This is a genomic window from Actinomycetospora sp. C-140 (assembly GCF_054796175.1).
In genome coordinates, this window is record NZ_JBTWNF010000011.1 from 1 (window position 1) to 55,667 (window position 55,667).

Sequence of the window (55,667 nt, forward strand, 5' to 3'; positions counted from 1 at the left end):
TGAGCATCAGCGTGGACGCCACGCTGACAACCCCCGGCACCACGCGAGCCGGGGTCAGCCCCGGGGCACCAGGCCCTTCAGGCGGAGACCAGGTGCGGTCGGGATCATGTCGGCATGCGGGGGACGACTGGATGACGGCCACGGTCGCCGAGGGCCTGACCGAGGCGCAGGCCCAGCAGGAGGCGCGCGCGGGCCGGGCCAACACGCCGGTGTCGGGCTCCGGCCGGACCACCGCACGCATCCTGCGGACGACGGTCTTCTCCTTCTACAACAACACGCTGTTCGTCATCGGCATCGCGCTGCTGGTGCTCGGCCGCTACAGCGACGCCCTCGTCAGCGTCGGGCTGGGCATCATCAACGCGGCACTCGCCGCGGTCCAGGAGCTGCGGGCCAAGCGCCAGCTCGACCGCCTGCAGCTGCTCGCCCGCGAGCCCGTCACGGTGGTGCGCGACGGCGGGGACCGCACGGTGGCGCCGGCCGAGGTCGTCGCCGGCGACCTGGTCCGGGTGCGCACCGGCGACCAGATCGTCGTGGACGGACCGGTCGTGCTGGGGCGGGTCGAGGCCGACGAGTCGCTGCTGACCGGCGAGTCCGACCCGATCGCCAAGGACGTCGGCGACGCGCTGCTGTCGGGCTCGTCGTGCTCGGGCGGGGAGGCGCTGATGCGTGCCGAGGCCGTCGGCGCGGACAGTCACGCCGGCCGGCTGACGCTCGCGGCACGCGCCGACACGACCGCGCTGACCCCGCTGCAGTGGCGCATCGACCTGGTGGTGCGCCTGCTGATCGTGCTGGTGCTGCTGATGAGCGGCGCGATCCTGGCCCAGGCCGCCCTCGACGGTTCCACGGTGCTGCGCTTCGTGCAGACCTCCGCGGTCCTGTCCGGGCTCGTGCCCTACGGGCTGTTCTTCCTCATCGCGGTGGCCTACACCGTCGGCGCCGCCCGCATCGCCGGGCGCGGCGCGCTGGTCCAGCAGACCAACGCCGTCGAGGCCATCAGCCGCGTCGACGTCGTGTGCACCGACAAGACCGGCACCCTGACCACCGGCCGGCTGGCCCTCGCCGAGGTCGTCGCCGAGGACGAGGCCGGAGCGCGAGCCCTGCTGGGCACCTTCGCCCGCTCGGTGAGCAGCACCAACGCCACCACCACGGCGCTGGCCGCGGACACCTCGCTGCCCGGCGAGCGCGCCGGGACCGTCGACGAGGTCGAGTTCCGCTCCGCGCTGCGCTGGTCGGGGATCACCCTCGCCGACGGCACCTCGCTGGTCCTCGGCGCCCCCGGCACGCTGCGGGCCGCGCTCGCCGACCCGGGCGTCGTCAGCGAGGACGCCGTCCGGGCCCGCACCGACCAGGGACTGCGCGTCCTGGTCCTGGCCCGGGCGCGGAGCCCGCTGCGTGACGGCGGCGGCGACCACGGCGACCACGGCGACCACGGCGACCACGGCGACCACGGGGACCGACCCCGCCTGCCCCGCCCCCTGCACGCGGTGGCCCTCGTCGCGCTGGCCGACGAGCTGCGCGAGGGCGTCACCGAGGTCCTGACCGGGCTGGCCGCCGAGGGCGTCGCCGTGAAGATCATCTCCGGGGACGACCCGGACACCGTCGCCGCCCTCGCGCGCCGCGCCGGGCTCGACGCCCCCGCCATCCCCGGCCCCCGCCTCGCCGCCCTCGACGGGGACGGTTTCGACGAGACCGTCGACACCCACGGCGTGTTCGGCCGGGTCGCCCCCGAGCAGAAGGAACAGATCGTCGCCTCGCTGCGCCGCCGCGGCCACCAGGTCGCGATGGTCGGCGACGGCGTCAACGACGCCCGCGCCCTCAAGCGGGCCCAGGTCGGGGTGGCGATGCGCTCGGGCAGCGCGGTCACCCGCGACGTCGCCGACATCGTGCTGCTCGACGACTCCTTCACCACCCTCCCCCCGGCCCGCACCGAGGGCCGCCGCATCATCGCCGGCGTCAGCTCGTCGATGTACCTGTTCCTGTCCCGGGTCGCGACGCAGATGCTGGTCATCCTGACCGTGACCCTGCTCGGGCTCGGCTTCCCCTACACCCCCACCCAGGTCGGGCTGACCCTGTTCACGGTCGGGCTGCCGACGTTCTTCCTGACGATGTGGGCACGCCCGGAGCCTCCCGCCGAGGACCTGCTCGTGTCGCTGGCCCGCTTCGTCATCCCGGTCGGTGTGATCACCGCGGGCTTCGCCACCGCGATCTACGCGTTCCTGTACACGCGGATCCTCTCCGGTTTCACGGAGACCCCGGAGCCCCGCGCGATCACCCTGTTCGAGCAGTACACCGGGCTGACGTACGGGGTGGACGCCGACTTCGCCGAGGCGTCGGCCACGCTCGGCGCCCAGTCGGCGATGTCGGTGTTCGTGTCCGTCACCGCGATGGTGCTCATCCTGCTCCTGGAGCCGCCGCACCGGATCTTCACCGCCTGGCGGCCTGTCAGCAGCGACCGGCGCCCGACCTGGCTGGCACTGGGCCTGTTCGTCGCGTTCGTGGTCGTCCTCGTCGTGCCGGCGACACGGGAGTACTTCGGGCTGACGGCGCCCGATCCGCCGGTGGTGGGGTTCCCGGCGATCGGCCTGGTCCTCTGGTTCGTGACGCTGAGCCTGGCGCTGCGGTACCGGGTGATGGAACGCGTCCTCGGCCTGCGCACCCGGCCTTCCGTCGAGCCATGACGACCGCGGCCGACGTCGACGACCGGTTCGGCGAGCACCTCGGCGGTCCAGACGGTGGGGCGGAAGGGGTGGGACGGTTCCTCGTGGCGGTCGTGGGGGTGACCGGCTGACCGGGTGATCCGACCTGCGCCGATCCGGTGCTGTTTCGGTCCAGACCGTCCTCGGATGGCGATGATCTCGTGATCTGGACCACCATCGCCGGTGCCGTGTTCAGTCCGCGAGGCACGGCCGACTCTCCGTGATCGCCGGCGTGGCTTCCCCGGCCCGCGAGCACGGCCCCGGTGGTGGACGAGGAGGTCCCCGCCCATGTGGCACCTGCACTGGCAGGCCGACGCCGCGCGTCGGCCACGCACCGTCGAGCCGCCGCGTCCCCGCGCGGCCGGCGACTTGAGGTCCGGACGGGCCTCCTTCCCGCTCGTCTGGCGCGACACCCCGGCCGGCACGCTCGCCGGCGACGTCCCGGAGTCGGTCCGTGTCCGCGGGCGCTGAGGGCACCCGGGCCGACATCTGCCGGGCGGTCTCGCACGCGCTGGCCCCGTGCTCGCGGTGCGACGGCGGGGTGACGCTCTCGGGCTCGGCGGCGGCCGCGCTCGCCGAGCTCTTCCGGTCGCTGGCCCGCGAGGGGGACCACGGGAGCGAGGTGCCCGACGCCGCCGTCCGGGCCGCCCGGCGCCTGCTCGCGGACATCGAGCGCCCGGGCGACGCGGGAGCTCCCGAGCCCCGGGCACCCGCCGACCGGACCGGGCCGGTGCTCGCGTCCCGCTGAGCGTCACGGAGTGCGATCGGGGCCTCGCGGAGAGAAGTTGTCCGCCGGGCGGGAACATCCCCGGCTCACCGGGCCGTCAGAGGGCCGAACGCCCACCGCACCGGGCACCGAGCCATCCCTGGCACTCACCGAGAGCGAGCACCGACCATGAGCAACACCGCCGGCGAGAACTACTCCTTCGCCAACGGGTCCGTCTACGACGCCTCCGGTCAGGTGGTCGGCACGTACCACACCGACGCGTCCGGGAACATCGACTCGGTGTCGACCGACGAGGACCACAACGGCTACGTGGACACGGTCATCGCCGACACCGACCACAACGGCTCCTTCGAGTCCGCGGTGGTCGACACGAACGCCGACGGCTACGGGGAGACCGTGCTGGTCGACACCGACAACGACGGTGACTTCGACACCGCGGCCGTCGACACCAACGCCGACGGCACCTTCGAGACGACCTCCTACGACCCCGCCGGCTTCTGACCGACGCCATGTGAGCGGTTTCCCGCCCCATGACGCAGGAGACCGCTCACGGACGGCCCGGACCCGCACCCCCCGCGGGTCCGGGCCGTCGTCGTGCACGGGGTCGGGTCGAGGTCAGGTCGAGGAGAACGCGAACCCCGGGTAGCCGTCGGCGGCCAGCTGGTCGCAGTGCGCCCGGTAGTTCCCGACGCCGCCGATGTAGGCCATGAACACCCGCGGCTTGCCGGGCACGTTCGCGCCCATGTACCAGGAGTTCGCGCGCGGGTAGAGCGTGTACTCGCCGACCTCGCGGACGTGGTCGGTCCAGCCGCGTTCGGCGTCCTCGGTGGACTCGACGACGGTGTCGCCCCGCGCGTGCGCGTACGCCACGGCGTCGGCGACGAAGTCCACGTGCTGCTCGATCGACACCATCATGTTCGACAGCACCGAGGGGCTGCCCGGGCCGGTGATCATGTAGAGGTTCGGGAACCCGGCGACCTGGAGGCCGAGGTGCGACACGGGCCCGTCGGCCCACTTGTCGGCGAGCGGCCGGCCGCCGCGGCCTCGGACGTCGACGGCCAGCAGGGTGCCCGTCATGGCGTCGAACCCGGTCGCGAACACGATGTCGTCGACCTCGTACTCCCGCTCGCTCGTGCGCACGCCGTGCTCGGTGATCTCCGTCAGCGGGGTCTTCTTGAGGTCGACCAGGTGGACGGTCTCGCGGTTGAACGTCGCGTAGTACCCGCTGTCGAGGCAGGGGCGCTTGGTGCCGAACGGGTGGTCGCGCGGCGAGAGCGTCTCGGCGGTCTCCGGGTCGTGCACGACCTCGCGGATCTTCTCCCGGACGAACTCGGCCGCGGTCTCGTTCGCGTCGGCGTCGATGATGCTGTCGGTGTAGGAGGCCAGCAGCCCCACCAGGTTGCGGCCCCACACCGACTCGTACTTTGCGTGCCGCTCGTCCGGGTCGACCTCGAGGGCCGACTGCGTCGCCTCCGGCACGGGGACGCCGAAGCCCGACGTGCGGGCGGCCTCCCGGTGCTCGCGATAGGTCTTCTTGCGGTCGGCCTGCGCCTCGTCGGAGAGCGGCGCGTTGTTGGCCGGCATGCTGAAGTTCGCGGTGCGCTGGAACACGGTCAGGTCGCCGGCCTGCTCGGCGATGAGCGGGATCGCCTGGATGCCCGACGACCCGGTGCCGATCACGGCGACCCGCCGGCCGGTGAAGTCGACGGGGTCGTGCGGCCAGTGCGCGGTGTGGAAGGTCCGCCCGGCGAACGTCCCGACGCCGGGGATCTCGGGCAGCTTCGACGTCGACAGGCAGCCCGTGGCCATCACGAGCTGCTCGGCGTCCCAGCGCTCGCCCGCCTCCGTCGTCACCGTCCAGCGGCCGTCGTCGTCGCGGAAGTGCGCGGAGGCCACGCGGGTGTCGAGGCGGACGCCGTCGTGCAGGCCGAACCGGTCGGCGACGTGGTGGACGTAGCGCAGGATCTCCGGCTGCGTCGGGTACTTCTCGGTCCAGTCCCACTCCTGCTCGAGCTCCGGGGAGAACGAGTACGAGTACTCCATGCTCTCGACGTCGCACCGGGCGCCGGGGTAGCGGTTCCAGTACCACGTGCCGCCGATGTCGCCGCCGGCCTCGAGCACGACCGTCGTCAGGCCGAGCTCGCGGAACCGGTGGAGCATGTAGAGCCCGGCCAGGCCGGCGCCGACGACGAGGGCGTCGACGCGGCGGGTGCCGGACGCGGTGCCGGACGCGGTGCCGGCGGGCGCTCCGAGGGTGTCGGTCATCGTGGTCACCTCCGGGGTGATCGGGGCCGGGTCAGCGCGACGCGAGTGCCTTCGCGATCTCGTCGACGACGAAGTCCATCCCCACGGCGGCGCCGGGCAGCATGAGGAGCGTGAAGAAGCCGTGCATCTGCCCGGGCACGAGCAGCGTCGAGACGCCGGTGCCCGCCTCGGCGAGGCGGTCGGCGTAGGCCTGGCCCTCGTCGCGCAGCGGGTCGTGCTCGGCGAGCAGCACCGCCGCGGGCGGCAGGCCGCCGAGGTCGTCGGCGCGCAGGGGTGACGCGTCGGGCTCCCCCCGCAAGGACGGGTCCGGGGCGTAGTGGCCCCAGAACCAGATCATGGCGGCGCGGCTGACGATCAGCTGGTTGTCGGGGTCGACGTAGGACGGGCGGTCGACGTTCGCGTCGGTGACGGGATAGACGAGCACCTGGGCGGCGAGCGCCGGACCACCCGCGTCCCGCGCGCGGCGGGCCACGATCGCGGTGAGGTTGCCGCCCGCCGAGTCCCCCGCGACGACGATCGGGACGCGGGCGCCGGCGAGCGTCTCGACCTGCTCGTCCGCCCAGCGCAGCGCCGTCCACGCGTCCTCGACGGCCGTCGGGTAGCGGTGCTCGGGGGCGAGCCGGTAGTCGACCAGCACCACGACGCACCCGGTGCGCACGGCGAGCGTCCGGCCGAGGTGCTCGAACTCGTCGAGCGCCCCGATCACCCACCCGCCGCCGTGGTAGTAGACGACGACGCCGCGCGGGGTGCCCGCGGGCACGATCACCCGCACCGGCACCGGGGCGTCCGGGGGCTCCACGACCAGCTCGACGTCGGGCCCGGGCCCGTACATCTCGGCCAGCGCCGGACCGAGGCCGCGGGCCTGCTCCGGGGTCATGTCGCTGATCGGCGGCAGCCCGCTCTCCCCGAGCTGGGTCAGCAGCGCCGTGCTCGCCTCGTCGAGAGCCATGGACCCGCCTCGTCGCGTCGGCTACCAAACGACCGGTAGTTTAACGGCGCCGTGGTCGTGATCACAATGATCTCCGGGGACCGGACGGGCCCCACTCGGCCCGACCGGTGACCGCGTCCCGCCCGTCGGCGTGCCGCAGCGCGAAGGTCCCGTCGTCGGCGGCCGCGGGCGTGACGACGTCGCCGGCCACGACGGTGGCCCGGAACCGCGCCTCGAACGCCGTGAGCGTCGCGTCCGGGTGCCGTGCGGTGAGGAAGGTCAGCGCGTACGCGAGGTTGGCGGGGCCCTGGTTGACGCACGCGCGGCCGTACCCGACCGCGGCGGCGGCGTCGGGGTCGAGGTGGATCGGGTTCGGGTCGCGCAGCAGCAGCGCCATCAGCTTCATCTCGTCGGCGCGGACGGTGAGCGACGGGCCCTGGTGCGGGAGGTGCGGGAGGTGCTCCGGGGGCGTGCCCACGGACGGGGCCGGCGGCTCCGGCGACTCCGGCGGCGCCTCGACCCCCCGCCGGGGCAGGAGGAAGCCGTAGGTGGCCGTGAGCACCGGGACGCCGTCGCGCTGCACGTCGAGCACCATCTCGACCTCGTCGAACGTCCCCAGCACGCGGCCGTGGCGGCGCCGGACCGTCGTGATCCCGCCGTGCACCTCGTGCTCGGCGTCGAGCACCAGGGGACCCGCGAACCGCGCCCCGAACCGCCCCAGCAGCGGCCCGGCGTCGAGCGGGCAGCCGAAGCTCGCGAAGAGCTCCCCCAGCGTCGGGCCCATCCCCCGCTGCGGCGCCAGGAACGCCCAGATCGGGTGCGGTCCCGGCGCCCGGGGGGCGCGCACCGCGTCGTGCATCAGCAGGCTCTCGTAGCCCTCGACACGGCACGTGCCGCCGGGCAGGCGCCGACCCGCGAGCTCCTCCGGGGCGGGCGCCGTCACGCGCCGACCCGGGGCGCCTCGGTGACGCCGGCCGCCGCGAGCTCCTCGGCGATCCGCGCCCGCAGCTCCACCTTGCGGATCTTCGTCCCGGACATGGGCCATTGCTCGACGAACCGCACGTAGCGCGGCACGCGGAAGCTCGCGATCCGCCCGACGCAGTGCGCGATCAGCTCCTCGGCGGTCGCGCTCGCCCCCGGCGCGAGCTGCACGAACGCCGCCGGCACCTCGACGTAGCGCGCGTCGGGCGCGGCGACCACGGCGACCACGCCGACCGCGGGGTGCGTCAGCAGGTGGTTCTCGATCTCGGCGGCGGAGACGTTCTCCCCGCCGACCTTGAGCATGTCCTTGAGCCGCGTGCGGAACGTGACCCGCCGGTCGGCGTCGACGGTGACGACGTCGCCGGTGTGCACCCAGCCGTGCGCGTCGATCGTCGCCGCCGTGGCCTCCGGGTCGCGGAAGTAGCCGTCGAACGCCGTGGGGCCGCGGAAGAGGAGCTCGCCGGGCACGTCGGGCGGGAGGTCGGCGCCGGTCTCCGGGTCGACCACCCGCACGCTCATCCCCGGCATCGGGTGCCCGCCGGTGGTCAGCCGGGCCTCGAGCGGGTCGTCGAGACGGCCGAGCGCGAGGAACGCCGACGACTCCGTCATCGCGACGCACGACACGTGCACGGCCTGCGGCACCCGGTCGGCCATGGCGCGCAGCCGCTCGGGGACGCCGACCGCCATGACGAGCCGGATCGCCGACCAGTCCCGATGGGGCCGGTCGGGGCGGTCGAGCACCGGCATCCAGATCGTCTCGAACGCCGCGAGCGCCACCGTGACCCGCTCGGACTCGAGCAGCGCCGGCGTCGTCGCGGGGTCGAAGAAGCCGGGGTGGACGAACGTGGCGCGCGCGGTCAGGGCGCTCAGCGCGAACGTGATGCCGCCGCCGTGGAACAGCGGGATGGCGGTCCAGATGCGGTCGGCGGACGTCAGCGCCATCCGGTCCGCGATCCCGGCCGCGAGCCGCACGAGCGCCTCGTGCGAGAGCAGCGCGCCCTTCGGCGCGGCGGTGGTGCCGGAGGTGTAGACGAGCACGGCGGCGTCGCGGACGCGGGTGCCGGCCTGGGCGTCCGCAACCGGCGCGCGATCGTGGTCGCCACGGAGCTCCTCCAGCGTGACCACGGCCCGCAGCTCCGGCGCGGGACCGGCGTCCACGGCGCGCCGGGCGAGGTCGGCCAGGTCGGGGGCGCCCGGCGTGCTCGGCGGCGCCGTGACCACGACCGCGGCCCCGGAGTGCACGACGACGTGGCGCACCTCGCCGGGCCGGTAGCGGGCGTTGACGGGCACCGCGACCGCCCCCACCCGCGTCACGGCGAGCAGCAGCGCGACGAGGTCGGCCGAGGCCGGCAGGAGCAGCGCCACCCGGTCGCCCGGCGCGACGCCGAGCGCGAGCAGGGCGGCGGCGTGGCGCACGGAGCGGTCGGCCAGCCCGCCGACCGTGAGCCGCTCGCCGTCGGCGAAGACCAGCGCCTCCGCGTCGGGATCGGCGGCCGCGGACTCGTCGACGAGCTCGAACAGGGTGGTGACCCGGGGCCTCACGACCGGCTCCCCACCGCGTGCCCGTCGTGCACCACCGGCAGCGACGCCTGGGCCCGCGAGGCGATCGTCGACAGGTACTCCGGGTCACCCGCCACGCGCAGCCCCGGCAGCCGCCGCAGCAGCGTCCCGACGGCGATGCGGGTCTCGATCCGCGCGAGCTGCGCCCCGATGCAGGCGTGGATCCCCCGCCCGAACGCGACGTGCGTGGCCCGTTCGCGGGCGAGATCGACGGTGTCGGGGTGCGGGAAGCGCTCCGGGTCCCGGTTGGCGCCGGGGAGCAGCAGGTAGACGCGCTCGCCCGCGCGGATCGTGCGTCCGCGCAGCTCGTGGTCGGCGACGACCCAGCGCACCAGGACCTTGATCGGCCCCACCAGCCGCAGGGACTCCTCGACGGCGGGGTTGACCAGCGCCGGGTCGCCGCGGACGCGGTCGCGCAGCCCGGGGTCGGCGGTGAGCAGGCGGATCGCGTTGGCGATCGCGTTCGTCGTGGTCTCGTGCCCGGCGAACAGCAGCAGCGCGCACATGCCGACGAGCTCGTCGTCGGAGAGCCCGTCCTGGTCGGTGCCACCGGAGGGCGTGTCCCCCGCGATCATCGCCGAGAGCATGTCGCCCCCGGGCTCGCGGCGGCGGAGGGCGACCAGCTCGCGGAAGTAGGCCGCCATCTCCTCGAGCCCGCGCAGCGCCCGGGCGTGGCGGTCGGGGCGGGCGTCGCCGCCGGCGCCGAAGGCCACGAGCGCGAGCTCGTCGGACCACTCCCGGAACCGGTCGCGATCGGCGGGCGGGGCGCCCAGCATCTCGGCGATGACGATCGCGGGCAGCGGGTAGGCGACGCCGGCCACCAGATCGGTGCCCTGCTCGGCGAGGAACCTGTCGACGAGCTCGTCGACCAGCGCCTGGATGCGCTCCTCCATCGCCGCGATCTGCTGCTGCTTGAAGGCCGCCCCGGCCAGGCGCCGCAGCCGGGTGTGCGCGGGCGGGTCGGTGACGACCATCCACTCGCTGATCAGCCCGAGGACGCGCTGGGACGGGTCGTCGGAGGGTGTCGCCGTGCGGCCCGAGATCAGCGGTCGCACCCGGTCCGACGAGAGCGCCGGGTTGCGGAAGGCGGCGACGACGTCGTCGTAGCGCGTCACGAGCCAGGCGCGGTGGGCCGGGCTCCAGTGCACGGGGTCGTGGGTGCGCAGCACCGCCGCCGCCGCGTCCGGGTCCGCGATCGCCGCCGGGGCCAGCAGGTCGTCGGGGAGATCGGTCACGGGTCACCTCCGACGGTGAGGGGCGCGAGTCCGGGCCGCAGGACGCCGGTGACGAGCTCGAGGTGGCGGTCGACGACGTCGTCGGGCAGCCCACCGAGGTCGGCGAAGCAGAAGACGTCGGTGACGGGGACGCCGCTCAGCTCGTCCAGCTGGGCCCGGACCGCGGCCACCGCGTCCTCACCGGTGAGGACGCGCAGCCGCGGGAACGTGGTGTCGCCCTTGCTGGCTGCCTCGTCGTCGTTGCCCCGGTAGGACTCCCGGTTGCGGCGGGCCGCGGTGCGCACCTCGGCCTTCGCCGCGTCCGGGTCGTCGGCGAGCAGCAGGTTGACGAGCCCGCCGAGGCGACCCCGCGCGGCCGGCCACCCGCCGGCGGCGAGGCCCTCGGCGTACGGGGCGAGCAGCGCGGGGTCGAGCCAGAGCAGCCCGGCCCCGACGCGTCCGGCGAGCCGCGCCCCGCGGGGTCCGCGGGCACCGACCCACGTCGGCAGCGGGTCCTGCACGGGCGCCGGGGTGACGGTGCCGTCGGCCCACAGCGCGGGCAGGCGGCGCAGCTGGTCCTCCAGGATCGCGTAGCGCTCCCGGTGCTCGACGCCGGCCCGGGCGAGCTCCTCGGCCCGCCAGCCCGCGCCGACCCCGAGCTCGAGGCGCCCGCCGGAGACCAGGTCGACCACCGCGGCCTGCTCCGCGAGCGTCTCGGCGGGCAGCATCGGCCCGATCACGACCGCCGTGCCGACGCGCAGCGTGCGGGTGCGGGCGGCGATCGCGGCGGCGGCCGTCAGCGGGGCGGGCAGGTAGCCGTCGGCGAACCCGTGGTGCTCGGTGACCCACGCGGCCTCGAGCCCGCGCGCCTCCGCGGCGGCGACGCGGTCGAGGGTGCGCGCGTAGACGTCGGCGCCGCGGGAGCCCGGCGGGAGGCGCAGGTCGAGGTAGAGCCCGACCCTCGGGTGCCGGCTGCTGCTCATGCCCGGGCCCCGGCCGACGTCAGCGCCCTCGCGAGGCCGAGGCGGTCGCGGACGACCTGCCCCGTCACGACGCGGCCGCCGGTGACGGTGACCAGCGCGACGGCGTGCAGCGTCGCGGGCGCGCCGACGTGCTCGTCGCACCCGTCCAGCCCGCCGCGGAACCGGCCGCGCACGGTCACGTGGAGCGCCGCCCGGTCGCCCGCGGTGAACAGGTCGTCGACCACGACCTCGTCGGCGTCGACGAGGTCGCCGGGTGCACGCCCGTCGTCCATGACGACGTCGTTCACGGCGGGGGCGCCCTGGGCGGCCCAGGCGGCCGCGACCGCCTCGACACCGCCGTCGGGCTCCCGCGCCTCGGTGTCCCACGGCGCGAGCGCGGGCGGCGGCACCGCGTCGGGGACGCCGTCGGCGAGCTGGCGGCGGCGGGCGAGGTAGTCCTGCTCGACGCGGTTGGCGGTGAGGCGGGTGCCGTTCCAGACGTAGAGGCCGATGCCGCGCCAGGCGGCCAGGGCACCGTCGTGTCGCACCGAGGCGCCGTGCTCGGAGAAGAGGAGGGCGAGGCGCTCGCCGTTGGTGACGACGTCGTGGACGGTGAGCCCGAGGCCCGGGAACTGGTCGAGCTGGCGCCGCGTCGCGGGCTTGTAGGCCTCGTCGCGGCCGGCGACCTCGTGCGGTCCCATGACCAGGACGTAGTCGGGTTCCATGATCTCGTCGCAGACGGCGAGGTCGTGGGAGTTCGTGTAGTCGACGACGTAGCGGCGCATGAGCGCGACGAAGGGCTCCACTAGCGCCCCTCGAACCGGGGCGGGCGCTTCTCGGCGAACGCCGCGATCCCCTCGGCGGTGTCAGCGGTGTCCTGCAGCATCGTCACCGCCTCGAGCGAGTAGCCCGTCTCGCCGCGGTCGACGCCGCGGTTGATCATCTGCTTGCCGACCCGGACGGCCAGGGGCGCCGCGCGGGCGATGCGCTCGCCCAGCGCCATGGCCTCGTCGAGCAGGGCGTCGTGCGCCACCACCTTCTGCACGAGCCCGACGCGCTCGGCCGTCGCGGCGTCGAGGCGCTCGCCGGCGAGCACCATCCACTTCGTCCAGTGCCGGCCCATGACGGCCGGGCCGCGCAGCACCCCGAACCCGGGGACCAGGCCGATCGCGCTCTCGGGCATCGCGAAGGCCGCCCGTTCCGAGGCGATCACGAGGTCGCACGCGAGCGCCAGCTCGCAGCCGCCGCCGAAGGCGTAGCCGTTGACCGCGGCGATCACCGGCAGCGGGGACTCCTCGAGCGCGGCGAACGTGCGCAGGCACTCGGCCTGGAACGCGCGCTTCGCCGCGGTGCCGTCGAGCTCGCCGAAGCCGGCGATGTCGCCGCCCGCCGAGAACGCCTTCTCCCCCGCGCCGGTCAGCACCACCGCGCGGACCGTCCCGCCGGCCTCGAGCCGGGCGAGCGCGTCGCGCATCTGGGGCCAGAACGCCGCGGTGAGCGCGTTGAGCTTCTCCGGCCGGTCGAGGTGGATCACGGCGACCGGGCCGTCGTCCTTGACGGTGATCTCGGTGTACTCGCTCACCCCTGCGCCCCCGTCCGGTGCGGCCGCTCGCCCCAGGCGATCTCGATGCTGGTGGCGATCACGTGGCGGGTCGCCGCGGGGGCGATGACGTCGTCGAGCGAGAGGTGCGCCGCCGCCTCCCACGGCTCGGACTCGGCGACCCACTCGGCGGTGAGCTCGGCGGAGCGCGCGTCGCGGGCCTCCGGGCCGTCCTCCTCGAGCAGCCGGTCCAGGGCCCGGCGGTGCACCGTGCGGATGCCGGTCTCCGGGGCCATGAACCCCATCTCGGCGGTCGGCCAGGCGTAGAGGAAGTCGGGCCGGGTCGGGCGCCCGCCCATCGCGAAGTGCCCGCCGCCGTAGGCCTTGCGCAGCACCACGCCGACCCGGGGCACCGCGGCGCGGGCGATGCGCGCGACCGTGCGCTCGTAGGCGTGCAGGATGCCGGCGCGCTCCGCCTGGCTGCCGATCATCAGGCCGGGCACGTCGTGGAGGAACACCAGGGGCAGGCCGAAGGTGTCGCAGAGGTCGACGAAGTCGTGCTCCTTGGCCAGCGACTCCGGGTCGAGCGCGCCGGCGCGGACCAGGGGCTGGTTGGCGACGATCCCGACCGGCGCGCCCTCGAGGCGGGCGAGCGCGCAGAGCAGGCTCGGGCCCCACCCGTCCGCCCACGGCAGCACCGAGTCCGCGTCGGCGACGGCCGCGAGCACGTCGCGCATGTCGTAGCCCGCGCGGGCGCCGGTGGGGACGATGTCGGTGGGATCGGTGCGGGCGGGGGCGACGGGTGCGCTCACCGGCGCCGGGAGCGCCGCGTTCGAGGGCAGGTAGGACAGGAACGCGCCGAGCGCGTCGAGGGCGTCGGACTCGGTGTCGACGACGAGGTGCGCGTTGCCGGCGGCCGTCGCGGCCTCCGGACCGCCCAGCTCCTCGTCGGTGAGCCGCTCGCCGATCGCGGGCTCGACGACCGACGGCCCGGACAGCGCGACCGAGGATCCGCGTGTCATCACGACGTAGTGGGCGGTCGCGGCGTGCAGGGCGGAGTCGCCGTAGCTCGGGCCGAGCACGGCCGCCGCGCGAGGCACGGCCGGGCTGCCGTCGGTGGCGCCGAGGAAGCTCGTGAAGTCCAGCGGCAGGCCCGAGAAGCGCCAGCCCATGACGTCGGGCATCCGCCCGCCGTCGGCGTCGCAGAGCAGCACGAGCGGGAAGCCGCCGCGCTGGGCGTGCTCGATCAGCCGGCCCTGCTTGCGCATGCTGATCGGCGCGGTCGTGCCGGCAACCGCGGTCGCGTCGATGCCGATGACCCCGACGCGCCGCCCGTCGAGCGTCCCGAACCCCGTCACGACCGCGTCGCCGGGCACCGGCTTCTCGCGCCGGATCTCCGGCTCGGCCAGCGCGCCGATCTCGAACCAGGTGCCGGGGTCGACGAGCGCCGCGACCCGCTCGCGCACCGGCATCCGCCCGGACGCGCGGTGCTTCGCGATCGCCGCCTCGCCGCCCATCGCCTCGGCGGCGGCGCGGCGGCGGTCGAGCTCGGTGAGGGCCTCGTCCCTGCCCGCGCGGGGGGCATCGTCGGTCCAGGGGGCATCGTCGGTCGCGGGCGGCTCATGGCCTCCTGCGTGCTCGACCGGCACGGTGCCTCCCGCATGACGTGACGTGGCTCTCGCGGCGACGGTAATCTACCATCCGGCCGTTTGGTAGATGAGCTCTGCAGGGAGGTCGCGATGGAGGGACCCGTGCTCGTCGCCAACCGGGGCGAGATCGCCGTCCGCATCGTGCGGGCCTGCCGCGAGCGGGGTCTGCGCGCGGTCGCGATCTACACCGACGCCGACGCCGGGTCGCTCGTCACACGGCGCGCCGACGAGACCGTCCGGGTCGGTTCCTACCTCGACGTCGACGCGGTCGTCGGGGCGGCGACGGCGTGCGGGGCGGCGGCCGTGCACCCGGGGTACGGCCTGCTCGCGGAGGACGCCGGCTTCGCGCGGGCGGTCGTCGACGCGGGCCTCGTGTTCGTCGGTCCGCCCGCCGACGTCGTGGCCGCGATGGGCGACAAGATGCGGGCGCGGGCGCTCGCCCGGGAGAGCGGCGTGCCGGTGCTGGACGGCACCGACGGCCCGGTGGACCTGGACGCCGCCCGCGTCGCGGCCGAGCGGATCGGGTTCCCGCTGCTGGTCAAGGCCGCGCACGGCGGGGGCGGGCGGGGCATGCGGGTCGTCACGGGCGCCGCCGGGCTCGCCGACGCGCTGGCCGCCGCCGGGCGGGAGGCCGCCGCCGCGTTCGGCCGGGGCGAGGTGTTCCTCGAACGCCACGTGGCCCGGGCGCGCCACGTCGAGGTGCAGGTGCTGGCCGACCACCACGGCGCGGTGGCCGTGCTCGGCGACCGCGACTGCACCGTGCAGCGGCGCCACCAGAAGCTGCTCGAGGAGGCGCCGGCGCCCGACCTGCCCTCCGCCGTCCGGTCGGAGCTGCACGAGGCGTCCCGGCGGCTCGCCGCGGCCGTCGGCTACCGCGGTGCGGGCACCGTCGAGTTCCTGCTCGACCGGGACACCGGCGCCGTGTCGTTCCTCGAGATGAACACGCGCCTGCAGGTCGAGCACGGCGTGACCGAGATGGTCACGGGCGTCGACCTCGTCGTCGCGCAGCTGCGCCTCGCGGCCGGGGAGGCGCTGTCCTCCGTCGTCGACGGCGTCGAGGTCCGGGGCCACGCCGTCCAGGCCCGGATCGCGGCCGAGGACCCGGGGCAGGGCTTCCGGCCCGCGCCCGGGCACGTCACGGCGCTCACGGTGCCGAGCGGCCCCTGGGTGCGCGCCGACCTCGGTGTGGAGGCCGGCGACACCGTGCCCGGCGCCTACGACTCCCTGCTCGGCAAGGTCCTCGCCTGGGGCCCCGACCGCGCGACGGCCACGGCGCGCCTCGCCGCGGCGCTCGACGAGCTCGCCGTCGACGGCGTGCCGACGACGGCGTCCTACCTGCGCACGGTCCTCGACCGTCCCGCGTACCGCGCGATGGCCCACGACACCGGCAGCGTCGAGCGCGACTGGCCGCCGACCCCGACGGTGGCCCCCACCGCAGCGCCGGCGGCGGCCGCGGCCGAGCGCGCCGTCCGGCTGACCACCGACCGCGGCCCCCTCACGCTGCGGGTCCCGCGGCACCGGGCGGACGGTGCGCGCCGGACCGAGGCGGCCGGGGAGGCGCCGGACGAGAGGACGGCGACCCCCGGCTCCCCGGGCACCGGCGACCCGGTCGCCCCGATGGACGCGACGGTGGTGGACGTCCCGGTGCACGCGGGCGAGGACGTCGCCGCCGGGGCGGTGCTCGTCGTGCTCGAGGCGATGAAGATGGAGCTCCCGGTGCGGGCGGCGCAGGCGGGACGCGTCGACGCCGTCCACGTCGGCCCGGGCGACCGTGTCACGGCCGGGAGCGCGCTGGTCGTCCTGGCGTGACCGGGATGATCAACGGGGACTTCGTGCGCCTAGAAGCAGCGAACGCCACGTTCGCTGCATTCCGGCAGGCGCGCCCCGCTACGCGCTGACGGTCGCGCCGCGGGCGGCGAGGGCGTCGGCGGTCGCGACGCCGTGCACGGCCATCGCGGCGAGCTGGGCCCCGATCTCCTCGGGGGTCGAGGGGCCGTCGGCGCGGAACCAGCGATAGACCCAGTTCGTCGAGCCGAGGATCGACAGGCCCGCGACGCGCGGGTCGACGTCGGCGCGCGTGAGGCCCGCGCGCTGGGCCTCGGCGACGAGGTCCCGGAAGACGCCCTGGTAGGCGTGACCCGAGCCGAGGATCTCCTCGCGCCGGGCAGTGGGCAGGGACTCGAGCTCGTGGAGGAACACCGCGGTGGGCACGAGGTTGCGGCAGGCGTGCTCCACGTGGGCGCGGATGGTGCGCTCGAGGCGGTCCAAGGGATCGCCGGGGCTCTGGGAGGCCGACGACACCACGGCGAAGCCCTCGCGGTGGACCTCGCTGATCACCTCGAAGAGCAGGTCCTCCTTGGACTGGATGTAGTAGTACAGGCTGCCCTTGAGCATGCCGAGGCGGTCGGCGATGTCCTGGAGGGAGGCACCGTCGTAGCCCTTCTCGTAGAACATCTGGGTGGCGACCTCGAGCAGCTGCGCCCAGCGTTCCTCGCGGGGTTTGCGCTCCCCGGCGGCCCGGCGCTCGCTGCGCCCCGCAGGCCGGCGGTCCTGTGCCATGTGCTCTGCTCCTGTGGTCGAGGCGCTCGTGACGGCGCCCCGGTGCGCCCCGACCACCATACGGTCGGTAGGTGTCGGCCGCGCGGGTCACCCCGCCGTCAGGTGACGGCGCGAGACGCGCGGGGCCTCGGTGATCCCCCGCGCGGCGAGGTCGGCGGCGATCCGCTCGCGCAGCACCCCCTTCTGGACCTTCGTGCCGGACATCGGCCACGCGTCGACGAACTCCACCCAGCGCGGGGCCTTGAACGTGGCGAGCGCCGCCAGGCAGTGGTCGACGAGCTCGCGTCCGAGGGCCTCGCGGTCGGCGTCCCGGAAGGCCGGCGTCAGCTCCACGAACGCCGCGGCCACCTCGCCGAGCCGGGCGTCCGGCGCGGCGACCACCGCCACGACGCCCACCGCCGGGTGCTCCGCCAGCCGGCCCTCGACCTCGGCGGCCGCGACGTTCTCCCCGCCGACCTTGAGCATGTCCTTGAGCCTGCTCACGAACGTGAACCGGCCCGCGGCGTCGCGGCGCACCAGGTCGCCGGTGTGGAACCAGCCCTCGGCGTCGATCCGCTCCGCCGTGGTCTCCGGGTCACCGTGGTAGTACGCCATGCGCGACACCCCGCGGTGCAGGAACTCCCCGATCTCGCCGGGCCCGCACTCCCGCCCGGTCTCCGGGTCGCGGACGGTCGCCTCCATGTCCCGCAGCGGCACCCCGCTCGTGCCGGCGCGGGCCTCCGGCGGGTCGTCGACCGACCCGACGCAGCAGAAGCCCGCCGCCTCGGTGCCGCCCAGGCAGGAGATCTGCGTCGACCCGGGCATCCGCGCCTGCATCGCCGCCATCCGCTCGGCGGGCCCGACGTTGATGACCGTGCGGAGGTCGGGGACGAGCGCCGGGTCGTAGGCGGGATGGTCCAGGACGGGCAGCCAGATCGTGTCGAACGCGGGGAACGCCACGCTCGCGCGCTCCTCGACCAGCTGGCGCCACGCGACGTCGGGGGTGAACGCCCCGACGTGCACGAGCGTGCAGCACGCGGCGAGCGAGCCCGTGAGCAGGTCGATCCCGCCGCAGTGGTGCAGGGGCAGCGGGGTCCAGAACCGGTCGTCGGGCGTGAGCCGCAGCCGCTCGACGAGGTTCTCGCCCAGCGCGGCGTAGGCCCCGTGGGTGTGCACGCAGCCGCGCGGGCGCGACGTCGTGCCCGAGGTGTAGAGCAGGATCATCGGGTCGTCGGGCGCCACCGCGACGGCCGGCGCGTCTCCCGGGTCGCCCGCCACCTCCTCCGGTGTCACCGCCCCCGGCCCCGCGAGGGAGAGCAGCTCCGGCGACGCCACGACCGCCGCGGGGTCGGCGTCGCCGCGCAGCCAGGCGGTCTCGTCCGGGGTGCCGCGGGGGTTCAGCGGCGTCGGGATCGCCCCGAGCATCGACGCGCCCACGATGCCGGCGACGGCGTCGAGCCCGCTCGGGAGGACGAGCAGGACCCGGTCGCCCGGGCGCACCCCGCGCGCGTGCAGCCCGGCCGCCCACGACCGCGCGGCGGCCCGCACCGCGGGCCAGCTCGCCCGCTCGCCGGGGAACGCGACCTCGCGCGACGGCGACCGGGCCACCGCGTCGTCGAGCAGTCCGGGCAGGGTGCGGAGCACCCTCACGCCGACACCTCCTGCCCCGGCATCGTCACCGTGCCGCCGAGGGCCTCGACCAGCGTGATCGGGTCGAAGTACTCGGCGAACCACGTGATCGCGCCGCCGCGCACCTGGAAGCGCGAGATGTAGGTGTTCCGGTACGGGCGGTCGGTGGCGAGGATGCGGGCGTCGCTCGCGTACTGCGCCACGATCGATCCCGGGTCGTCGGCGACGGCGTCGATCCGGTACTCGTGGAAGCGCAGCGGAGTGATCATCTCCGGCATCGCGGCGAAGAACCCCGTCACACCCTCCTTGCCCTCCACCCGCCGGGGGAACCCGGGCGGGGCGTAGGGCAGGTCCATGACGACCTCGGGGGCGAACGTGTCCGCGAGCGCGTCGAGGTCGAGGGCGCCCACAGCGTCGAGGTACGCGCGCACGACCTCCTCGGCGTCGGTGGAGCTCATGCCTCGAACCCCTCCATCTCCGGAGCGGTCAGGGGCGAGATCACGCGGCTGGCGATCTTCCAGCCGTCCGCCGTGCGCCGGTAGGTGTCGACGTTGAGCGCGGCCGCCTTGATCGACGCGCCGGTCGTGGTCTTCCCCTCGGCCAGGACGTAGTTCGTGCCGTGCGCGTGGTCGTCGTCGTCGAACTCGACGACGTGGTTGGTCATGATGTGGAACTGCTCGGACATCGAGCCGGCGTCGCGCTCGAAGAACGCCAGCACCTGCTCGCGGCCCTCGTAGCGGTCGAGCCCGACGCCCGTCGCGTCCCAGACGGCGTCGTCGGCGTAGGCGGAGAGGGCTTCCTTCGGGTCGAAGCGGTCGAGGCCCCGGGCGTAGAGGTACGTGGCCTGGATGATCTCGGCGCGGTCGTTCGCATCAGGCATGTCAGGTCCGTCCCTCAGTCGTAGATGATCACGCCGCGCACGTTCTTGCCGTCGTGCATGTCGCGGAACGCCTGGTTGATGTCGTCGAGCGAGTACGTGCGGGTGATCAGCTCGTCGAGCTTCAGCTCGCCGCGCAGGTAGAGGTCGGCGAGCAGCGGCACGTCGGTGCGGCTGGTCGTCGTGCCGTAGAGCGAGCCCTGCAGCCGCTTGCCGGACATGGCGAACGTGAACAGGTCGAACGGCACGTCGCGCTGCAGCACGGGGGCGGCGCCGGTGAGCACCATCGTGCCGCCGCGGCGGGTCATCTCCTGGGCCGGGTTCATGAGGTCGCCGGTCACGACGCCGACCGTGATGATCACGCGGTCGGCGCCCTGGCCGTTGGTCAGGCCCTCGACGATCTGGCCGGCCTCCTCGTAGTCCTTGGCGACGTGCGTCGCGCCGAACTCGACGGCCTTCTCGCGCTTGAACGGCGCCGGGTCGACGGCGACGACGTTGCGCGCGCCCTTGTGCCGCGCGCCCTGCAGCGCGTTCATCCCGACCCCGCCGGTGCCGACCACCACGACGGTGTCGCCGAGCTGGATCTCCGCGGCGTACACCGACGAGCCCCAGCCGGTCGGCACCCCGCAGCCGATGAGGGCGGCCTTGTCCAGCGGCATGTCCTCGGAGATTCCGATCACCGCGTCCAGTGGCGCGACGACGTAGGGCGCGAACGTCCCGAGGTAGGACATGCACCCGACGCCGTGGCCCTGCGCGTGCACGCGGTGCGTGCCGTCGGGAGCGACGCCGGCGAGCACGCCCGCGCCCAGCTCGCACATGTTCGACTTGCCCTGCACGCACATCCGGCAGCGCCCGCACGACGGCAGGAACGACAGGACGACGTGGTCGCCGGGCTTGACCGCCGTGACGCCGGGACCGATCTCCTCGACCACGCCGGCGCCCTCGTGGCCGCCGAGCACCGGCGACCAGGGCAGCGGGATGTCGCCGGTGTCCAGGTGGTCGTCGGAGTGGCACACGCCCGACGCGGCGAGCTTGATCAGCGCCTCGTTCGCCTTCGGCGGGTCGAGCTCGATCTCCTCGACGCTCCACCCCGATCGCGTGCCGGGCTCCCAGAGCAGGGCTCCTCGTGTCTTCACGTGCTCTCCACCAATCGTTCGTCAGGTACGCGGGCGTGTCGGGCCGGTCGGTGTCGGGCGTGGTTACTTGACGGCGGCTCCGGCGTCGACGGGCAGCGTCGCGCCGGTGATGTAGCGGGCCTCGTCGGAGAGCAGGAAGAGCACCGCGTTCGAGACGTCGACCGACTCGATCCACGGGATCTCGAGCGCGTTGAGCGAGGTGAAGCCCGGGATCGCCTTCTCCTGCGTGGGCTCCGGGTCGCCCGGGGCGAACATGCCCCAGGTACCCGGGTTCTGGATCATGTGCGTGTCGACGTTCGTCGGGTGCACCGTGTTGACGCGGATCCGGTACGGCGCCAGCTCGTTGGCGAGGTTGCGCATCAGCCCGACCACGCCGTGCTTGGCCGAGACGTAGTGGCCGACCTGCTGGATGCCCTTGAACCCGCCGATGGAGCTGGTGAAGACCATCGCGCCGCCGTCGTCCATCATCCGGGGGATGGCCGCCTTCGCGGTGCGCCAGACGCCGGTGAGGTTGACGTCGAGCATGTCCTGCCACGTCGCGTCGTCGAGCTCCCAGGCGCGCCCGTAGCTCGCGATCCCGGCGTTGGCGACGACGCCGTCGAGCCGACCGAGCTCGGCGATCCCGTCGGCCACGGCGTCGTCGAGCGCGGCCTGGTCGCGGACGTCGGCGACGCGCGCGACCACCCGCCGGTCGAGCTTCTCGACCTCGACCACGGTCTGGTCGAGGTCCTCGCGGGTGGCGGGCGGGTACTTGCCGACGACGGTGTCGATTCCCGCGCAGAGGTCGACCGCGATGACGTCGGCCCCCTCCCGCGCGAGGCGCACCGCGTGGCTGCGGCCCTGCCCACGAGCGGCCCCGGTGACGAGGACGACCTTGCCCTCCATGCGTCCGGCCACGGTGTGTGCTCCTTAGACCGAGCGCCCCTGCTCGCCCCAGTACGGGGCGCGCAGGTCGCGCTTGAGGATCTTGCCGGTGGGCGCCTTCGGCAGGGCGTCGACGAACTCCACCGAGCGCGGCTTCTGGTACGACGCGAGGTGGGCCCGCGCGGTCTCGACGATGTCGGCCTCGGTCGCGGTCGTGTCCGGCTTGAGCACGACGAACGCCTTGACGCTCTCGCCCCACTCCTCGTCGGGCACGCCGATCACGGCGCACTCGAGCACGGCGGGGTGGTGGTTGACGGCCTCCTCGACCTGGACCGAGTAGATGTTCTCGCCGCCCGAGATGATCATGTCCTTGGCGCGGTCGACGATGAACACGTAGCGGTCGGCGTCCCAGGTCGCGAGGTCCCCGGTCCACATCCAGCCGTCGCGCAGCGTGTCCGCGGTGAGGTCGGGCCGGTTCCAGTAGCCCGCCATGTTGGCCTCGGAGCGGATGACGATCTGCCCGACCGTGCTCCCGTCGGTCGGCACCGGGTGGCCGTCGACGTCGACGATCCGCACCGACGTCACGAATCCCTCGCGCCCGCACGACTGCAGCCGCTCGGGGTGCACGCCGTTGACCGCCGCGTGGTGGTCCTCCTGGGACAGGAAGCACATGGTCGTGCCCTCGGTCTGCCCGTAGCCCTGGATGAGCGTGCACGGGAAGGCCTGCAGCGCGTTCTTCACCACCGCCGAGGGCATCGGCCCGCCGCCGTACTGGATGTTGCGCAGGCTGGCGATGTCGTACGAGCCGAAGCCCGGGACCGCCATCATCCAGTTGAGCATCGTGGTGATCCCGAGGAACGCCGAGACGCGCTCCGCCTCGATGATCTCCAGCGACCGCTTGGCCTCGAAGTTCATCAGCACGAGCGGGCAGCCGTGGCGCATGTAGTTCATCGAGAGCACCACCGGGATGTGGTACATCTGCCCGGTCAGCATGTAGACGTCGGTCGGCACGATGCGCTCGGCGACGGTCTGGTTGAGCATCCCGAACGACGCGCTGCGGTGCGTGTGCAGCGCGCCCTTCGACGCCCCGGTCGTGCCGCCCGTGTAGAGGATGAAGAACGGGTCGTCGTCGCCGACGCTCGCGCTGTCGGCGGGCTCGGCGTCCGACGCGGCGGCCAGCAGGTCCTCGTAGCTGCCGTCGCCGCCCTCGCCGTACGAGAGCCAGTGGTCGACGTCGACCCGGCCCGCCAGCTCGCGCCCGAGCTCGGCCCACTCCCCCGCGACGACGATCGCGCGCGGCGCGCCGTCGGCGACGATGCGCGCCAGCTCGCCGACCCCGAGCCGCCAGTTCAGCGGCTGCACGACGAGGCCCGCCCGCCCGGCGGCGTAGTAGATCTCCTGGAACTCGGTGGAGTTCTTGGCCAGCACGGCGACGCGGTCGCCGCGCTGCAGCGTGAGGCCGTCCGGGCGCGACCCGCGAAGCCCGTTGGCGAGCCGGCGCACGCGCTCGTCGAGCTCGGCCCAGCTCGTGCGCCGCTCGGTGGTGGTGTCGACGACGGCGTCCCCGCGCGGGGTGAGGGCCGCCCACTTCTCGGGGATGCGACCGATGTTGACCATGGTCAGTAGGGGAGGTCGAGGTAGACGTAGCGGTCGGCGATGAGCCAGGTGCCGTTCTGCGCGACGAGCTGGTCGCGGTACCAGCCGCTGGAGAGCACGCGCACCGCGCCGTCCTCGATCGAGAGCAGCGTCAGGTTGGTGACGGCGACGGCCTCGTCGTCGCTCTCCTTCTCGAACCACAGGTTGGAGAGGTTGTGACGCCGTTGGTCGGTCTGGGCGGCCATCGAGTCGGCGTGCAGCTTGCGGATGGCGTCGCGCCCCTCGAACGGCCCGATCAGCTGGCCGTCGCGGCCGATCCGCAGGCTCATCCGGGCGTCTTCGGTGAAGCAGGACGCGATGAGGTCGGGATCGGCCTCGTCGTAGCCCCAGGAGGCCTTGCCGAGGAGGTTCTCGATGTGGGGGCGGACGGGCACGGGGTCCTCCTAGCTGGGGGTGAACTCGAGGAGCAGCTGACCGGGGGCCCGGGTGAACACCCCGGTCTCGGGCGGCGCCTCGCCGCCCGCGAAGCGGATGTCGGCCATGGCGTCGAGGAGGTCGTTCACGCCGACCTCGATCTCGAACAGCGAGAGCAGCGCGCCGACGCAGAAGTGGCGTCCCAGGCAGAACGCGAGGTGGTCGGCGGCGGCGGAGAAGGCGCGCGAGTGGTCGAGGTCGGCGCGCAGGACGTCGAAGGAGTCGGGCCGGTCGAACCGACGCTCGTCGCGGTTGGCCGCGCCGATGAGGCAGGTGACCGTGCGCCCGGCCTCGACGATCCCGCCGGAGAGCTCCACGTCCTCGGACGGCTGCCGCATGATCATGTGGACGGGCGGCGACCACCGCAGCGTCTCGGCGAAGGCGGCGGGGATGAGGGTGCGGTCCTGTCTGACCGCTGCGAGCTGCTCCGGGTGCGCGACGAGGTCGGCCATCAGGCTCGTGATCGCCTTGTCCGTGGTCTCGCCGCCGGCGGTCAGCAGCAGGCTGCAGAACGCCTTGATCTCCTCGTCGGTCATCGACTCGCCGTCGATCTCGGCGGCGCAGAGCGTCGAGAGGAGGTCGTCACCCGGGTTCTCGCGGCGCTCCCGGATGCGCGGGATCATGTAGGCCTCGAACTCGGCCTTCGTGCGCAGGCCCTCGGCCATCACGGCCTCGTCGCCCGCGAGGTTCCCGAGGAACCCCATGATCGACGTGTACCAGCCGTGGAAGCGGTCGTGGTCCTCGCGCGGCAGCCCGAGCATGTCGACGATGACGTTGATCGGGAACCGCGTCGCGTAGGCGTCGACCAGGTCCACCTGCCCGTCGGCCCGGAACGCGTCGATCAGCTCGCGGGAGTTGCGCCGGATCGTCGGTCCGAAGTGCTCCTGCAGCGCCTTGCCGCGGAACGCCGGCGCCACCAGGGCGCGGTGCGTGGAGTGCTCGCGGCCCTCCATCTGCAGGATCGTGCGCCCGTGCACCGGCTCGAGCTGCCAGGCGTAGTTCTCGCTCGTGAACACCGGGTCCTTGAACGCCCGCTGCACGTCGTCGTAGCGACTGATCACGTACGTCTGCATGGCCTCGTGCCACACCAGCGGGAACTCGTCGCGCAGCAGCCGGTAGGCGCTGTACGGGTCGCGGGCGAACTCCGGCGACAGGATGTCCGGCGGCTCCAGCGTGGCCGTCATGGGTCCCCCGACCTGGGCAGACGTCGATGTCGGTGTACCTACCGATCGTTTGGTACGCGGCGAGACTAGCATCACACCCGGGTGGGTCAAGGCGCTCGGCGACTCGGAGATCACCAGCGCACGAGGCACCTCGGCGGGCCGCTCGGGGTGCTTTTCGCGCCGCTGATCACGCGACGCCTCGCTCGCGCGCCCGCGCACGGAGCGCCGCCCGCACGCGGGCAACGAGAGCCGACGGGTCGCGCAGATCGAGAGCCGTCAGCGGGAGGACGAGCCAGCCGGCCGCCGCCAGCTCGGCGAGACGGAGGACGTCGCGACGCCACGTCTCCTGGTCCGTGCGGTGCTGGTCGCCCTGGTACTCGAGCGCGAACTCGAGGCCCGGCCATCCGAAGTCCACGCGACCCACGAAGTGCCCCAGGACATCGCGCACCGCGAACTGCGGGACCGGGCGGGGGAGATCGCTCGCGAAGAGGATCAGGCGCGCTCGCGTCTCCGGCGGCGACTCGGCGCGTGCGTCGGCATCCGCGACCACGCGCTCGAGGCGGCGCGACCCCCGCGGGTTGTCGCGCGGCGCCGGGTACGTCAGCAACCGCTCGGGGTCGAACCGGAACCGATGGGCCAGCGCGTCGACCGCGACGACGGCCTCCACGTGATCAACGGACCGCGCGAGGTCGGCGGCGGTGCGGTCGGGGTTGGTCACGCGGATGCCGTCGAGGTGCCGCAGCTCGCGCTCTCCCAGCACGTCCTGGCGCAGGAGCATCCCGGGCCGAGGCCGGACCCGCCGCGGGCCGACGACGAGCTCGATCGGCGCGCCCGTCGGCGCCGCGTCCACGCCGAGGAACGTCACCGCGGACCAGCCACCGACGACCGCGCCGGGCACCTCGAGCGCTGCGGCCACGATGCGGTCCATGTGGTCGAGCTCGACCCCGGCGGCCACGTAGGTGTCGCGTCCGAGCTCCTCGAAGGTCGGGCCGCGGAGTCGTCGGCGGGTCGTCAGGCCGGCCGCGATCGCCGCCGACCCGCGGAAGGGTTTGTTCAGGTTCACACGGACTTGGAGAGCCCCGAGGTCCGTGCGGTTCCCTCCGCTCCACACTTCGGGAGATCAACAGCGAGAAAGGCACCTGAACGACGCTCCCGAGGTGTCTTTCACGCCGTTGATCTCCCCGAGCGAGCGCGGCTCAACGCCGGCTGGGGAAGGCTGCGCCGGGCGGCCCGCGGCCCGCGCGGTCAGCCCCGCAACGGCGCGATGACCTGCTCCGCGAAGCGCAGCACCGGTTCCGTCGAGGCCGGGTTGCCGAAGTCCATGACGAAGTGGTCGACGCCGAGATCGACCTTCGCCGCGAGCTCGTCCACCAGCCGCGCGGAGTCCTGGTCGCTCTCGGGGAGGGCGCGTTCCAGGGTCGTCGAGACCTCGATCGCGTCCGGGTCGCGGCCGGCCTCCTCGGCCGACCGCCGCACGATGTCGTAGCGCCGGGTGAACTCCGACGCCTCGCCCTTCGTCGGGCCGTTCCACATGTCGGCGAGCCGCCCGACCAGCGGCAGCCCGATCTGCTCGCCGGCCGCGCCGACGCACACGCGCGGCGGCGGGTCGGTCAGCGGCGGGGCCGCGGCGCCGTCGATGCGGTAGTGCCGGCCCTCGAACGACGGCTCGGCCTCGGTCCACATCCGCCGGCAGATGGTGATCGCTTCCTCGAGCTGGGCGAAGCGCACCGCGGGGCGGGGGAAGTCGTAGCCGTAGGCCTCGTACTCCGGCTCGCGCCAGCCCGCGCCGATGCCGAGGACGAAGCGCCCTCCGGACAGGTACTGCAGCGTCGCTGCCATCTTCGCCAGCAGGGGCGGGTGACGGTAGCCGACGCCGAGCACGTGATGGCAGAGCTCGACCGAGGGATGCCGCGCCGCGAGCCACGTCAGCGTCGTCCACGCCTCGAGAAACGGGTCGGTCTTCTGGTCGAAGCCGTAGAAGTGGTCGGCGATCCACAGCGAGTCGAAGTGCGGCAGGGCCGTCGGGAGGATCGCGGTGTCCTGGTCGGCGGCGATGGGGCGGTGATCGCTCCATCGGTTCCCGATCACCGGGGAGAGCCAGCCGAACTTGGGGGTCGTCGCCACGCCGGCATCCTCTCAAGCCGCTTGACCGACGACACGGCGACTTGCCACGCTGTCGAACGGTCGTTTGGTAGACGGGAGTCGCGGATGGCGAAGTACGACGTCGTGGTCATCGGAGCCGGCGCGGCGGGGCTGACGGCGGCGTCGCTGCTGGCGGTCGAGGGCAAGAGCGTCTGCCTGCTCGAACGCTCGCCCCACCTCGGCGGGCGGGGCATGGCGGTGCCCGACGAGGGGTTCACCGTCAACGTCGGCGGCCACCTCATCGAGGACCCGGGGTCGGGGCTCACCAAGGTCTTCGAGCACGTCGGCAAGACGCTGCAGCACGGCGAGGTCTCCGCGGAGATGCCCGTCTGGGACCACGAGAAGAACCGCTGGGGCTCGATCCGCGACCGCTACTCGGGCAGCAAGGGCGAGCTGAAGAAGGTCATCAAGGCCCTGCTGAACACCGAGTGGGACGAGCTCGACCGCTGGGACGACCGCCCGCTGCGCCAGTGGCTGCACCAGCACACCGACGACCAGGGCGTCGTCGACCTCTTCGAGTTCATCACCGTCCTCGAGTGCATGACCGACCACTGGTGGGACCACTCCGCCAGCGACAACCTCTTCGTGCGCAAGATGCACTTCGCCGAGCGCGGTACCGCGGCCTACTCGTGCTGGCCCGGGCAGGGCTGGGACGGGATGTGGGCCGACCTCGCCGACGCCTTCCAGAAGGCCGGCGGCGACCTGCGGCTGTCCACCCCCGTCGAGCGCGTCGTCATCGAGGACGGCGTGACGAAGGGCGTCGCGATCGCGCGCCAGCCCCGGGTCCTGCCGAACGAGTTCTTCGAGGAGGAGATCCTCGAGGCCGACCACGTCATCTGCACCCTGCCCGTCTGGCACGTGCTGAACGTCGTCGACGAGGGCGACCTGCCCGACTGGTACGCCGAGCAGATCAAGTTCCTCGCCCAGGACAAGTTCCGGATCGCGTGGATCGGGCTCTACCTCGCGACCGAGGAACCGGTGCACCAGATCGACCCGCGCGAGCTCTCCACCTGGCTCAGGACGCCGAACACGGAGCTGAGTGGCTTCATGTTCAACCAGACGGCCATGGACCCGAGCTGCTCCCCCGAGGGCACCCAGCTCCACGTCATGGGCGGCATCTTCCCGGGCGAGAAGGGCCGCGACCGGGCGTGGCTGCGGCGCCAGACCGAGCAGTTCGAGGCCGACGTCGCGCAGATGTGGCCGGGCTTCGGGAAGACGGTGTGGCGTCGCCGGCACCTCGTGTTCGAGCCGAGCTTCGGTGTGATCCAGAAGCCGGGGCTGGTCGGGATGTACCGGCCGCACTGGCGCCCGCCGCGGCCTGAGGGCCTGTGGTTCGCCGGCGAGACGTTCCGCAGCCGGGGCATCGGCACCGACCGCGCCGCGCGTGCCGCGCTCACCGTCGTCGAGGAGTACCTGGGCCGGCGCCTGGAGACGTTCGGCGACGGGTGGCGCTACTGATGGGAACCCAGAACAGGATCGAACTCGGTGTTCCCGGCCAGATCATGCCGCCGGCCGCCGCCGCGGTGAAGTTCGCGCAGCGCAGCGAGGCCGAGGGGTTCGACGCCGTCTGGTGGCCCGACCACCTCATGGGCTGGCACCCCGACACGATGTGGACACGCGACCTCACGCCGCTCGCCGACGTGCAGCCCAACCCCCACGTCTACTTCGACCCCGCCGTGATGATGGGCGTGGTCGGCGCGGCCACCGAGCGCATCCGCGTCGGCGTCTGCGTCACCGACCTCATCCGCCGCCACCCCGCGATGGCCGCGCAGACGGCGCTGACGCTCGACCACGTCACCCAGGGACGCGCGATCATCGGGCTGGGCAGCGGCGAGCAGCTCAACGCGACGCCCTACGGCATGCCGTTCGACAAGCCGGTCGCGCGGCTCGACGAGGGCATCGACGTCATGCGGCTGCTCATGTCCGCCGACGGCCCGGTCGACTTCGACGGCCGCTTCCACCACCTCGAGAAGGCGGTCCTGGGCCTCCAGCCCTTCGGCGCTGCGCCCCCCGAGATCTGGACCGCCGCCCACGGCCCCCGGATGCTGCGCCTGACCGGGCGCAAGGCCGACGGCTGGCTGCCGACCAAGCTCGGGACCGCCGAGTACGGCGACGCCCTGACCACCATCCGGACCGAAGCCGAGAACGAGGGCCGGGACCCCGACGCCATCACCCCCGGCATGCTCGGCTACGTCCTCATGGGTCCCGACGCCGAGACCGTGCAGCGGCTGACCGAGGCCCCGCTCGTGCGGGCGCTGTGCGTGCTGCTGCCCGCGCAGGTGTTCCGCGACCTCGGGGTGGACGGCCCGTACCCCGACGGCTCCGGGTTCCACGACTTCATCCCCACGGCCATCGACCGCGCCGAGTCCCTGCGGATCATCGACGCCATCCCGCCCGCCGTGGTGCGCCACTACGCCTTCTGCGGCACGCCCGACGAGGTCGCCGAGCAGGTCGAGGAGTACGCCGAGAAGGGCCTGCGCCACCTCGTCATGTGGAACATCACGGCGTTCGGCGACCCGAGCCTCGCCCGCTGGTCGTTCGGAGCGATGTCCGAGCTGCGCAAGCGGCTGAGCGCATGAGCACCCCGCCGGCGGTCGCCCGCTACTTCGCCGCGGTGAACGCCGAGGACTGGGACACGATCCGCGAGGTCTTCGCGCCGGACGCGGAGCTCCGGACCGTGGGCGCCCCCACGCGACGGGGCCGCGACGAGATCACCGCGCACTTCCCGCAGGTCCTGGCCGCCCTGCCCGTCCACCACGACGAGCCCACCCGCGTCGTGGTCGCCGGCACCGTCGTCACGGTGGAGATCCACTTCGAGGGCCGCACGAATGGCGGCGCCCCGGTGGAGTTCGACGCCGTCGACGTCTTCGACCTCACCGACGACGGCGCGACGATCACCCGTCTCTCCACCTGGTACGACACGGCCGCGGTGGCGAAGCAGATCCGCGCCGCATGACCGTGATCGAAGGCCTCGGCGTCACGCTCCCGGTCGACGAGGGACTGTCGGCAGGGCAGTACCTCGAGCTCGCGCGGCTGGCGGAGCGGTCCGGGATCACCGACGTGCTCGTGGGCGAGGTCGCCGGGCCCGAGGTCTTCGCGATGCTCGGCATGATCGCCGCGTCGACGAGCCGCATCCGCCTCGGCAGCGGGATCGTCGGCGTCTACCCGCGCACGGCGGTGCTCACGGCGATGGGCTTCACGACGCTCGCGTCGCTCGCCCCGGGGCGGGTGCTCGCCGGCCTCGGCGCCTCGAGCCCGATCATCGTCGAGCAGTGGCACGGCTTGGGGTTCGACGCCCCGCGCGACCGCCTCGAGGAGTACGTGGCCGCGCTGCGCGCGGTCTTCCGCGGCGAGCGCACCGACCTCGACGGCGACCACGTCCGCTCGCACGGCTTCCGCGCCGCGATGGCGCCCGTCGACGTCCCGATCCTCGTCGCCGCGATGAACCCGCGGATGCTGCGGCTGGCGGGCGCGATCGCCGACGTCGCCTTCCTGACCTGGACCCCGCCCGAGGAGTACGGGCCCAAGATCGCGCTGGTGCGCGAGGGTGCGGCGGCCGCGGGCCGGGACCCGGACGAGGTCGGCATCGCGGCGTCGTTCTGGGCCTACGCCGGCGACCGTGTCGACGAGGCCCGCGAGCGCCTGCGGCGGTTCGTGCTGCAGTACGCGATGGTGCCCACCCACCGGCCCTCGTTCCGCGCGAGCTTCGCCGGTCTCGACGCGGCCGCCGAGGCCTGGGCGGCGGGCGACCGCCGGGCCGCGCTGGGCCTCGTCGACGACGACGCCGTCGCGGCGATGTGCGCGCTGGGTTCCGGGGACGACGTCGCGCGCCGGGTCGAGGCGCTCCGGCGGGCGGGCGTCGACCTGCCGATCGCCCTGACGCCCGGCGCGGTGCCCGGCGACCCCGAGGGCCCGGCCCAGACGATCACCCGCATGGCCACGACGGGAGTGCCGCGATGAGCGACCTGCCGCAGGCCGACGCGACGACCGCGGCGATCCCCCCGGAGGCGGGCGTGCTGCGGATGGACCACGTCGCCGTGGCCGTCCGCGACCTGCGCGAGGGCGTGGCCCTGTTCGCCACCGCCCTCGGCGGGCGGTTCCTCTTCGGCGGCGACGACGACCGCCAGGGCATCCGCGTCGCCCAGTTCGCCCTGCCCGGCGGGATGAAGATCGAGCTGATCTCCCCGTTGCGTGACGACGCCGGCGTCGCCCGATTCCTGGAGCGCCGCGGCCCCGGCGTCCACCACCTCACGCTGCTGGTGGCGGACGTCGAGGTGGCCGTGGCGCGCCTGACCGGCCTCGGCTACGAGGTCGTCGACGTCGGGCTCGCGAGCCCGTACTGGCGCGAGGCCTACGTCCGGCCGCGGTCGGGCTGCGGCACGCTGCTCCAGCTCGCCGACACCACGATCCGCTGGGACACCCCGGCGGCGTCGGGCATCACGCTCGACGACGTGCTGGCCGGGCGCGTCGTGTTCGCCGACGACGAGCGCGCGGTGCTCCGGGAGGGCTGAGGGCTACTCCCAGGTCTGGCGCCGCTTGTACTGGGCGATGATCTCGGGTGGGAGCGGGCCGTTGGTCGGCACCGGCAGGCCCTGCTGGCGCGCCCACATCCGTGCGGACTCGAGGAGACCGTGGACCTGGCCGTTGCGCGCCGGCTCGTCGGCGTCGTGCCGCTCCCGGGGAGCGGTCGGCTCGTTCGTCGCGTCGGACATCGAGACACCTCCGATGGCGTCGCCAGGGGTGGCGACGACCTCCCGACGTTACCCCCGTCACACTGCCCGCGTACCGCCCAACGGACGAGTGCCCGGATCTCGGACCGGACCACAGACCGGACCGGACCCTGGCCCACCAGGGCCGACAGGGCGCACGATGCCTTCTCGAGAAGGGGGTGGGCCCGTGGACGTGGTCGTCATCGGTGGCAGCGCGGGCGGGCTGGCCACGGCGCTGGTGCTGGCCAGGGCCGGGCACCGCGTGACCGTGCTCGAGCGCGAGGACCTCACCCCCGCCGCGGACCTCGAGACGGCGGCCGCGGAGGCCCTGCGCCCCACCGCGCCGCAGATCGTGCAGCCCCACGTCCTGCTCCCGGGCACGCGGGTGCTGCTGGCGCGGCTGCTGCCCGACGTGCTCGAGGAGCTGCGCGCGGCCGGCGCCCGCGACGCGCCCCTCGAGTCCCAGATGGCCGCGACACTCACCGACCGCGATCCCGTGCCGGGTGACGACGAGCTGCGCCCGATCATGAGCAGGCGGGCGACGGTGGACTGGGTCCTGGGACGCGCCGCCGCGGTCGAGCCCGGCGTCACGATCCGCCACGGCGTCACGGTGACCGGGCTGCTCGCCGACCCCGGCGACCCGCCGCACGTGCACGGGGTGCGCACCGACGCCGGCGACGTGACCGCCGACGTCGTCGTCGACGCCGCGGGCCGCCGCACCGCCGTCGACCGCTGGCTCGACGACATCGGCGCGCACCGCAGCGTCGTCGAGACCGCCCCGTGCGGGCTCGCCTACTACGGCCGGCAGTACCGGATGCCCGACGGCGTGCCGCTGCCCGGGCCGGACACCGCCCGCGTCGTCATGGGCCTCGACGAGTTCACCGTCGGGTTCTGGGCCGGCGACAACCGCACCGCGCAGATCGCCCTCGCCCCGATGGCCGCCGACAAGCGCTTCCGCACCGCGCGCGACCCCGCCGTCTTCGACGCGACCGTGCGCACGGTGCCGTACTACGCCGCCTGGCTCGACGTCCTGGAGCCGATCTCCGAGGTGTTCGTCATGGGCGGGCTGCACAACACCTTCCGCCGCCTCGTCGCCGACGGGCGCCCGGTCGCGACGGGGCTGCTCGCCGTCGGCGACGCGGTGTGCACCACCAACCCGACGTTCGGGCGCGGGATCGGCGTCGCCCTGCGCACGATCGCCGACCTCGCCGACGTCCTCGCGACCCACCCCGAGGACCCCGACGCCGCGAGCCTGGCCATGGACCGCGCGACCCTCGAGCACGTCCGCCCCTGGTACGCCGACCAGGCCGCCACCGACGCCGGCCGGCTCGCTGCGCTGCGGCACACGGTCCTCGGCGAACCCGCCCCGCCGGCGCCGCCACCCGCCGACGACCGCGTCACGTTCGCCCAGCTCCGGCGCGCCTCGCTGACCGACCCGCTCGCCTTCCGGGCCGTCGCACGGATCATGGGCATGGTCGGCGACGCGGAGAAGCTCTACGCCGACCCGGACGTGGTCGCCGCGACCCGGGCCGCGCTCGGCGGCGCCGGCGTCGCGCTGCCCCAGCCCACGCGCGCCGAGCTCGAGGCGGCGCTGGCCGGCTGAGGGCCGATGACTTCCCCGCCCGCGGGCCGTCACACCGGGAGACGTCCGGGAGGAGGACCCGTGATCGACCTGACCCCCGCCTGCCGCGAGCTCGCCACGCTCGTCGCGGGCATCGACGACGCCCGCCGGCCCGACCCCACGCCGTGCCCGGACATGACCGTCGGCGACGTGATCGCCCACCTCGAGGACGTCGCCGCGGGCTTCACCGCGATCGCCACCGGCCACGAGCAGCCCCGCCGTCCCGACCTGCCGGCCGCCCTCGACGCCCTGGCCTCCGCGTGGGCGGACCCGGCGGCGTGGGAGGGCGAGACGGCCGGGCCGGGCGTGGCCCTGCCGGCCGCGACGTGGGGGCGCATCGCGCTCACCGAGGTCGTCGTGCACGGCTGGGACCTCGCCCGCGCCACGGATCGGCCCTTCGCCCCGCCGGACACGACGCTGGAGGCGTGCCTCGCGCACGTGCGGGACTTCGTCCCGCGCGCGCCGCTGCCGGAGCTGTGGGGCACGCCGGTGAGGCTGCCCGACGACGCCCCGCTGCTCGACCGCGTCGTGGCCGGCACCGGACGGCGGCCCGGCTAGATCTCCAGCCCCTTCGGCGGGCCGGCCAGCGCCTCCTTGATCGCGCGGCTGGGGGCGTCGGCGAGGACCTCCTCCTCGCCGGCGGCGACCGCGTCGAGGATGCGCTCGGCGACGGTGGCCGCGGCGATCTTCTCGACGTCGAGGTGGGCGACCATGTCGGTGTCCATGAAGCCGAGGTGCACCCCGACCACCTGGGTGCCCTGGTCGCGCAGCGCGGCCCGCGCGGTGTTGGTGAACGACCACGCGGCGGCCTTCGTCGCCGAGTACGCGCCCGCCCCCGGCATCGCCGCCCAGGACAGCGCCGACAGCACGGTGACGGCCGCGCCGCCGCCGTTGCGGGCGAGCACCGGGGCGAACGCCCGCAGCACGGACACGGGACCCCAGAAGTTCGTCTCCATCTCGGCGCGGGCCCGCTCGGGGTCGGCCGTCAGCAACGATCCCGCACCGCCCACCCCGGCGTTGTTGACCAGGAGGTCGACGTCGCCCGCCCGCTCGGCGGCCTCGCGGACCTGGCGCAGGTCGGTGACGTCGAGTCGCAGCGGGACGACCCGGGGGTCCTTGTGCGCCGCCGTGCGCGGGTCGCGCGCCGCGGCGTAGACGGTGCCCGCGCCGTGGGCCAGCAGGCCCTCGACGAGCGCGGCGCCCAGGCCGCGGTTGGCGCCGGTGACGAGCGCGTTCGCACCAGAAATGATCATCGAACGATCCTCTCCACGATGGCGGCGTCTCTCTCGGGACGGATGGCGGACCGATCGGTCCCGGACCGCACGGTCCGTATCGTGCGCCGGCCCGGACCCACCGTCAACGCCCGGTGCCGCAGGTCACCGGCGAGCCGGTGGACGCGCGGAGCAGGATGGGGACATGGCGGACGAGGAGATCCGGGTCGACCTCGAGCACGACACGGCCGTGCTGCGCGTCGACGGGGCCGAGGCCGGCCACGTCGACCTGCACCACCGCCACGCCGGGAACGAGGTGCCGGCGGCGATCGTGCTGGTGCACACCGAGGTCGACGACGCGTACGCCGGGCGGGGCCTCGGCGGACGCCTGGTCCGCGCGGTGTTCGACGCGGCGCGCGCCGAGGGCCTGCCCGTCGTGCCGCGCTGCCCCTACGCGCAGCGCTGGCTGCGCTCCCACCCCGAGTACCTGGCCGACGTGGCGCCACACGACCGCGAGGAGCTCGGGCTGGACACTCTCGACACCACCGAGGAGGCGTCATGAGCGACACCGAGATCGACCCGCAGGCCACGCCGTCGGGCACCGGGTGCCTGGAGTGCGACGCGAGCGGCGGCTGGTGGTTCCACCTGCGTCGCTGCGCCGCCTGCGGTCACATCGGCTGCTGCGACTCGTCACCCAGCCAGCACGCGACGGCGCACGCCCGCGAGCACGGCCACCCGATCCTCACCAGCTTCGAGCCCGGCGAGGACTGGTTCTTCGACGACCGCGACGGCAGCGTCGGACGCGGCCCGGTGCTCGCCGACCCGCAGCACCACCCGGAGGACCAGACCGTCCCCGGCCCGGTGGATCGGGTGCCGTCGGACTGGATGCAGCACATCCACTAGGGCCGGCCGTCAGCCGGTGGGACCGAAGCGCTCCACGCGGATCGTGCCCGCCGGCTGGCCGGCGTCGACGAGCAGCGTCTCCATCGCGCCGGTGAAACGCGCGGAGCCGCAGAGGTAGACGGTCACGTCCGGGTCGACGAGCCCGGCGATCACCGAGGCGTCGAGCCGCCCGCCGCCGGGCTCCCGCGTCAGCGCGATGTGCGCGCCGGCGGCCTCGAGCTCGCCGGCGTAGGGCAGCAGCTCACGGGTCCGAGCGGTCACCGCCAGGCGCAGCAGCTCGGGCTCGCCGAGACCGGTCGCGTGGCGCAGCATCCCGACCAGCGGTGCGACGCCGCTGCCGCCGCCGATCGCCAGCGCCGGGCTCCCGCCGCTCCACACGAACCAGCGCCCGATCGGGCCGCGGACCTCGAGGTCGTCGCCGGGCTCGACGACGTCGGCGAGGAAGCCCGACACCTCCCCGTCCTCGATGCGCTCGACGAACAGCTCGACCAGGTCGTCCGCGGGGGCCGACGCCACCGAGTACGACCGCTGGGCGGTGTAGCCGTCGGGGGCGCGCAGGCGCACGACGTAGTGCTGACCGGGGTGGTGCTGGACACGCTCGGGCACGGCGAGGCGCAGCACGACGGCGTCGGCCGACGGGTGGGCGACCTCGACGACCCGCGCGTCGCGCCACTTCGCGGCCGCCCGCCGGTCGTTCGGCCCGCCGGCCCGGTCGTCGGGGACGGCGTAGCCCGGGGACCCCGCGTCCTCAGTCCCCGTCGAAGCGCTGCTCACGCCAGGGGTCGCCTCGCTCGTGATAGCCGTTCACCTCCCAGAAGCCGGGCTCATCGTGGTCGAGCAGCGTGATCCGCTCGATCCACTTCGCGGACTTCCAGAAGTAGAGGTGCGGCACGATCATGCGCACCGGCCCGCCGTGCTCGCGGGACAGCGGCGTGCCCTCGTGCTCCCAGACGATCCACGCCTTGCCGCCCCGCACGTCGTCGAGCGGGAGGTTGGTGGTGTAGCCGGTGGTCGAGCGCTCGACCACGAAGCGCGCCTCGGGCTGCACGCCGACCGCGTCGAGCAGCGTGTCGAGCGAGATGCCGGTGAAGTTCGTGTCGAGCTTCGACCAGGTGGTCACGCAGTGGATGTCGCCCGCGTAGACCGACGGCGGCAGGGCCCGCAGCTCGCGCAGCGTCCAGGTCGTGGGCGTGTCGACCAGGCCGTCGACCGTGATGCTCCAGCGGTCCGCGTCCACGCGGGGCGTCGCCTCGGCGGTCAGCACCGGCCAGCCGGCCCCGACGTCGTACTGCCCGGGCGGCAGGCGCGGATCGCGCTCCCGCCGTCGCCCGAGGAACCCACGGGTCGTCGCCACGCTCATCACTCCGTCTCGGCCGGGTCCGTGTGACTCACCGTCACACTAGTGAACGACCGGCCTCCTGGCGTCCCTCCGATGTCGCAGTACCGGGTGAGCCCGGTGACGTCGCGGGGGTCGACGGCGCCTGGTGGCACCGCCACGATGGGGCGAGGCGTCGACCGCACCGGCGTGCTCACCCGCCGCCGTCGGGAAGGACCTGCCATGCGCTCCGTCGAGACCGTGACCTTGGACGACGCCCGCCGCGTCATCGCCGCCGGCGAGGAGGAGGCGGGCCGGCAGGGCCAGCCGATGAACATCGCGGTCGTGGACGCCGGGGGCAACCTCGTCGCGCACATCCGCCAGGACGGGGCCTGGATCGGCAGCGTCGACGTCGCCATCAACAAGGCGTTCAGCGCGCGGGCGTTCGACGTCTCCACCCAGGGCCTCGGCGAGAACGCCCAGCCGGGCGGGCAGTTCTACGGCATCCAGGACTCGAACCACGGCCGCGTCATGATCTTCGCAGGCGGTGTGCCGCTGATGTCGGGCGAGACGGTGGTGGGCGCGGTCGGGGTCAGCGGCGGCACCGGCGAGCAGGACCAGGCGGTGGCGTCGGCCGCCGCGGCGGCCCTCTAAGGGGTCGCCGCCACCGTGGGCTCGGGCGTCGGCGGGGGCACCGGACCGCGGCCCGCGCCGCTGGTCGGGCAGGCCACGGCGTGGTCGGCGGCCACGGCCACCTGCAGGTCGGGCAGCCCGGACAGCGACAGCGTCACCTCCTGCCCGGCGGTGATCTCCCCGACGCCCGCCGGGGTGCCGGTGGTGAGGACGTCGCCGGGGTGCAGCGGGTAGGCCGACGACGCGTAGCTCACCAGCGCGGCGACGCTCCAGATGAGGTCGCGGGTGCTGGCGCGCTGGCGGACGTGCCCGTCGACCGCGCACACGAGGTCGACGTCGGTGGGGTCGACCTCGTCGGCCGTGACGAGCCACGGTCCGAGCGGGGTGAAGGTGGCGAACGACTTGCGCAGCGAGCGGTCCTCACCGCCGCGCATGGTGATGTCGAGGCAGCCGGTGTAGCCGAGGACGTGGTCGAGCGCGTCGGCCTCGCTCACGTGGCGGGCCTCGCGGCCGATCACCACCGCGAGCTCGCCCTCCTGGTCGAAGCGCCGGTCGGTGTAGGGCAACTGGACCGTGCCGCCGTGCGGGAGCACCGACGCGGGCGCCTTGAGGAACACCCCCAGCGCGCCGACGTGGCTCGTCTGGCTCATCTCGACCATGTGGTCGTGGTAGTTGACGGGTGCGGCGAGCACCGTGCCCGGGTCCGGCACGGTCGGCGCGAGGACCAGGTCGCGCAGCGCGAGCGTCGGGCCGGCGTCCGGGGTGAGGGACCCGCGCAGGGTGTCCCAGGCCCCGGCGAGGGCGCGCATCGGGGAGAGCCCGGTCGCGTCGGTGCGCGACCGGACGAGGTCGGTCAGGTCGGTGACCGACGAGCCGTCGGGGTCGACCAGCCCGACCCGGTCGGCACTCTCAGCGGTGAACGAGACGAGACGCAACGGGTGGCCTCCTCAGACCTGGGGGTCGACGACGACGTGGCGGTCGAGCCGCAGCGCCTCGAGCACGGGGGCGTCGGACAGCACGAAGACGTCGGCGGGGCCGCCGTCGTCACGTCCGGAATCGTCGGCACGGTGGTCGACCGCGGCCCACGACGGCACGGTGATCATGTCGCCGGGGCCCCACGCGAAGGTCTCGCCGTCGACCGTCGTGGTGCCGTGCCCCGAGAACGCGACGCGCACCGAGGAGCCGGCCGTGCGCGTGGTCGCGGTGCGCGCCCCGGGCCGCAGGCGCTCCATGCGGCAGCGCAGGGTCGGCAGCACGTCGCGCCCGGTGGCCGGGTCGGTGAACGTCACCCCGACGCTCGCCTCGCCGGGCCGCACCGCGAGGAGGTCGGCCAGCGCCGCGTCCGTGTGGGCGCGGCGGTAGACCGACAGCGGCGAGTGCCCCGCCGGGGTCGGCACGCCGTCGGGCCGCAGGCCGGGGTGGCCGTGGAGGGCCTCGCCCGGTGAGCGGTCGGGGGCGGCGGTGTTCGGGGCCTCGTCCTCGCGGGTCTCGAAGAACACGGCGTCGAGGGCGGCCACCATCGGCAGGTCCAGCCCGTCGAACCAGACCATGGTGCCGTCGCCGGGGTTGTGGTGCTCGTGCCACGTGCCGCCGGGGGTGAGCACGAGGTCACCGGGGCTCATCGGGCACGGGTCGCCGTCGACCGCGGTCCACACGCCCTCCCCCTGCAGCACGAAACGCACCGCGCCCGGCGAGTGCCGGTGGGCAGGCGCGGTCTCGTGCGGGCCGAGGAACTGCACCGCGGCCCAGAGCGTGGACGTCGCGAACGGCAGCCCGCCGAGGCCCGGGTTGGCGAGCGCCAGCACCCGCCGCTCGCCGCCGCGCTCGATGGGGATGAGGTCGCCCGAGCGGTGCGCGAGCGCCTCCAGCGTGGCCCACGGCCAGCGGTGTCCGCGGGTGCCGCCCCGCGGGCTGGGGGTCATGAGGTCGCGGGTCTGGGTCCACAGCGGCTGCAGCCCGGCCGCGGCGACGTCGCCGTAGAAGCGCTCGAGGGCAGCGGTCTCGGACTCGAGAGTGGTCATCGGGGTCTCCCCTGGGACGGACGTGTCAGGAGGCGGCGGCGTCGAGCGGGCGCCCGATGCCCTGCTCGGCGACGGCGGACAGCAGCGACGCCCGGCGCAGCCACGCGCGGGCGGCGTCGGGGTCGGCGGCGGTGGCGCGCAGCGCGGCCTGGTTCTCGGCGCGCACGGCCGGGTCACGCTCGGCCATCATCTGGGTGTTGCGGTGGGTGTCGGCGCGGACGTAGTCGAGCGCGACACCGCGCCGCACGGTGTCGTAGGCCCCGAGCTCGCCGGGCAGGTCGCCGCCCGGCGCGGCGGCCCGGACCAGGCGACGGCCGAGGTCCACGGCGTCGTGGATCCCCGCGTTGAGGCCCATCCCGCCCATCGGCGAGTTGATGTGCGCGGCGTCCCCGGCGAGGACCGCCCGGCCGTCGTGGAAGCGGTCGGCCACGCGCTGGTGCACGGCGTAGATCTGCCGGTCGAGGATGCCGTAGTCGCGGCCGATGTCGGCGAAGCCGCGCAGCCGGCGCTGCATGGACGCCGGGTCGAGCGCCTCGGCCGGGTCCTCCTCGGGCGGGATCGGGAACAGCACGCGCCACGACTCCGGGGTGCGGAGCACGAAGACGAACTCGTCGGGGTCGGCGATGTAGCTGACCTCGGCCAGGTCGGCGTGCGCGCCGAGCGGCTCGGCCCGCAGGTCCTCGGCCACCGAGATGATCAGGAACCGCTGCGGGTAGGTGACGCCCTCGAAGCTCGCCCCGAGCAGCTTGCGCACCGCGGACGCCGCGCCGTCGGCGCCCACGACCAGCGACGAGGGGTAGGCGGCGCCGTCCTCGGTGGTGACGGTCGCGCCCTGCGCGTCCTGGACGAGCCCCGCGACCCGCGCGGAGAAGTGCTGCGCGACGCCGAGCTCGTGCAGCCGCCGCAGGAGGATCTCCACGAGCCGCTGCTGGTTGAGCTGCAGGCGGAACGGGAAGTGCGTCTCGTCCGCGAGCAGGCCGAGGTCGAACTCGGCGACGAGCCCGCGCCGGCGGTCCCGGTAGTGGTAGCGCGGCACGCGCAGCCCGCGGGCGAGCATCTCGCCGGCGACGAGGCCGTCGTCGATGCCGGCGAGCAGCTCCATCGTCGCGGCGTGGAAGGTCGAGGCCCGCCAGTCGGTCCGGTTGACCGTGTCGGCCTCGAGCACGCGGACGGGCAGGCCGGCGTCGGCCAGCGACCACGCGGTGACGAGCCCGACCGGGCCCGCCCCCACGACGGTCACCGGGCGGTCGGCGGACGCGGCGAGCGACATCGGATGGCGGTCCTCTCTGACGGGTCCTCGTCCCGGACGCTAGGTGCGGTGTCCGCCTCGCGGGACAGGTGGTGAGATGTGTTCTGTGGAGCGGAACGACCCCCTGCCCGCGTACGGCATCGAGTCGGTGGACAAGGCGCTGCAGATCCTCGTGATGCTCCGCGAGCGGCGGCGGGTGCGCGTGGTCGACGTCGGCGAGGAGCTCGGCGTCGCCCGCTCCACCGCCCACCGCCTGCTCGCGACGCTCGCCCACCGCGGGTTCGTGGTGCGCGACCCCCGCGACCGCAGCTACCGCGGCGGGCCCGAGCTCCTCGGGCTCGGCGCGGTCGGCGAGGTCGACCTGCGCGCCGCCTCGGGCGAGCACGTCCGCGCGCTGTCGGCACGGCTGCGCGAGACCGTCAACGTCATGGTGCTCGAGGGCGCGTCGTGCCGGTTCCTCGACGGCGTCGCCGGCGAGCGCCCCCTCGGCACCCGCGTGCGCACCGGCGCCGTCCTGCCCGCCCACATCGTCTCCGGCGGCAAGGCCCTGCTGGCCGAGCTGCCGCCGCGCGAGGTGGACGCGCTGTTCGGCTCGTCCCTGCGCCGGATCACGCCGGCGACGATCGTCGACGTCGAGGCGCTGCACGCCGAGCTGCGGCGCATCCGCGAGCAGGGGTACGCCGTCAACCGCGAGGAGAGCGAGCCGGGGCTCTCGGCCGTCGCCGTCGTGGTCCGGGCCGGGACCCGGGCCGTGGGGGCGGTGGCGGTCTCCGCCCCCACCCAGCGCCTCGACGACGAGGGCCTGGGCGCCGCGCTGGAGGAGCTGCACGCCACCGCCGCGGCCATCGGCGCCGAGCTCGGCTGAGCCGGGCTCACGCGGTCGCCGACACCGGGGCCGCGGGCGCCTCGTCGGCCGCGGGCGAGCGCGCCGCGAGGCGCCACACCGCGAGGCCGGAGATCAGCGACAGCAGGCCGATGTAGGCGGCGATCGCCTGCGAGGTGCCGGTGGCCGCGAGGATGGTGGCCGCGAGCAGCGGGGTCACGCCGCCGCCGAGCACCGCCCCGAACTGATAGGACAGCGAGGCCCCGGAGTAGCGCACCGCCGTCGGGAAGGCGCCCGACACGATGATCGCCTGCACCGCGGCGAGCATCCCCAGCACCAGGCCCATGAGCAGCATGGCCACCGCGACCGCGGGCGTCGCGCGCGTGTCGATCAGCCCGAACACCGCGAAGGGCACGACGACCCCCAGCCCCGAGGCGAGCAGGAAGATGCGCACCGGGCCGACCCGGTCGCACAGCGCACCGGCGACGATCGTGACCGCGAGGTAGAGCACCGAGCCGCCGATGATCGTCAACAGCATCGTCTGCTGGGGCAGCTTCACGGTGCCGGTGCCGTAGGAGAGCAGGTACACCGAGAGCAGGTAGCCGAACGAGGACGGCGCGAGCGTGATGCCCATGCCCAGGACGACGTTCCGCGGGCTGGTGCGCAGGACCTCGAGCACGGGCAGGCGCCGCACGCCCTCGGTGCGCCGGGTCGCCTGGAACTCGGGGCTCTCGGTGAGGCGCAGGCGGATCACGAGGGCCACGACGACGAGCAGGGCGCTGAGCACGAACGGGATGCGCCAGCCCCAGGCCGCGAAGCCCTCGCGGCCGAAGGCGAGCGAGGTCACCAGGAACACCACCAGCGCGGAGAGCGACCCGGCGGGCAGCCCCATCTGCGGGAACGATGAGAACCAGCCGCGACGGCCCCGCGGCGCGTGCTCCATGGCCATGAGCACGGCGCCGCCCCACTCGCCGCCGACACCGAGCCCCTGCACGAAGCGCAGTGCCACGAGCAGGATCGGGGCCGCGATGCCGATCGCGGAGTACGTGGGCAGCACCGCGATGAGGAAGGTGCCGATGCCCATGAGCAGCAGCGAGGCGACCAGCGTCTGCTTGCGGCCCAGGCGGTCACCGAAGTGGCCGAAGACGATCCCGCCGACCGGCCGCGCGATGAACCCCACCGCGAACGTGCCGAACGCCGCGAGCGTCGCCGCCGCCGGCGAGAAGTTCGGGAAGAACTGCGGCGCGAAGATCAGCGCGGCGGCCGCGCCGTAGATGTTGAAGTCGTACCACTCGATCGCGGTCCCGATGAACGTCGCGCGGGCGACGCGCCGGGCGTGGGCCGGCGTCGGGTCGCCCGCGTCGGTGCGGGGCGGGGCTGTCGACACGGGGGGCTCCCTGGTGGTGGTCGGTGGCTGGGAGGCGGAAGGGGACGCTAGGAGCGGGCGCGCAGGGTGCGACGCGTCACGTCGTCGTGTTCTGCTGACCAGAACGGCGAGGGCTGAACGCGTACTCGGCGAGGTCCGGCTCGCGGACCATCCGCCAGTAGTCGATGAGCGGGAAGGGCCAGACCTGGGACACCCGCCCGGTCGCGTTGCGGTACCAGCTGTTGACTCGGCCGACGCCCCACGCCATGCGCGCGCTGCCGGCGTCGACGCGGGCGTTGTAGGCGTCGTGGGCCTCGGGCCGGACCTCGACGGCGGTCGCGTCACGCTCGAGGAGCGCGCGCAGGAGCCCGAGCACGTGGTGCACCGCGATCTCGGAGAACAGCAGGATGCTCCCGTTGATCACCAGGCCGGTGTTGGGCCCGAAGACGCAGAACAGGTTGGGGAAGCCGGGCACGTGCACGCCGAGGTGCGCCCGCGCGTCGCCGGCCCACCAGTCGTGCAGGTCCCGGCCGTCGCGACCGCGGACGGCGATCGGCGCGAGGAAGTCCTCGGCGTGGAAGCCGGTCGCGTAGACGATGACGTCGACCTCGTGCTCGGTGCCGTCGGCCGTGCGGACCCCGGTCGGGGTGATCGCCGTGATGCCGTCGGTGACCAGCGCGACGTGCTCGCGGTGCAGCGCCGCGGCCCACACGCCGTTGTCGCGCATCATCCGCTTGGCCCCGGGCGGGTAGTCGGGCACGACCTTGGCGAGCAGGTCGGGCCGGTCGCCGAAGCGGGCCTCGAGGTTGGCCACCAGCGCCTGCCGCAGCGCCTCGTTGCGCGCCGACACCGACACCGGGTGCTCCCAGTCCGGGTCGACCTCCATGAACGGCCGGCGACCGTCCACCGAGGTCCAGAACTGCAGGAACCGCAGCCACCGCGGGTAGTGCGGCAGCGCGCGGGCCAGCGCGCGGGCGGGCTCGGCGATCGGCTCGTGGTAGGTCGGCGTGGGCGCCATCCACGGCGGCGTCCGCTGGAACACCGTCAGCGAGGCGACGCGGTCGACGATCGAGGGCACCACCTGGTAGGCGCTCGCCCCGGTACCGACCACCGCGACCCGGAGGCCGGTGAGGTCGACGTCGTGGCGCCAGCGGGCGGTGTGGAACGCCGGCCCGGCGAACGTGTCGCGGCCCGGCACGTCGGGCAGCTTGGGCCGGTTGAGCTGCCCGGTCGCGCTGATCACCGCGTCGGCGACGAGCACGACCTCCGCCCCGGCCCGATCGCGGGCGGTCACCGTCCAGCGCGCGGTCTCCTCGTCGTACACGGCCGCGACGACCTCGTGGCCGAAGCGCACGAGACGGCGCAGGTCGAGGTCGTCGGCCACGCCCCGGAAGTACTCGTGGACGTCGTCGCGCGCCGAGAACTGGTGCGGCCAGTCGGGACGCTGGGCGAAGGAGTAGCTGTAGGCGAAGTTGGCGGTGTCCAGGCGGGCGCCGGGGTAGCCGTTCTCCAGCCACACGCCGCCGACGTCGTCGTTGCGCTCGAGCACCGTGACGCCCACGCCGGCCTGCGTGAGCCGGTGCGCGGTGACGAGGCCGGACATGCCCGCGCCGACGACGACCACGTCGAGGGTGCGGCCGGGGGCGACCTCGTCCACGGTCCACGTCGGCGCGCCGACGTCGTCGGGCAGGCCGAGCTCGTGGGCCATCAGCGGCAGGTACTCGTCGCCGACGTCGCCCGCGACGAACCGCATGAGGCGCCGCAGGGTGGCGGTGTCCGGCTCGGGCGCCGTCGGCATCCCGGCGTCGCGGAACGCGCGCAGCGCCGCCACCGCGCGTGCCCGGGCCTGCTCGAGGACCTCGGCGGACAGGCCGCCCTGGGGCTCGACGCGATCGGGCAGCAGGCGCAGCGGGGGGCGCAGGGCGTCGTCGACGAGCTCGAGGTCCCCGGTCAGGTGGGCCAGCGCCGGCAGGAGCGCCGGCATCTCGGCGGCGTCCACGGCCGCGACGAGCGCCGCGTCGTCGGCGAGCAGCGCCGCCAGCTCGTCGGCCGTCGTGGGTGTCGCCGTCGGGATCGCCATCGGCCGCCTCTCGCTCGCCGGGTCGCCGCCGGGCGGCGGCTCGTCCACGATGCGGTCGGGCCCCTGGCGTGGGGAAATGGCGAACCGGACGGCGGTGATTCCACGCCGGAATGACCGGGGTCACACCGAGGTCAACACCGAGGTCCACACCGAGGAGGTGCCGCATGGAGCTGCGTCACCTGCGCTCCTTCGTGGTGGTCGCCGAGGAGCTCCACTTCGGCCGGGCCGCCGCGCGGCTGTTCGTCGTCCAGCCGGCGCTGAGCAAGCAGATCGCCGCGCTCGAGCGCGAGCTCGACGTCGTGCTCCTCGAGCGGGATCGGCACGGCGTGGCCCTGACGACGGCCGGGCGGGCCCTGCTCGAGGACGCGCGGCGCGTGCTCGCCCAGGCCGACGCCGCGGTCGGGCGGGCGCAGGCGGCGGGCCGCGGGACGACGGGGACCCTGCGCCTCGGCTTCATCGCCCCCGTGCTCTACGACCTGCTCCCCGGCCTGCTGCGCCCCTTCCGCGCGCGCTACCCGGACGTGCGCCTGGTGCTCGAGGAGATGCACAACCGCGAGGCCGTCCAGGGGGTGCTGGGCGGTCGGGTGCAGGTGGCGTTCGTGCGCCTGCCGGTGTCGCCGGAGCCGGACCTGCGGGTGCGGCCGGTGCGCAGCGAGGGGCTCGCGGTCGCCGTGCCCGCCGCGAGTGCGCTCGCCGGCGGCGACGGGGCGCTGCGCGTCGCCGACCTCGCCGACGAGGACCTCGTCCTCATCGGGCGGGCGCAGGAGCCCGAGCTCCACGACTCCTACCTCGCCCTGTGCGCCGCGCACGGCTTCAGCCCGCGCGTCGCGCACGAGGTCGACCGCACGCACGTCGCGGTCGGCCTCGTCGCCTGCGGGCTCGGGGTGGCGCTGGTGCCGCGGTCCGCGCTGCGGGTCGCCCACCCCGACGTCGTCTACCGCCCGCTCGAGGAACCGACCGCGCGACTGACCGTCGGCGTCGCCTGGCGCGGACCCGACGAGGACCCCGTCGTCGCGAACTTCCTCGCGCTCTGCCCGGCGGCGGAGGGCCCCTAGTCGGGGACGTGGCGGCGCCGCGGCGGCTCGGCCCCCTCGGCGACGGCGACGCGGGTGCGCGCCGCGTGGGCGATCCATGCCGGGTCGCTCGACGCGACGAACCGCCCCTCCTCGACGCCGGCGAGGGCGGCGTCCGCGGCGACGGACGGGTCGACCCCCTCGGTGATCCCCCGGGTGAGCATGTCCACGGTGGCCGCGGCGACGGCGTCGTCACGCTGCGGTGGCCGCGGCCCGAGCCGGTCGGGCCAGTGGTTGCGCTCGTTGAAGGCGGTCGCGACGGCGCCGGGGCACAGCACCGTCACCCCGACCGTGCTCCCCGTGCCGGCGAGGTCGCGGTGCAGCGACTCCGCCAGGGCGAGCAGGGCGTGCTTCGTCGCCGCGTACGGCGCCATCGCCGCCCCCGCCGACCACGACGCGATCGACCCCGTCACGAGCACGTGCCCGCGGTCCCGGGCGACCAGGCCGGGCACCGCCGCGTGCAGCAGGTGCACCACGCCCCAGAGGTTGACGTCGACCACCCACCGCCAGTCGGCGAGCGGGGTCTCCCACAGCCGCGCCGGGTGGCCGGGCACGCCGGCGTTGGCGGCCACGAGGTCCACCCGCCCGTGGCGCTCCTCGGTGTCGGCGACCACCCGCGCGACGGCGTCGGCGTCGGTCACGTCGAGCGGGACGGCGCTCGCCGATCCGCCGCCCGCCGCCACCGCGTCGCGGGCGGTCCGCAGCGCATCGGCGTCCCGGTCGGTCAGCACGACGTGCAGGCCGCGCCGCACGAGGGCCGCGGCGAGCGCGCGCCCGATCCCGCTCGCCGCCCCCGTCACGATCGCGACGTCACCCTCGCGCAGCTCCATGCCTCGATGCTGCCCCGGGGAACACCGCCGCGCCGGGTGTCGTTGCCTCCACGAGACCGCGTCCCGGAGGAGCTGCCGTGCCCACGCCAGACATCCCGCTCGAGAAGCTGGGTTTCCTCACCCTCGGAACCTTCGACGGCGACGACCCCCTCCCCGGGATGGAGAGCACGCTGCAGGTCGCCGAACTGGGCGAGGAGCTCGGGTTCGACAGCGTCTACCTGCGCCATCGGCACTTCCAGACCGGGATCTCCTCGCCGATCGCGATCATGGCGGCGCTGTCCCAGCGCACGTCACGCATCGCGATGGGCACCGCGGTCACGCCGCTGGGCTGGGAGAACCCGCTGCGCATGGCCGAGGACCTCGCCACCGTCGACATCCTGTCCGGCGGCCGCCTCGAGCCCGGCTTCAGCGTGGGCCCGCCGATCCACTGGGACGACATCAAGGCCGCGCTCTACCCCGACACCGCCGACGTCGAGGACCTCACCTACGAGCGCGTCGCCCGCCTGCTGCGCATGATCCGCGGCGAAGCCGTCAGCACGTTCTCCGGCACCGCGGGCTTCGAGGAGTTCTCCGCGCGGGTCGAGCCGCACGCCCCCGGCCTCGGCGACCGCATCTGGTACGGAGCGGGCAGCAAGCGCTCGACGCAGTGGGCCGCGGAGCAGGGCCTCAACCTGCTCACGAGCAACATCATCAAGCCCGAGGACTCGGACCTCGAGGCCGACGGGAAGTGGGACTTCGCCGCGATCCAGCAGCGCCAGATCGCGCTGTTCAAGGCCCACCACCCCGAGGGCGACGCCGCCCGGGTCTCGCAGGGGCTCGTCGTGATCCCGACCGACTCGGCCACCGCCGAGCAGCGCGCGAAGTACGAGGCCTACGTCGAGAAGCGCACCCCGCGGACGTCGGCGCCGATGGGCCCGCCGGGGCCCGGCCTGCTCGCGGCGCCCGACGTGCTGGGGACCTCCGAGGAGGTCGCCGAGAAGCTCTACGCCGACGCCGCGTTCCGCGAGGTCCGCGAGGTCGTGTTCGCGCTGCCGTTCACCTTCGAGCACGAGGACTACGTGCAGATCCTCACCGACATGGCGACGAAGCTCGGCCCGGCGCTGGGCTGGAAGGCCGCCGCGTAGATGGCCGATCACGCCGACCGGAAAGGTCTGGGCCCGCTGCTCGCGGAGCTGACGGCGCCGGGCGGGGAGTTCGCGATGGTCCCCACCGTCGTCGACGGCGTCCCGATGCGCGTCCACGAGCGCGGACCGCACACCCTGCGCGAGCTCTACCTCGCCACACCCGCGCCCGACGACCGCGTCGCCACGGTCTACGGCGAGGAGCACACCACCTACGGCGAGCACCGGCGCCTCGTCGCGGGCCTCGCGGCGTGGCTGACCGGCGAGCTCGGGCTCCGGCCGGGCGACCGGGTCGCCGTCGCGATGCGCAACGTGCCCGAGTGGACCGTCGCGTTCTGGGCGGCGATCGTCTCCGGCCTCGTGGTCGTGCCGCTCAACGCCTGGTGGACGGGCGACCAGCTGGCCGGTGCTGTCGGGCACGCGGACGCCCGGGTGATCGTGGCCGATCCCGAACGGGTCGCCGCGCTCGCGGGCCGGGCAGGCCTGCCGCCGGTGCTGGCGGTCCGTGGCGACGGGTCGACGGCCGGCGTGCTCGCCTGGGAGGACGTCGTCCGCCCGTCCGACGACCCGTGGCCCGCCGTCGACGTGGCGCCCGACGACGTCGCGACGCTGATCTACACCTCCGGCACCACCGGCGCGCCCAAGGGCGTCGTGAGCACCCATCGCAACCACGTCGCCAACGCGCTCAACGTCGCCTGCTTCGGCCGGGCGAACGCGCTGGCCGCCGCGCGCCGCGGGGAACCGGTCGCCGTGCCGGAGCGACCCGGGACGCTGCTGGCCTACCCGATGTTCCACATCGCCGGGCTCAACGGGCTCTACGGCGCCGTGCTCTCGGGCGCCACGCTCGCGCTGATGCACCACTGGGACCCGGACGAGGCGCTGCGCCTCATCGCGACCGAGCGGCTGACGAACGCCTCGGGCGTGCCCTCGGTGCTGCGCGACGTCGTGGAGCTGGCCGTCGAGCACCCCGTCGAGACGGCCTCGCTGACCCGCGTCGCGATGGGCGGCGCGCCGATCCCGCCGTCGCTGGTGCGCCGGGTGGCCACCGAGCTCTCCGGCCGGGCCTCCGCGGCCAACGGCTACGGCGCCACCGAGACCACGTCCGCGGTCTGCGCCAACACCGGCGCCGACTACGCCGCCCACCCGGACAGCGTCGGGCGGCCCGTCCCCGGCACCGAGCTGCGGATCGTCGACCCGGCGAGCGGTGCCGAGGTGCCCGACGGCGACGTCGGCGAGCTGTGCTTCCGCGGCCCGCAGATCATGCGGGGGTACTGGCACGACCGCGAGGCCACCGCGGCCGTGCTGCACGACGGATGGCTGCGCAGCGGCGACCTCGGCCTGCGCCGCGACGGCTGGGTCCACGTGGTCGACCGCGCCAAGGACGTCGTGGTCCGCGGCGGCGAGAACGTCTACTGCGGCGAGGTCGAGGCCGCGCTGCTCGCCCAGCCGGGCGTGCACGAGGCCGCGGTCGTCGGCGTGCCCCACCCGCGGCTCGGGGAGGACGTGGCGGCCGTGCTCGTCGCCGCCCCGGGCACCACGCCCGACACCGGGGCGCTGCAGGCCGCGCTGGCGACGACGCTGCCCTCCTTCGCCGTGCCGGCCACCGTGCTCTGGCGGGACGACCCGCTCCCCCGGACCGCGACCGGGAAGATCCTCAAGGACACACTGCGCCGCGATCTGGCCGGCTGATCAGACCAGGGGCCGCCCGAGCGCCCGGCGCACGCGCAGGTCGGTGAGCGTCGTCGAGTACGGCGCCTGCCGCACGGGGGCCGGCAGCCGGTGCAGCACGGCCCCCGCCCGCCGCAGGTGCGTCTCGAAGCGGCGCTGGTCGTCGCGGGACCACTCCAGGCCGAGCAGCGACCGGAACGGTTCGTGCAGGAAGCCGGTGGTGACGAACGTGCGCGTCGCCTCCGTGGCGCGGCGCACCGGCTCCGGGAGGAAGTCGCCGCGGATCAGGCGCGCGAAGTACGCCCGCACCGCGTCGTCGATCCGGACGTGGGTGAGCCCGTCGTCCCACGCGCCGTCGAACGCGGCCCGGTCGGCGGGCCACTGCTCGGGACGCATCTGCAGCGTCGTCCCGAGCGTCGCGCACTCCCGGTAGACGTCGTCCGGCAGCCGCATGCCCGGCTCGCCGGCGAGCAGGCCCCAGGTGTCCTCGAACGCCCGGTACAGGCACAGCGCCACCCACCGCTGCAGCTCAGGGTCGAACGCGTCGTAGTCCACCGGGCTGTCCGCCGTCGCGTGGACCTGGGCGTGCGAGCGGCCCACCGCCCGCCGGTAGTCGCGGCGCTCGGCGTCGGTGCCCAGCAGCGCGACGGCGAGGTAGGCGTTGGTCGTCCGGAACCGGTGCAGCGGGTGGAGCATGACGTTGCCGGAGTCGACCCGGCTCTCGGCGACCCCGTGACCGACGCCCGGCCACGACAGCTCCATGATCACGTTGGCGGTCGCCGAGAGCACGACGGGCCCGAGCACGAGGTCCCGGGCCGACCCGGGGATCACAGCCCGTAGGACTTGCCGATGATGTCGCGCTGGATCTCGCTGGTGCCGCCGTAGACCGTGGAGACCACGCTCTGGCGCAGCAGCCGCTCCATCCCGTACTCGGTGGCGTAGCCGTAGCCGCCGAGCATCTGCATGCCCTCGAGCGAGAGGTGCTTGGCCAGCTCGGTCGCCTTGAGCTTGGCCATCGAGGCCTCGCGCGGGAACAGGGCGCCGGGGTTGGCGTCGATGGTGCGCGCGGTGTCGTGCACCAGCAGCTTCGTGGCCGCGAGGTCGGTGGCGTTGTCCGCGATGCGGTGGCGCAGCGCCTGGAAGCTGCCGACCGGCCGGCCGAACTGGTGGCGCTCCTTGACGTAGGCGACCGTGTCGTCGAACGCGCGGCGCGCGAGCCCGAGCATCAACCCGGCGAGGATCATGCGCTCGAGGTTCAGCCCGGCCATGAGCTGGCGCCAGCCTTGCCCCTCGGTGCCGACGACGGCGTCGGCGGGCAGGTGGCAGTCGGTGAAGTAGAGGTCGTTGACCTCCTTGCCGCCCATCGTCTCGATGCCGTGCATCTCGAGGCCGTCGGCGTCGGTGGGCACCATGAACATCGTCAGCCCGTCGTGCTTGCCGCCCTCGGTGGACGTGCGCGCGACCAGCAGGATGTGCTGCGAGATGTGGGCGTTGGAGCACCACGTCTTCTGGCCGTTGACCACCCAGCCGTTCTCGGTCTTCTCGGCCTTGCAGGTCAGGCCGCCGACGTCGGAGCCCGCGCCGGGCTCGGACATCGAGATGGCCAGCAGCTCGCCGTTGACCACGTCGCCCAGCAGCTGCTGCTTCTGCTCCTCGGAGCCGCTGCGCTCCAGGGCCGCCGCGGTGATGATCGTGGTGCCGAAGCCGCCGATCGGGATCTGGTGGTACGAGGTCTCCTCGAGGAAGACGAGCAGGTCGGTCATCGACCCGCCGGAGCCGCCGTAGGCCTCGGGCAGCGCGATGCCCAGCCAGCCCTGGTCGGCCATCTTGCGATAGACCTCCATCGAGTGCGGGCCCTCGGCGGTCAGCTCGTCGCGGCGCGCCTTGTCGGGCACCTCGCGCCGCGCGAACTCGCCGATCGCGTTCGCGAGATCCTGCTGCTCCTCGGTCAGGGTGACGGGCATCGTCGGCCTCCCTCTCTCAGGTTGCGTCGTCCCAGAAGCCGACCGCCTCCAGGTGGGCCACCAGCAGGTCGCGCCCGTCGAGGACGTGACCCTCCATCGCCGCCCGGGCGGTGTCGGCGTCGCCCGACGCGAGCGCGTCGAGCAGCGTGTGGTGCGCCGCCACGGTCGCGGCGCGCCAGGCCTGCCGGTCGGTGTAGAAGCGCGGCGGCAGGTAGTGCGCGGCCCGGCCGACGAGCCAGGCCAGCTTGCGGGCACCGGCCGCACGGTTCAGCGCCGCGTGGAAGCGGTGCTCGGCCTCGGCCAGGGCGAGGTCGCCGGGCTCGCCGTCCTCGATGATCGCGTCGACCTCGCCGGCCAGGGCGCGCAGCCCGGCCACCCCGTCGGCGTCGAGGACAGTCGCCGCCCGGGCGGCGAGCTCGCCGGTCAGCTGCGCCTGGACGGCGAAGAGGTCGACGACGTCGTCGCGGTCCAGCGGCGCCACCACGAACCCGCGCCGCGGCAGCGCCCGCACCATGTCGTCCGCGCGGAGCGCCTGGAGCGCCTCGCGGACCGGCGTGGGGCTGACACCGAGCTCGACGGCGAGACGGTCGGGACGCAGGAACGTGCCCGGGCGCAGGACCCCGGAGAGGATCCGCTCCCGCAGCTGCAGGGCCACCTGCTCGGGCAGCGCCGGCGCGTCCCCGAGCAGAGCCTCGGCACCGGTCACGGCCGTGACGATATCCTATGGGATTTGTCGCGGCCAGCGGCAGCCCGACGCAACGCAGGTGGCGGTCCGCGGGAGAGCACTGCCTTCCCACGACCGCAGCGAGCGAGCGGCGGGTCGCGGCTCAGGCGGGCGCCGGCGCCGGGTCCCGCGACCCGGCCCGGCGCACCAGCCGGTCCGCGGCCAGCGCGCCGACCCCGGAGAGCACCGTGATCACGACCAGGTACGCCGCCGCGCCGGGCATCCCGAGCGGGGAGGCGAGCAGCAGCGTCGTGAAGATCGGGGCGAGGGCGCCGCCGACGATGGAGCCGAGCTGGTAGCCCACCGAGGCGCCGCTGTAGCGGACCTCCGTCGGGTAGCACTCCGCGGCCAGCGCGGCGGACGGCCCCCACATCGGAGCGGACGCCCAGCGCGCCCCGGCCACGGCCAGCGCGATGAGCAGCAGCGAGCCCGACGCCAGCAGCGGCAGGAACGCGGCGGCGACGACGGCGGTGGCGACGCTGCCGACGACGATCGTGCGGGACAGGCCCCAGCGGTCCGCGCCCGCCGAGACCCACAGGATCAGCGGCACCTCGAGCACGGCGACGACGAGCACGATCGCGATCAGCGGCGCCCGCGGCAGCCCGAGGGCGCTCGTCCCGTACTGGATGACGTAGGTCGCGGCCATGTACCCGATGCCGGTGATGCCCGTGAACATCGCGATCCCGCAGAGCACCTGCGGGAAGTGGTGGCGCAGCACCGAGGCGAGCGGCAGCGCCATCGATCCGGCGCGCCGCACGGCCACGAACTCCGAGCTCTCCTCGATCCGCAGCCGGACCCAGAGGCCGACGAGGACCAGCAGCGCGCTGAGCAGGAAGGGGATCCGCCAGCCCCAGGAGCCGAACGCGTCCCGGGGCAGGGCCGCCGCGAGCACGAGGAAGATCGCGTTCGACGCGATGAGCCCGATCGGGACGCCGAGCTGCGGGAAGCTGCCGTAGAAGCCCCGCTTCGACTCCGGGGCGTGCTCCACGGAGATCAGGACCGCGCCGCCCCACTCGCCGCCGACCGCGAAGCCCTGCACGAGGCGCAGCACGACGAGCAGGACCGGCGCGAGCGCCCCGATGGCGGCGTAGGTCGGCAGCACGCCGATGAGCGTGGTGGCGGCGCCCATGGTCACCAGGGTCGTGACGAGGGTGGCCTTGCGGCCGATGCGGTCGCCGAGGTGTCCGAACACCACGCCGCCGATGGGACGCGCGACGAAGCCGACCGCGAACGTCGCGAACGCGGCGAGCGTGCCCGTCAGCGAGGAGACCTGGGGGAAGAACTGCGGCGCGAACACCGTCACGGCCGCCAGGCCGTAGATGTAGAAGTCGTACCACTCGATCGACGTGCCGACGAGGCTCGCCAGCGCGACCTTGCGGACCTCGCGGCCCGACCGCGTCCCGGTCATGACCGACCTCCCTGCGGGGTCGTGGGTCGTCGCCGGGGACGGCCCGCGGCGAGGGCGTGCGAGACGCCGGCGGCGCTGGTCCGCACGAGCGGGGCGAGCACGGACACCGGCGGACGGCCGTGGTGGGCCACCACCGAGAGCGCGGCCACGACCTCGCCGGTGGCGTCGTGGACGGGCGCGGCGATCGAGGTCGCGTCGTCGGTGATCTGGCGCTCGCTGACCGCGTAGCCGCGGGCCCGGGTCGCGGCGAGCGCCTGGCGGATACGGGTCGGATCGGTGAGCGTCCACGGGGTGTGGCGGGTGAACGGCCCGTCGAGGACGCGCTCGACGACGTCGGCCGGGGCGTGGGCGAGGAGCACGAGCCCGACGCCGGTGGCGGTCATGGCCCAGCGCCCGCCGACCCGGGTGAGCACCCCGACGGCCCGGGTGCCGGCCAGGCGCTCGACGTAGACGATCTCGTCGTCCTCGCGCACCGCGAGCTGGACGTTCTCCCGGGTCACGGCGCAGAGGTCCTCGAGGTAGGGCAGCGCCCGCTCCCGCAGGCCCGGGCCGCGCGGGGCGAGCGCGCCGACCTCCCACAGGCGCAGCCCGACCTGGTAGCGGCCGCGGGCGTCGCGCTCGAGCGCACCCCAGGCCTCGAGCTCGGCGACCAGGCGGTGCGCCGTGGACAGCGGCACCCCCGAGCGCCGGGAGATGTCGCTGAGACTGAGCGTCGGGTGCGCGTCGGAGAACGCCTCGAGCAGGCGCAGCGCCCGGGCCACGACCGGTCCCGTGGACGCCCGTTCGATCCCCTCGACGGGCTGCGTGGCCGTCATGACCCCTCCGGTGGCGTCGGCGGCACGGATCCGCGGAGTGTGCGGTCTGTCACGGGCCGTACCCAACGGTGGTTTCCGGATGCCGGAAGCCGCGTTGGCCGCCTCAGGCCTCGTCAGGCCGCCGTCAGCCGCACCGGCACGCTCGCGAAGCCCCGCAGCCAGTTCGAGAGACGGGGCCGCGACGGGCCCGCGGGCTCGAGCCGCGCGACCCGCCGGGCGAGGGCGCCGAGGAGCGCCTCGGCCTCCATCCGCGCGATCACCTGCCCGACGCAGTTGTGCACGCCGGCCCCGAAGGCGGTGTGACCCGCGGCCTTGCGGTGCAGGTCGTAGGCGTCGGGCGCGTCCCACCGGCGCGGGTCGCGGTTCGCCGCACCGAGCATCATCAGCAGCTTCTCGTCGCGTCGGACGACGGTGTCGCCGAGGGCGACCTCGCGGGTCGCCGTCCGCCCGATCACCGGGCTCGGCGTGTGGAGACGCAGGCCCTCCTCGAACGCCGCCCGCGCGAGGCCGGGGTCGGCGCGCAGCTCCGCCCACTGCGCGGGTCGCCGCGCCAGCTCGTGGACCGCCGCACCGAGCGCGAGGATCGTCGTGTCGATCCCGGCCGAGAGGAACGACCGCACGAGCAGCGCCGCGTCGTCGGCCCCGATGTCCCCCGCCTCGGCGTGGGCGTAGATCGCCGCGCCGATCCCGTCGTCGGAGAGCGCGTCGCGCCGCATCTGCCAGGTCACGTACTCGCGGGCCGCGCCCGCCCGGTGCTCGGCGTCGGCCCGCAGCGCGTTGTGGGGGCCCATCGACTCGAAGTTCAGCGCCGCGTAGGGCAGGAGGTGCTCGCGCCCCTCCGGGGCCATGCCGACGGCGTCGGGCAGGACGGTCATCGGGAAACGCTTGGCCAGCGCGATCGCCGCGTCGACCTCGCCGGCCTCCACCGCGTCGTCGACGACCTGCGCGGCGACCGCCGCGAACCGCGTGGCGAGCTCGGCCAGCGCGCGCGGCGCCAGCACGCGGTTCATCACACGGCGCGCGGCGGTGTGCGCGGGCGGGTCCGCGTCGAGGAGCACGCTCGGCGGCCGCCAGCCCTCGCCGCGGCGGATGTCGGCGAGCCCCGTGCCGGCCGCCGACGACCACGTCGACCAGTCCCGGAAGACCGCCGCGACGTCGGCGTGCCGTCCGGCGGCCCACACCCCGTGCGCGG

Annotated in this window: 55 protein-coding genes (1 of these 55 running past the window's edge); 19 read left to right on the forward strand and 36 right to left on the reverse strand. The window is 74.5% G+C overall.

Annotated features, from left to right (window positions below; genetic code table 11):
- Positions 1–131 precede the first annotated feature (131 nt).
- The 4 genes from ACR9E3_RS18535 to ACR9E3_RS18550 all read left to right on the forward strand — a co-directional run bounded on the left by ACR9E3_RS18535 (position 132) and on the right by ACR9E3_RS18550 (position 3,924).
- Entirely contained in the window at positions 132–2,678 is a 2,547-nt protein-coding gene (locus ACR9E3_RS18535) for an HAD-IC family P-type ATPase (RefSeq protein ID WP_460381984.1), read from the forward strand.
- 306 nt (positions 2,679–2,984) lie between these two features.
- Complete coding sequence (locus ACR9E3_RS18540) at positions 2,985–3,167, forward strand: hypothetical protein (protein ID WP_460381985.1); 183 nt, start codon at positions 2,985–2,987, stop codon at positions 3,165–3,167.
- Complete coding sequence (locus tag ACR9E3_RS18545) at positions 3,151–3,444, forward strand: hypothetical protein (RefSeq protein ID WP_460381986.1); 294 nt, start codon at positions 3,151–3,153, stop codon at positions 3,442–3,444. The genes ACR9E3_RS18540 and ACR9E3_RS18545 overlap by 17 nt, the downstream gene beginning before the upstream one ends.
- Positions 3,445–3,591: 147 nt before the next feature.
- On the forward strand, positions 3,592–3,924 hold the full coding sequence (locus tag ACR9E3_RS18550; RefSeq protein ID WP_460381987.1) for a hypothetical protein: 333 nt from the start codon (positions 3,592–3,594) through the stop codon (positions 3,922–3,924).
- 114 nt (positions 3,925–4,038) lie between these two features.
- Here the strand turns inward: ACR9E3_RS18550 and ACR9E3_RS18555 are convergent, their stop codons facing one another.
- The 9 genes from ACR9E3_RS18555 to ACR9E3_RS18595 all read right to left on the reverse strand — a co-directional run bounded on the left by ACR9E3_RS18555 (position 4,039) and on the right by ACR9E3_RS18595 (position 14,522).
- Positions 4,039–5,688, reverse strand: coding sequence for a flavin-containing monooxygenase (locus ACR9E3_RS18555; RefSeq protein WP_460381988.1), 1,650 nt, complete (start codon positions 5,686–5,688; stop codon positions 4,039–4,041).
- Between the two features lie 31 nt (positions 5,689–5,719).
- Entirely contained in the window at positions 5,720–6,637 is a 918-nt protein-coding gene (locus tag ACR9E3_RS18560) for an alpha/beta hydrolase (RefSeq protein ID WP_460381989.1), read from the reverse strand.
- Positions 6,638–6,698: 61 nt separating this feature from the next.
- Entirely contained in the window at positions 6,699–7,559 is an 861-nt protein-coding gene (locus ACR9E3_RS18565; RefSeq protein ID WP_460381990.1) for a MaoC family dehydratase, read from the reverse strand.
- Entirely contained in the window at positions 7,556–9,139 is a 1,584-nt protein-coding gene (locus ACR9E3_RS18570) for a class I adenylate-forming enzyme family protein (RefSeq protein ID WP_460381991.1), read from the reverse strand. Before ACR9E3_RS18570 ends, ACR9E3_RS18565 begins: the two co-directional genes overlap by 4 nt.
- Positions 9,136–10,392 (reverse strand): cytochrome P450, encoded by a 1,257-nt coding sequence (locus tag ACR9E3_RS18575; protein WP_460381992.1) that lies wholly within the window; start codon positions 10,390–10,392, stop codon positions 9,136–9,138. Before ACR9E3_RS18575 ends, ACR9E3_RS18570 begins: the two co-directional genes overlap by 4 nt.
- Positions 10,389–11,354, reverse strand: coding sequence for an LLM class flavin-dependent oxidoreductase (locus ACR9E3_RS18580; RefSeq protein WP_460381993.1), 966 nt, complete (start codon positions 11,352–11,354; stop codon positions 10,389–10,391). Before ACR9E3_RS18580 ends, ACR9E3_RS18575 begins: the two co-directional genes overlap by 4 nt.
- The gene (locus ACR9E3_RS18585; RefSeq protein WP_460381994.1) at positions 11,351–12,139 is read right to left on the reverse strand and encodes an ester cyclase; all 789 of its coding nucleotides are present in this window, start codon (positions 12,137–12,139) and stop codon (positions 11,351–11,353) included. Before ACR9E3_RS18585 ends, ACR9E3_RS18580 begins: the two co-directional genes overlap by 4 nt.
- Positions 12,139–12,915, reverse strand: a complete 777-nt coding sequence (locus ACR9E3_RS18590; RefSeq protein WP_460381995.1) for an enoyl-CoA hydratase/isomerase family protein — start codon at positions 12,913–12,915, stop codon at positions 12,139–12,141. The genes ACR9E3_RS18585 and ACR9E3_RS18590 overlap by 1 nt, the downstream gene beginning before the upstream one ends.
- Positions 12,912–14,522 carry an acyl-CoA carboxylase subunit beta gene (locus ACR9E3_RS18595; RefSeq protein ID WP_460381996.1) on the reverse strand — a complete coding sequence of 537 codons (1,611 nt, stop codon included), beginning with the start codon at positions 14,520–14,522 and terminating at the stop codon, positions 12,912–12,914. The genes ACR9E3_RS18590 and ACR9E3_RS18595 overlap by 4 nt, the downstream gene beginning before the upstream one ends.
- Positions 14,523–14,612: 90 nt before the next feature.
- Between ACR9E3_RS18595 and ACR9E3_RS18600 the strand changes: the two genes are divergently transcribed.
- Entirely contained in the window at positions 14,613–16,331 is a 1,719-nt protein-coding gene (locus tag ACR9E3_RS18600) for an acetyl/propionyl/methylcrotonyl-CoA carboxylase subunit alpha (RefSeq protein ID WP_460381997.1), read from the forward strand.
- 78 nt (positions 16,332–16,409) lie between these two features.
- Here ACR9E3_RS18600 and ACR9E3_RS18605 read toward each other — a convergent pair whose 3' ends face one another.
- The 11 genes from ACR9E3_RS18605 to ACR9E3_RS18655 form a co-directional block, all read right to left on the reverse strand.
- Positions 16,410–17,081, reverse strand: coding sequence for a TetR/AcrR family transcriptional regulator (locus ACR9E3_RS18605; RefSeq protein ID WP_460381998.1), 672 nt, complete (start codon positions 17,079–17,081; stop codon positions 16,410–16,412).
- A gap of 87 nt (positions 17,082–17,168) precedes the next feature.
- On the reverse strand, positions 17,169–18,710 hold the full coding sequence (locus ACR9E3_RS18610; RefSeq protein ID WP_460381999.1) for a class I adenylate-forming enzyme family protein: 1,542 nt from the start codon (positions 18,708–18,710) through the stop codon (positions 17,169–17,171).
- The gene (locus ACR9E3_RS18615; protein WP_460382000.1) at positions 18,707–19,147 is read right to left on the reverse strand and encodes a nuclear transport factor 2 family protein; all 441 of its coding nucleotides are present in this window, start codon (positions 19,145–19,147) and stop codon (positions 18,707–18,709) included. Before ACR9E3_RS18615 ends, ACR9E3_RS18610 begins: the two co-directional genes overlap by 4 nt.
- On the reverse strand, positions 19,144–19,569 hold the full coding sequence (locus ACR9E3_RS18620; protein WP_460382001.1) for a nuclear transport factor 2 family protein: 426 nt from the start codon (positions 19,567–19,569) through the stop codon (positions 19,144–19,146). Before ACR9E3_RS18620 ends, ACR9E3_RS18615 begins: the two co-directional genes overlap by 4 nt.
- 14 nt (positions 19,570–19,583) lie before the next feature.
- Positions 19,584–20,702 carry an NDMA-dependent alcohol dehydrogenase gene (locus tag ACR9E3_RS18625; protein WP_460382002.1) on the reverse strand — a complete coding sequence of 373 codons (1,119 nt, stop codon included), beginning with the start codon at positions 20,700–20,702 and terminating at the stop codon, positions 19,584–19,586.
- 63 nt (positions 20,703–20,765) lie between these two features.
- Positions 20,766–21,599, reverse strand: coding sequence for a mycofactocin-coupled SDR family oxidoreductase (locus ACR9E3_RS18630; RefSeq protein WP_460382003.1), 834 nt, complete (start codon positions 21,597–21,599; stop codon positions 20,766–20,768).
- Positions 21,600–21,611: 12 nt separating this feature from the next.
- Positions 21,612–23,183, reverse strand: coding sequence for an AMP-binding protein (locus ACR9E3_RS18635; protein WP_460382004.1), 1,572 nt, complete (start codon positions 23,181–23,183; stop codon positions 21,612–21,614).
- A 2-nt stretch (positions 23,184–23,185) separates the two neighbouring features.
- The gene (locus tag ACR9E3_RS18640; RefSeq protein WP_460382005.1) at positions 23,186–23,596 is read right to left on the reverse strand and encodes a nuclear transport factor 2 family protein; all 411 of its coding nucleotides are present in this window, start codon (positions 23,594–23,596) and stop codon (positions 23,186–23,188) included.
- A gap of 9 nt (positions 23,597–23,605) precedes the next feature.
- Positions 23,606–24,820, reverse strand: coding sequence for a cytochrome P450 (locus ACR9E3_RS18645; RefSeq protein WP_460382006.1), 1,215 nt, complete (start codon positions 24,818–24,820; stop codon positions 23,606–23,608).
- 166 nt (positions 24,821–24,986) lie between these two features.
- A complete protein-coding gene (locus ACR9E3_RS18650; RefSeq protein WP_460382007.1) occupies positions 24,987–25,862 on the reverse strand; it encodes a hypothetical protein in 876 nt (291 codons plus the stop codon).
- A gap of 182 nt (positions 25,863–26,044) precedes the next feature.
- Positions 26,045–26,923: an LLM class flavin-dependent oxidoreductase gene (locus ACR9E3_RS18655; protein WP_460382008.1), complete on the reverse strand. Its 879-nt coding sequence runs from the start codon at positions 26,921–26,923 to the stop codon at positions 26,045–26,047.
- Positions 26,924–27,007: 84 nt separating this feature from the next.
- On the opposite strand from ACR9E3_RS18655, the gene ACR9E3_RS18660 reads away from it, so the two are divergent.
- Genes ACR9E3_RS18660 through ACR9E3_RS18680 form a run of 5 tightly spaced genes read left to right on the forward strand, consistent with a single transcriptional unit; the run spans position 27,008 to position 31,452 of the window.
- Positions 27,008–28,399, forward strand: a complete 1,392-nt coding sequence (locus ACR9E3_RS18660; protein WP_460382009.1) for a phytoene desaturase family protein — start codon at positions 27,008–27,010, stop codon at positions 28,397–28,399.
- Positions 28,399–29,520, forward strand: a complete 1,122-nt coding sequence (locus tag ACR9E3_RS18665; protein WP_460382010.1) for an LLM class flavin-dependent oxidoreductase — start codon at positions 28,399–28,401, stop codon at positions 29,518–29,520. The genes ACR9E3_RS18660 and ACR9E3_RS18665 overlap by 1 nt, the downstream gene beginning before the upstream one ends.
- The gene (locus tag ACR9E3_RS18670; RefSeq protein WP_460382011.1) at positions 29,517–29,897 is read left to right on the forward strand and encodes a nuclear transport factor 2 family protein; all 381 of its coding nucleotides are present in this window, start codon (positions 29,517–29,519) and stop codon (positions 29,895–29,897) included. Before ACR9E3_RS18665 ends, ACR9E3_RS18670 begins: the two co-directional genes overlap by 4 nt.
- Positions 29,894–30,901: an LLM class flavin-dependent oxidoreductase gene (locus tag ACR9E3_RS18675; RefSeq protein ID WP_460382012.1), complete on the forward strand. Its 1,008-nt coding sequence runs from the start codon at positions 29,894–29,896 to the stop codon at positions 30,899–30,901. Before ACR9E3_RS18670 ends, ACR9E3_RS18675 begins: the two co-directional genes overlap by 4 nt.
- A complete protein-coding gene (locus ACR9E3_RS18680; protein ID WP_460382013.1) occupies positions 30,898–31,452 on the forward strand; it encodes a VOC family protein in 555 nt (184 codons plus the stop codon). The genes ACR9E3_RS18675 and ACR9E3_RS18680 overlap by 4 nt, the downstream gene beginning before the upstream one ends.
- Before the next feature lie 3 nt (positions 31,453–31,455).
- Here the strand turns inward: ACR9E3_RS18680 and ACR9E3_RS18685 are convergent, their stop codons facing one another.
- Positions 31,456–31,653: a hypothetical protein gene (locus tag ACR9E3_RS18685; protein ID WP_285650186.1), complete on the reverse strand. Its 198-nt coding sequence runs from the start codon at positions 31,651–31,653 to the stop codon at positions 31,456–31,458.
- 184 nt (positions 31,654–31,837) lie between these two features.
- Here ACR9E3_RS18685 and ACR9E3_RS18690 point away from each other — a divergent pair, with 184 nt between their 5' ends.
- On the forward strand, positions 31,838–33,253 hold the full coding sequence (locus tag ACR9E3_RS18690) for an NAD(P)/FAD-dependent oxidoreductase (RefSeq protein WP_460382014.1): 1,416 nt from the start codon (positions 31,838–31,840) through the stop codon (positions 33,251–33,253).
- A gap of 60 nt (positions 33,254–33,313) precedes the next feature.
- Complete coding sequence (locus tag ACR9E3_RS18695) at positions 33,314–33,829, forward strand: TIGR03086 family metal-binding protein (protein WP_460382015.1); 516 nt, start codon at positions 33,314–33,316, stop codon at positions 33,827–33,829.
- Here ACR9E3_RS18695 and ACR9E3_RS18700 read toward each other — a convergent pair.
- Positions 33,826–34,524, reverse strand: coding sequence for an SDR family oxidoreductase (locus ACR9E3_RS18700; RefSeq protein WP_460382016.1), 699 nt, complete (start codon positions 34,522–34,524; stop codon positions 33,826–33,828). The genes ACR9E3_RS18695 and ACR9E3_RS18700 overlap by 4 nt on opposite strands.
- Before the next feature lie 163 nt (positions 34,525–34,687).
- On the opposite strand from ACR9E3_RS18700, the gene ACR9E3_RS18705 reads away from it, so the two are divergent.
- Together ACR9E3_RS18705 and ACR9E3_RS18710 are read left to right on the forward strand one after the other, a co-directional pair.
- The gene (locus ACR9E3_RS18705; protein ID WP_460382017.1) at positions 34,688–35,044 is read left to right on the forward strand and encodes a GNAT family N-acetyltransferase; all 357 of its coding nucleotides are present in this window, start codon (positions 34,688–34,690) and stop codon (positions 35,042–35,044) included.
- Positions 35,041–35,385 carry a UBP-type zinc finger domain-containing protein gene (locus tag ACR9E3_RS18710; RefSeq protein ID WP_460382018.1) on the forward strand — a complete coding sequence of 115 codons (345 nt, stop codon included), beginning with the start codon at positions 35,041–35,043 and terminating at the stop codon, positions 35,383–35,385. Before ACR9E3_RS18705 ends, ACR9E3_RS18710 begins: the two co-directional genes overlap by 4 nt.
- A gap of 9 nt (positions 35,386–35,394) precedes the next feature.
- Here ACR9E3_RS18710 and ACR9E3_RS18715 read toward each other — a convergent pair whose 3' ends face one another.
- Together ACR9E3_RS18715 and ACR9E3_RS18720 are read right to left on the reverse strand one after the other, a co-directional pair.
- Positions 35,395–36,159: an FAD-binding oxidoreductase gene (locus tag ACR9E3_RS18715; RefSeq protein WP_460382019.1), complete on the reverse strand. Its 765-nt coding sequence runs from the start codon at positions 36,157–36,159 to the stop codon at positions 35,395–35,397.
- Positions 36,134–36,745, reverse strand: coding sequence for a sulfite oxidase-like oxidoreductase (locus ACR9E3_RS18720; RefSeq protein WP_460382020.1), 612 nt, complete (start codon positions 36,743–36,745; stop codon positions 36,134–36,136). The genes ACR9E3_RS18715 and ACR9E3_RS18720 overlap by 26 nt, the downstream gene beginning before the upstream one ends.
- Before the next feature lie 198 nt (positions 36,746–36,943).
- On the opposite strand from ACR9E3_RS18720, the gene ACR9E3_RS18725 reads away from it, so the two are divergent.
- Positions 36,944–37,354: a GlcG/HbpS family heme-binding protein gene (locus tag ACR9E3_RS18725; protein ID WP_460382021.1), complete on the forward strand. Its 411-nt coding sequence runs from the start codon at positions 36,944–36,946 to the stop codon at positions 37,352–37,354.
- On the opposite strand, the gene ACR9E3_RS18730 is transcribed toward ACR9E3_RS18725, so the two are convergent.
- From ACR9E3_RS18730 to ACR9E3_RS18740, 3 genes are read right to left on the reverse strand one after another with little or no spacing between them, the layout of a single operon-like run.
- On the reverse strand, positions 37,351–38,268 hold the full coding sequence (locus ACR9E3_RS18730; RefSeq protein ID WP_460382022.1) for a fumarylacetoacetate hydrolase family protein: 918 nt from the start codon (positions 38,266–38,268) through the stop codon (positions 37,351–37,353). The two genes, ACR9E3_RS18725 and ACR9E3_RS18730, sit on opposite strands and share 4 nt — an antisense overlap.
- A 12-nt stretch (positions 38,269–38,280) precedes the next feature.
- The gene (locus ACR9E3_RS18735) at positions 38,281–39,354 is read right to left on the reverse strand and encodes a cupin domain-containing protein (RefSeq protein WP_460382023.1); all 1,074 of its coding nucleotides are present in this window, start codon (positions 39,352–39,354) and stop codon (positions 38,281–38,283) included.
- A gap of 25 nt (positions 39,355–39,379) precedes the next feature.
- Entirely contained in the window at positions 39,380–40,624 is a 1,245-nt protein-coding gene (locus ACR9E3_RS18740) for an FAD-dependent oxidoreductase (RefSeq protein WP_460382024.1), read from the reverse strand.
- 85 nt (positions 40,625–40,709) lie between these two features.
- On the opposite strand from ACR9E3_RS18740, the gene ACR9E3_RS18745 reads away from it, so the two are divergent.
- A complete protein-coding gene (locus tag ACR9E3_RS18745) occupies positions 40,710–41,468 on the forward strand; it encodes an IclR family transcriptional regulator (RefSeq protein WP_460382025.1) in 759 nt (252 codons plus the stop codon).
- Positions 41,469–41,475: 7 nt separating this feature from the next.
- Here the strand turns inward: ACR9E3_RS18745 and ACR9E3_RS18750 are convergent, their stop codons facing one another.
- Positions 41,476–42,813, reverse strand: a complete 1,338-nt coding sequence (locus tag ACR9E3_RS18750) for an MFS transporter (RefSeq protein WP_460382026.1) — start codon at positions 42,811–42,813, stop codon at positions 41,476–41,478.
- 76 nt (positions 42,814–42,889) lie between these two features.
- Positions 42,890–44,872 carry a flavin-containing monooxygenase gene (locus ACR9E3_RS18755; RefSeq protein ID WP_460382027.1) on the reverse strand — a complete coding sequence of 661 codons (1,983 nt, stop codon included), beginning with the start codon at positions 44,870–44,872 and terminating at the stop codon, positions 42,890–42,892.
- Between the two features lie 164 nt (positions 44,873–45,036).
- Here ACR9E3_RS18755 and ACR9E3_RS18760 point away from each other — a divergent pair, with 164 nt between their 5' ends.
- Positions 45,037–45,927: a LysR family transcriptional regulator gene (locus ACR9E3_RS18760; protein ID WP_460382028.1), complete on the forward strand. Its 891-nt coding sequence runs from the start codon at positions 45,037–45,039 to the stop codon at positions 45,925–45,927.
- Here the strand turns inward: ACR9E3_RS18760 and ACR9E3_RS18765 are convergent.
- Positions 45,924–46,775: an SDR family NAD(P)-dependent oxidoreductase gene (locus ACR9E3_RS18765; protein WP_460382029.1), complete on the reverse strand. Its 852-nt coding sequence runs from the start codon at positions 46,773–46,775 to the stop codon at positions 45,924–45,926. The genes ACR9E3_RS18760 and ACR9E3_RS18765 overlap by 4 nt on opposite strands.
- A 77-nt stretch (positions 46,776–46,852) precedes the next feature.
- Between ACR9E3_RS18765 and ACR9E3_RS18770 the strand changes: the two genes are divergently transcribed.
- Together ACR9E3_RS18770 and ACR9E3_RS18775 are read left to right on the forward strand one after the other, a co-directional pair.
- Complete coding sequence (locus ACR9E3_RS18770; RefSeq protein ID WP_460382030.1) at positions 46,853–47,899, forward strand: LLM class flavin-dependent oxidoreductase; 1,047 nt, start codon at positions 46,853–46,855, stop codon at positions 47,897–47,899.
- The gene (locus tag ACR9E3_RS18775; protein WP_460382031.1) at positions 47,900–49,585 is read left to right on the forward strand and encodes a class I adenylate-forming enzyme family protein; all 1,686 of its coding nucleotides are present in this window, start codon (positions 47,900–47,902) and stop codon (positions 49,583–49,585) included. It abuts the gene before it with no gap.
- Here ACR9E3_RS18775 and ACR9E3_RS18780 read toward each other — a convergent pair whose 3' ends face one another.
- From ACR9E3_RS18780 to ACR9E3_RS18805, 6 genes are all read right to left on the reverse strand, one after another.
- Positions 49,586–50,395, reverse strand: coding sequence for an oxygenase MpaB family protein (locus ACR9E3_RS18780; protein ID WP_460382032.1), 810 nt, complete (start codon positions 50,393–50,395; stop codon positions 49,586–49,588).
- On the reverse strand, positions 50,392–51,528 hold the full coding sequence (locus tag ACR9E3_RS18785) for an acyl-CoA dehydrogenase family protein (RefSeq protein ID WP_460382033.1): 1,137 nt from the start codon (positions 51,526–51,528) through the stop codon (positions 50,392–50,394). The genes ACR9E3_RS18780 and ACR9E3_RS18785 overlap by 4 nt, the downstream gene beginning before the upstream one ends.
- A gap of 16 nt (positions 51,529–51,544) precedes the next feature.
- The gene (locus ACR9E3_RS18790; RefSeq protein WP_460382034.1) at positions 51,545–52,234 is read right to left on the reverse strand and encodes a GntR family transcriptional regulator; all 690 of its coding nucleotides are present in this window, start codon (positions 52,232–52,234) and stop codon (positions 51,545–51,547) included.
- Positions 52,235–52,355: 121 nt separating this feature from the next.
- A complete protein-coding gene (locus tag ACR9E3_RS18795) occupies positions 52,356–53,660 on the reverse strand; it encodes an MFS transporter (RefSeq protein WP_460382035.1) in 1,305 nt (434 codons plus the stop codon).
- Positions 53,657–54,475, reverse strand: coding sequence for an IclR family transcriptional regulator (locus ACR9E3_RS18800; protein ID WP_460382036.1), 819 nt, complete (start codon positions 54,473–54,475; stop codon positions 53,657–53,659). Before ACR9E3_RS18800 ends, ACR9E3_RS18795 begins: the two co-directional genes overlap by 4 nt.
- A 113-nt stretch (positions 54,476–54,588) precedes the next feature.
- Positions 54,589–55,667, reverse strand: partial view of a cytochrome P450 gene (locus ACR9E3_RS18805; protein ID WP_460382037.1) — the 3' portion only. The gene runs 97 nt beyond the window's last position; 1,079 of the gene's 1,176 nt are visible here — the last part of the coding sequence; its start codon lies beyond the right edge, outside the window; it ends in the stop codon at positions 54,589–54,591.

Excerpts from the sequence above, each read along its gene's own strand:
- ACR9E3_RS18675 (WP_460382012.1), top strand. The coding sequence starts at position 29,894 with ATGACCGTGATCGAAGGCCTCGGCGTCACGCTCCCGGTCGACGAGGGA.
- ACR9E3_RS18670 (WP_460382011.1), top strand. The coding sequence starts at position 29,517 with ATGAGCACCCCGCCGGCGGTCGCCCGCTACTTCGCCGCGGTGAACGCC.
- ACR9E3_RS18580 (WP_460381993.1), bottom strand. The coding sequence starts at position 11,354 with ATGAGCAGCAGCCGGCACCCGAGGGTCGGGCTCTACCTCGACCTGCGC.
- ACR9E3_RS18700 (WP_460382016.1), bottom strand. The coding sequence starts at position 34,524 with ATGATCATTTCTGGTGCGAACGCGCTCGTCACCGGCGCCAACCGCGGC.
- ACR9E3_RS18765 (WP_460382029.1), bottom strand. The coding sequence starts at position 46,775 with ATGGAGCTGCGCGAGGGTGACGTCGCGATCGTGACGGGGGCGGCGAGC.
- ACR9E3_RS18710 (WP_460382018.1), top strand. The coding sequence starts at position 35,041 with ATGAGCGACACCGAGATCGACCCGCAGGCCACGCCGTCGGGCACCGGG.
- ACR9E3_RS18680 (WP_460382013.1), top strand. The coding sequence starts at position 30,898 with ATGAGCGACCTGCCGCAGGCCGACGCGACGACCGCGGCGATCCCCCCG.
- ACR9E3_RS18685 (WP_285650186.1), bottom strand. The coding sequence starts at position 31,653 with ATGTCCGACGCGACGAACGAGCCGACCGCTCCCCGGGAGCGGCACGAC.
- ACR9E3_RS18735 (WP_460382023.1), bottom strand. The coding sequence starts at position 39,354 with ATGACCACTCTCGAGTCCGAGACCGCTGCCCTCGAGCGCTTCTACGGC.
- ACR9E3_RS18555 (WP_460381988.1), bottom strand. The coding sequence starts at position 5,688 with ATGACCGACACCCTCGGAGCGCCCGCCGGCACCGCGTCCGGCACCGCG.
- ACR9E3_RS18720 (WP_460382020.1), bottom strand. The coding sequence starts at position 36,745 with ATGAGCGTGGCGACGACCCGTGGGTTCCTCGGGCGACGGCGGGAGCGC.
- ACR9E3_RS18740 (WP_460382024.1), bottom strand. The coding sequence starts at position 40,624 with ATGTCGCTCGCCGCGTCCGCCGACCGCCCGGTGACCGTCGTGGGGGCG.
- ACR9E3_RS18615 (WP_460382000.1), bottom strand. The coding sequence starts at position 19,147 with ATGAGCTCCACCGACGCCGAGGAGGTCGTGCGCGCGTACCTCGACGCT.
- ACR9E3_RS18705 (WP_460382017.1), top strand. The coding sequence starts at position 34,688 with ATGGCGGACGAGGAGATCCGGGTCGACCTCGAGCACGACACGGCCGTG.
- ACR9E3_RS18800 (WP_460382036.1), bottom strand. The coding sequence starts at position 54,475 with ATGACGGCCACGCAGCCCGTCGAGGGGATCGAACGGGCGTCCACGGGA.
- ACR9E3_RS18665 (WP_460382010.1), top strand. The coding sequence starts at position 28,399 with ATGGGAACCCAGAACAGGATCGAACTCGGTGTTCCCGGCCAGATCATG.
- ACR9E3_RS18535 (WP_460381984.1), top strand. The coding sequence starts at position 132 with ATGACGGCCACGGTCGCCGAGGGCCTGACCGAGGCGCAGGCCCAGCAG.
- ACR9E3_RS18550 (WP_460381987.1), top strand. The coding sequence starts at position 3,592 with ATGAGCAACACCGCCGGCGAGAACTACTCCTTCGCCAACGGGTCCGTC.
- ACR9E3_RS18540 (WP_460381985.1), top strand. The coding sequence starts at position 2,985 with ATGTGGCACCTGCACTGGCAGGCCGACGCCGCGCGTCGGCCACGCACC.
- ACR9E3_RS18755 (WP_460382027.1), bottom strand. The coding sequence starts at position 44,872 with ATGGCGATCCCGACGGCGACACCCACGACGGCCGACGAGCTGGCGGCG.
- ACR9E3_RS18645 (WP_460382006.1), bottom strand. The coding sequence starts at position 24,820 with ATGACGGCCACGCTGGAGCCGCCGGACATCCTGTCGCCGGAGTTCGCC.
- ACR9E3_RS18760 (WP_460382028.1), top strand. The coding sequence starts at position 45,037 with ATGGAGCTGCGTCACCTGCGCTCCTTCGTGGTGGTCGCCGAGGAGCTC.
- ACR9E3_RS18795 (WP_460382035.1), bottom strand. The coding sequence starts at position 53,660 with ATGACCGGGACGCGGTCGGGCCGCGAGGTCCGCAAGGTCGCGCTGGCG.
- ACR9E3_RS18600 (WP_460381997.1), top strand. The coding sequence starts at position 14,613 with ATGGAGGGACCCGTGCTCGTCGCCAACCGGGGCGAGATCGCCGTCCGC.
- ACR9E3_RS18605 (WP_460381998.1), bottom strand. The coding sequence starts at position 17,081 with ATGGCACAGGACCGCCGGCCTGCGGGGCGCAGCGAGCGCCGGGCCGCC.
- ACR9E3_RS18620 (WP_460382001.1), bottom strand. The coding sequence starts at position 19,569 with ATGCCTGATGCGAACGACCGCGCCGAGATCATCCAGGCCACGTACCTC.
- ACR9E3_RS18660 (WP_460382009.1), top strand. The coding sequence starts at position 27,008 with ATGGCGAAGTACGACGTCGTGGTCATCGGAGCCGGCGCGGCGGGGCTG.
- ACR9E3_RS18785 (WP_460382033.1), bottom strand. The coding sequence starts at position 51,528 with ATGCCCGTCACCCTGACCGAGGAGCAGCAGGATCTCGCGAACGCGATC.
- ACR9E3_RS18635 (WP_460382004.1), bottom strand. The coding sequence starts at position 23,183 with ATGGTCAACATCGGTCGCATCCCCGAGAAGTGGGCGGCCCTCACCCCG.
- ACR9E3_RS18775 (WP_460382031.1), top strand. The coding sequence starts at position 47,900 with ATGGCCGATCACGCCGACCGGAAAGGTCTGGGCCCGCTGCTCGCGGAG.
- ACR9E3_RS18725 (WP_460382021.1), top strand. The coding sequence starts at position 36,944 with ATGCGCTCCGTCGAGACCGTGACCTTGGACGACGCCCGCCGCGTCATC.
- ACR9E3_RS18560 (WP_460381989.1), bottom strand. The coding sequence starts at position 6,637 with ATGGCTCTCGACGAGGCGAGCACGGCGCTGCTGACCCAGCTCGGGGAG.